This is a genomic window from Actinoplanes sandaracinus (assembly GCF_030009775.1).
In the GTDB taxonomy this organism is placed as follows: domain Bacteria; phylum Actinomycetota; class Actinomycetes; order Mycobacteriales; family Micromonosporaceae; genus Actinoplanes; species Actinoplanes sandaracinus.
The window spans coordinates 1-57,671 of sequence record NZ_JASCTH010000041.1 but is presented as its reverse complement, the minus strand read 5'-3'; the positions used below and the strand labels follow the sequence as shown (position 1 = coordinate 57,671).

Here is a 57,671-nt window from a genome sequence, read left to right as displayed (position 1 = left end):
ATGCTGCCGGCGACGGCGGGGGAGTTCCTCGCCGCGGCCGGTCCGGACCGCGCACTGGTCGTCGACGTGATGGGATCCACCGAGGCCGGCGGTGTCGCGCTGCGGCGATGGCGGGACGGTGCGGAACCGCCACCGTGGACGTTGTTCCCGGACGTCAGCTTCGCAGGCGGCGAGGTGGCCGTCGATGAGGACGGTGAGGTCCCTCTCGTCGTTCGCAGCCCTCGGCTTGCCTTCCGGCCAGGAGGTATCCCACCGGCCGTGTGGGCGACGGATGACCATGTCGCGCCGGTGGACGACCGCAGCTTCTCCTTCGCCGGCCGGCGCAACCGCCTGGTCAAGGTGAACGGCCGGCGCTTCAACCTGGACGCGCTCGAACACCAGTTGCGCGGCGTGCTGGACTGCCCGGACCTCGCGCTGGTCCCGGTCGCCGACCGGATGATCGGTGAGCACGTCGACCTGCTGCTCGAGTTGGCGCCGGGCGGCCGCCTCGCCGATGTCGACCTCGCGGCGGCCTACGCCCGCATCGGGTTACGCCCGCGACGCGTGCATGTGGTCCCCCGGATCGACCGATCCGAGACGGGCAAATTGCGACACGTCCAAACATCCATGCCGACCGAGGTAGAGGTAGCATCGTGACAACGACCGCCGACGCGTCCGAAACCCAGCTGACTAGCCGGGCATACCTGGCCGACCTTGTCCGGAACGCCGCGTGGGGCACCAAGGTCGAGTCGTGCACCGACGCCGACATCGCCCGGATGGGAGCGAGTTCGGCCGTCGTCGCCAAGCAGTTGGCGGCCGGGGAGCCGATCTACGGCCTCACCCAGGGTTTCGGCCCGCTGGTGGTGTATGCCGCAGATTCGGAGATGGAACAGGGTACGTCCCTGATATCGCACCTGGGCACAGCGCAGGGCCGACCGCTGGACCCGGAGGTGTCCCGCCTGGTGCTGCTGCTGCGGCTGAACAGCATGAGGCGCGGGTACTCGGCGGTCTCCCCCGACTTCTGGCAGCGCCTGGCCGACCTGTGGAACCTGGGGTTCACCCCGGTGATTCCCCGTGACGGCACCGTCAGCGCCAGCGGTGACCTTCAGCCGCTCGCGCACGCCGCGCTGGCGTTTACCGGCTTCGGCGAGGCGTGGGTCCGCGCCGGGCACGGCCGCTGGGTGACACAGCCCGCCGCGGAGGTGCTCGCCGACCTCGGTACGGCCCCGCTGCAATGGCCGGTACGCGAAGCGCTCGCGTTCGTCAACGGCACCGGAGTCGGCCTGGCGCAGACCATCCTCAACCACCAGTCCGCCCTTCGCCTGGTCCGCGCCGCCGCCGTGCTCAGCGGCCGACTCGCCACCCTGCTCCGTAGCAACCCGGAGCACTTCGACGCCGGCATCAGCACCGCTCGCGGCCAGTCCGGACAGCTTGTCGTAGCCGACTGGATCCGCCAGGAGATGCCCGCCGACCAGGTGCGCGACCCGCGGCGGCCGCTGCAGGAGCCGTACAGTCTGCGCTGTGCCCCGCAGGTGCTCGGCGCCGTCCTGGACCAGCTCAACGCCGCCGGTGACCTACTCGCCCGGGAGGCGAACGGGGTGACCGACAACCCGATCACCTTCGACGGCCGGGTGCTGCACGGCGGCAACTTCCACGCCATGCCGGTTGGCTTCGCGTCCGAACAAATCGGACTGGCTCTGCATATGGCCGCGTACCTCGCCGAACGGCAGCTCGGCCTGGTGGTCAACCCAGCCACCAACGGTGACCTGCCGATAATGCTCACGCCGCGTGCCGGCCGGGGCTGCGGACTGGCCGGCGTGCAGATCAGCGCGACGTCGTTCATCTCGAAGATCCGGCAGCTGGTGTACCCGGCTTCGTTGACCACCCTGCCGACCAACGGCTGGAACCAGGACCATGTGCCGATGACCCTGAACGGGGCCAACTCGGTGGCGGAGGCGCTGGAGCTCGGCTGGCTCGCCATCGGCTCGCTCGCCCTGGGCGTCTCGCAACTGACCGCGATGCTGGGCCACAAGGTCGAGCGCGCCGGGCTGTGGGCCGACCTGGCCGAAATCTCTCCGCCGCTGGACGCCGACCGGCCGATGGCCGCCGAGGTGCGCGCGGCCGGGGACCTGTTCGCCAAGCATGCCGGCGCATCGCTGGCCGGTACAGACGTCGACTGAGAAAGGGAACATCGAGACCATGGGCCTGAAAAAGCTGCTACAGCGGACGCGGTACCACTCCTGGAACTTCAAGGCCTCGACGCCGGCGGAGGTCGCCGAGTTCTATGACCAGTACAACCGGGTGATTGCCCAGTTCTACGGTGGCAACATGCACTACGGGTACTGGGACGGCCCAGACGACGACAGCAGCATCGAGGTCGCGGCCGCCCGGTTGACCGAGATCATGATCGACAAGCTCCGGATCAAGCCGGGCGACAGAGTCCTCGACCTCGGCTGCGGACCGGGTAAGCCGGCCGTGCAGATGGCCAAGACGACCGGTGCTCAGGTGGTCGGTGTGTCGATCAGCTCGAAGGACGTCGAGCTGGCTGGCTTCCGCGCCGAGGCGCTGAACCTGCAGGACCAGCTGTCCTTCCAGGTGGCCGATGCCAACGACCTGCCGTTCGAGCCGGATTCGTTCGACGCCGTCCTGGCGCTGGAGTCCATCGTTCACATGGAGGACCGGGCCCACGTGCTGCGGCAGATCGCCCGCGTGCTCAAGCCCGGTGGACGGGTGGCCCTCACCGACTTCATCCAGCGTGGGCCGATCAGTGACGACGAGGACGAACAGCGTGCTCTGGTGGAGATGCTGAAGGCGTGGCGGGCCGCCCCGCTGGTCGAGATCGAGGACTACGTGGAGTTCGCCCAGCACGCCGGGCTGATCCTCGACGAGACGATCGACATCACGCAGCAGACCAAGTACACCTTCCCGTACACGTACGCGGCGATGCGTGACCAGTTGGAAAGGGGCGCCAAGCTGCCGCCGGAGCTGGCCGCGATCCTCGCCGATACCACCGCCGAGGACTGGAAAATCGACGAGAGCGTCGACCCCGCCGAGGGCGTCGTGATCGTCGTGGCACACAAGCCCGACCAGCGCCGCTGACACGGCGAAAGGAGGGGGGCCGGCGCGGCGCCCCCCTCCTTTCGTGGTCCAGCCGGTCCACCGGCCTGACGCGGCTCGGCCTACCGCAGCTTGGCCACGTACTGCTCGATCTGCGGCACCAGCTCGTTGGGGCTGGGCAACGACCGGTACTCGGCCCGCAGCCGGGCGGCCCGCACCTCGAACTCCGGCTCGTGCAGCAGCCGCAACAGGGCTTCCCGGATCGCCTGGCCGGAGACCGCGTCCGCGTCGACGACGAGGCCGGCGCCCTGCTCGGCAAGCTTGCGGGCCAGCAGCGGGCCCTCGAAGTGATAGGGCAGCACCAGATGCGGCACGCCGTGCAACGCGACCGTGCTCAGCGTGCCGAAGCCGCCGTGATGGATGACCGCCGAGCAGGTCGGTGCCAGAGCGTGCAGTGCTACATACGGCTCGATACGGCAGTTGTCCGGCACCGTGCCCAGTCGCTTCTGCTCGCTTGCCGCGACCGTCGCCACAACCTCGATGTCCAGATCGGCCAGGCTGGCCAGGATGTCGCTCGGGCGGAACGTGTAACCGTCGAAGTACTCGGTGGCGCTGAGACCCATGGTGAGCGCCACTCGAGGCCGCTCCGGTTTCGCCCACAGCCACTTCGGCAGGACGGCCGGCCCGCCGTACGGCACATATTGCATGTGCAGGTAGTCGCCGGTGCCGATGGTACGCAGCGACGGCGGCAACTGGTTGATGGTGAACTGCCCGGCGACCAGGTCGTCGGAGTAGTCCAGGCCGTACCGACGGCTCGCCTCGGTGAGCAGGTCGATCAAGGGGTCTTCGACGCCCAGGCCGCGGACCCATTCGTGGGTCACGCCGAGTACGTCGGTGGTGAACAGGAACCGGGCGTGCACGGCGCCGCAGGCCTTCGCCGCGATCGGGCCGGCGTACGTGAACGGCTCCCAGAGGACCAGGTCCGGCTGCCACGCACGGGCCAGCTCCACCAGGTCGTCGATCATCGGCTCGTTGTCCTCGCCGAAGGCGTACTGGACCATGATCCCGTACCCCTCGACGGCCTCGTCATCCCAGGCCACCGCGTCCGGGCCGAGTTCCGCCACGTCGTAGGGCCGGGGCAGCCCGCGGCGGATCGACTCGCGCGCGGCGGAGTCGTCCTCGGCGACCTCAGGGTCCCGGCCAACCGGGCTGGCGGTCAGGCCGGCCTGGGTTATCCGGCCGCTGAAGCCCGGCGCGCTGGCGACCCGCACCTCGTGGCCGGCGGTGCGCAGGGCCCAGGCGAGCGGCGCCAGGGTGAGGAAGTGGGTGTTCTGCGGCAGGGTGCAGAGCAGCACGCGCATCGGCGTCGTCCTTTCTTCTTCGGTCAGCTGCCGCGGTACGCGGCGGCGAGTTCGACGAGTTCGCCGGCGACCTCGGCCGGTGCGGGCAGGGCATGCAGGTCGTCACGCAGATCGGCCGCGCGGCGCCGGAATTCCGGTTCGGCCAGCAGCCGCTGGACTGCGTCCCGGATGGAGTCGCCGGTGGCCTGGTCGGCTGGGATCGCCAGCGAGCCGCCCTGGACGGCGGCACGGCGGGCCAGTTCCGGCTCGTCGAAGTCCCACGGCACGCTGACCTGCGGAACGGCATGCAGCGCGGTGGTCAGGAACGTGCCCGGACCGGCGTGGCTGATGACGACCGAGCAGGTCGGCGCGAGCGCGTGCAAGGGCACGTACGGCAGCACCCGGGCGTTGCCCGGCACCGGGTTGAGTTTCTCCCGTTCCGCGTCGGCGACGGTGGCCACCACCTCGACGTCGAGGTCGGCGAGCGAGTCCAGCACGTCACCGAGGTTCAGCACGTTCCCGGCGAAGAACTCGCTGGCGGTGGTGCCCATGGTGAGTGCGATCCGGGGCCGCTCCGGCTTCGCCCACAGCCACTTCGGCACGACCGCCGGCCCCCCGTACGGCACGTACCGCATCGGCAACCGATGCAGGTCGGTGTCGAGCCGGAGCGTGTCGGGCAGCTGGTCGATGCTGAAGTGCCCGGTCGCCATGTCCTCGGTGTACTCGTAGCCGTACCGGGAACCGTAGGAGCCGAGCCAGTCGGCGAGCGGGTCGGCGCGGTCGTGGGCCGGCCGTTCGTCACGGAGCCGGAGGTACTCCGCCCGGGTGGCGCCGAAGACGTCGATGCTCCACAGCAGCCGGGCGTGGGCGGCGCCGCAGGCCTTGGCCGCGATGGCGCCCGCGGGGCTGAGCGGCTCCCAGATCACCAGGTCGGGCTGCCAGGCCCGGGCGAACTCGGCCAGCCCGGCGATCATTGGGAAGTTGTCCGGTTTGAGCCCTTCCCGGATCGCCTCGTCGTACCCGTACGTCAGGTACTGCCAGTTGGCGTTGGCCGGGTCGACCGCGACGTCCCAGGGAATGGAGAGCCCGTGGCGGGCCTCCTCCATCAGGTCGGGCGTCAGGCGGGAGATCCGCCACATATCGATGCTCCGCCCGACTGGCACCGCGGTCAGCCCGGCCTGGGTGATCGTGTCGGCGAAACTCGGCTGGCTGGCCACGACCACCTCGTGACCGGCGGTGCGCAGCGCCCACGCCAGCGGCACCATGGTCAGGAAGATCGTCTTCTCGGGGATCACGGTGAACAGCACACGCATGGACTGCCTCCTCAGGGCCGGTACTTGGCGGTCAGCTCTTCGAGCTGCGGCACCAGCTGGTTGGGGGTGGGCATCGCCCGGAGCTCCTCGGCCAGCCGGGCGGCGCCGGCGGCGAACTGCGGCTCGTGCAGCAGCCGCAGCACGTTCTCCCGGATGGCCCGGCCGGACGCCTCGCCCGGCGCGAGTTCGAGCGCTCCGCCCTGCTCGGCGAGTTTGCGGGCGAAGATCGGCTCGTCGAAGTGGTAGCCGAGGGCGAGCTGGGGGATCGGATACCGCGCGGCGGTGAGGAACGTGCCGGGCCCGGCGTGGTGCACCACCACGGAGCAACTCGGGACAAGGGCATTCAACGGTACGAACGGGACGAGCCGCGCATTGTCCGGAATCCGCGCCAGCTTGCGCTGCTCCTCCTCGGTGACCGTGGCGACCACCTCGATGTCCAGGTCGGCCAGCTCGTCGAGCAGGTCCTGGAGATTGAACGTGTAGCCGGTGAAGAACTCGGTCGCCGTCAGGCCCATGGTGATGCCCACCCGCGGCTTCGCCGGTTTCTCCCACAACCATTTCGGCACCACCGAGACCCCGTTGTAGGGGATGTGCTGCATCGGCACGTAGTGCAGACCCGCCGGGATCTGCAGGCTGGCCGGGAACTGGTCGATGGTGAAGTGGCCGACCGCCATGTCCTCGGTGTACTCGTAGCCGTACAGGGGGCCGTACGAGCCGAGCCATTCGCCGAGTGGGTCGGCGCGCCGTTCCGGCGGCTGCTCCGCCATCAGTTTCAGGTACAGATCGCGGGTCAGGCCGAAGACGTCGATGCTCCACAGCAGGCGGGCGTGCACCGCGCCGCAGGCCTTGGCGGCGATCGCACCGGCGTACGAGAACGGTTCCCAGATGACCAGGTCGGGCCGCCAGGCCTTGGCGAACTCGACGAGCCCGCCGATCATCGGGAAGTTCTCCGGCATGTGCCCCTGTTTGACCATCTCGTAGTGCGCGGCGAACTGGTAGTCGAAGTCGGCCTTCGACGGGTCCTCCACGACGTCCCACGGCGCGGCCAGGCCGGGACGCGACTCCTCGAGTGACTCGGTGTCCACGTTGTACACCTTGAGCAGCCGGGAGATCTTGAGATTCCGGCCGACCGGTACGGCGGTGAGCCCGGCCTGGGTGATCGAGTCGGTGAACGACGGTGAACTGGCGAACCGGACCTCGTGGCCGGCGGTCCGCAGGGACCAGGCCAGCGGCACCATCGTGAGGAAGATGCTGTTGCCCGGATTGGCGACGAACAGGACGCGCACGGGTGCTCCTTCAGGACCGGTATTTGGTGGTCAGCTCTTCGAGCTGCGGCACGAGCCGGTTAGGGCTGGGCGCAGCGTGGATCTCCGCAGTGAGGTCCGCGGCGCGCCGGCGGAACGACGGTTCGGTGAGTAGCCGCAGGACCGCGGCGCGGACGGCCGCCCCGGTGGCGACCGACGTGTGCAGCTCCAGCCCGGCACCGTGTTCGGCGAGCTTGCGGCCGAGGATCGGCTGGTCGAAGTGGTAGTGCAGGGCGAGCTGCGGCACCGCGTGCCGGGACGTGGTGCCGATCGTGGCGGCGCCGGCGTGGTGGATGACCGCCGCGCACGTCGGGGCCAGGGCATGCCACGGCACGTACGACACCAGCCGTACGTTGTCCGGCAGCGGGGGCAGTTTCGCCTGTTCGGCCTCGGCGACGGTCGCCACGATCTCGATGTCGAGGTCGGCAAGCGACTCCAGCACCTCGGCCATCGAGATGGTGTACCCGTCATACACCTCGGTGGCGGTGAGTCCCATCGTGAGTCCGACCCGCGGCTTCTCCGGTTTCGCCCACAGCCACCGCGGCACGACCGCCGGGCCCCCGTACGGGATGTACTGGGTGCGGACGTACTGCAGGCCGGCGGCCTCGTCCTGGAGACTGGCCGGGAACTGGTCGATGGTGAAATGGCCGACGGTCAGATCCTCGGTGACATCGAAGCCGTACCGGCGGCCGTACGGGGCGAGCCAGTCGGCGAGCGGATCCCCTCGGTGCTCGGCCGGCTGTGCGTCGGACAACCGGTGGAACAGCGCCCGGGTCTGGCCGAAGACGTCGACACCGAACAGCAGCCGGGCGTGTGCCGCGCCGCACGCCTTGGCGGCGATCGCCCCGGCGTACGTCATCGGCTCCCAGACGACCAGGTCCGGCCCCCAGGCCCGGGCGAACTCGACCAGATCCGCGATGATCGGGAAGTTCTGCGACTGGGCTGTCTCGGCGGCGGCGACCTGGGAGTGGAACATCTGCTCCCAGGTGGCGTTGGCCGGGTCCGACACGCAGCTCCACGGCAGCGGCAGGTCGGCCCGGGACTCCTCGACCGCGCCCGGCATCATCCGGGCCATCCGCCACGCGTCCCGGTCCCGGCCGACCGGAACCGCGGTGAGACCGGCCTGGGTGATCACCGGTGCGAAGCCCGGCTGGCTGGCGAACCGGACGTCGTGCCCGGCCGAGCGCAGCGCCCAGGCGAGCGGCGCCATGTAGAGGAAGATGCTCTTCTCCGGGTTGGCGACGAACAGGATGCGCATGGTCGACCTCCGTCAGGCCCGGTAGGTGGTGGTGAGTTCTTCGAGGCGCCCCACGAGTTCATTCGGCGTCGGCAGCGCCTGTATCTCGCGCTGCAGTTCCCCGGCCCGGTCCCGGAACGGGGCCTCGCCGAGCAGCCGGAGCACGCTGTCCCGGATGCTCTGGCCGCTGGCCTCGTCGGCCCGGGTCACCAGCGCGGAGCCCTGCTGTCCGACGCGGGCGGCCAGCGCCGGCGCGTCGAAGTCCCACGGCACCACCAGCTGCGGCACGCCGTGCCGGGCGGTGGTCATCACGGTGCCGAACCCACCGTGGTTGATGAGCGCCGTGCAGGTCGGGACGAGGGCGTGCAGTGGCACGTACGGCACCATCCGCACGTTGTCCGGCACGTGTGTGACGGCCGGCTGGGCGGACTCGGCGATCGTCGCCACCAGCTCGATGTCCAGGTCGGCGAGAGCGTCGAAGACGTCCTGCACACTGATCTTGTAGCCGGCCTTGTGGTCGGTGAGGCTGAGGCCCATGGTGAGCGCGACCCGGGGCTTCGACGGCTTCTCCCACAGCCACTTAGGCACCACCGCCGGCCCGCCGTACGGCGTGAACTGCACCGATTCGTAGTGCAGGTCCGCCTCGACACGCAGCGACGACGGCAACTGGTCGATGGTGAAGTGGCCGGTGAGCATGTCCTCGGCGAAGTCGCCGCCGAATCGGCGGGCGTAGCCGGCCAGCCACCCACCCAGCGGATCCTCGGTCCGGTCGCCGCGCAGCCGGAGATAGTGCTGCCGGGTCAGGCCGAAGACATCGACGCCCCAGAGCAGCCGGGCGTGCGCGGCGCCGCAGGCCCGGGCCGCGATCGGCCCGGCCAGCGAGAGCGGTTCCCAGAGGATCAGGTCGGGTTTCCAGGCCTGGGCGAATTCCACCAGGCCGGAGATCATCGGAAAGCTCGCAGGCTTGTGCCACGAGGTGAGCTGCTCCTGGTAGCCCTCGACCATGTGTTCCCAGGTCGCGCGGCTCGGGTCGTCCACCACGTCGTAGGGGGTGGGCAGCCCGTACTCCGGTTCCCAGACCCAGTTGGGAAAGCGCGGATCACGCGGGATGAGATCCCAGAGGTCCACGTCGCGACCGACGGCGACCGCGGTCAGCCCGGCCTGGGTGATGGTCGAGGTGAAGGCGGGCTGGCTGGCGAACCGGACCTCGTGCCCGGCGGTCCGCAGCGCCCACGCCATCGACACCATGGCCAGCAGGTGCGCCTTCTCCGGGTTGGCGGTGAACAGTACGCGCATGGTGGAAGTCCCTCTACTGTGTAGCGGCCCGGTGCGAGGCCGTCCGGTCCTCGAGCTGGCGGACAAGTTCGTTCGGAGTGGGCATGGCCAGGATCTCGTCGCGCAGCCGGTCCGCGCCGGCCTGGAACGACGGCTCGGAGAGCAACCGGAGTAGGCATTCCCGGATCTCCTTGGCGCTGGTGGACGTGGCGTCCAACGCGAGCCCGGCGCCATGCGCCTCGACCCGCCGGGCCAGTGCCGGGCCGTCGCTGTCGCGGGCCACCGCGAGCTGGGGTACGGCGTACGACGCCACGGTCGCGAGCGTGCCGAACCCGGCGTGGTGGATGACGGCCGCGCAGGTCGGTGCGAGCGCGGGCAGCGGGACGAACGGGACGAGCCGGGCATTGTCCGGGATCCGGGCCAGTTTGGCCTGCTCCTGCTCGGACACCGTGGCGACCAGTTCGATGTCCAGATCGGCGAGGACGTCCAGAATGTCCTGGACGCTTATCGCATAGCCCACGTCGGTGTCGGTGGCACTGAGTCCCATGGTGAGCGCGACCCGCGGGCGCCCGGGGTCCTCCCACAGCCACTTCGGCACGACCGCCGGGCCGCCGTACGGCAGGTAGCGCATCGGCAGGTAGTTCAGTTCCGCCTCCAGCCGTAGGGCCGGTGGCAGCAGCCCGATGGTGAACTGGCCGGTGATCAGCTCCTCGGAGAACTCGAACCCGTACTTGCGCGCGTAGGGCTCCAGCCATTCGGCGAACGGATCGTGCCGCTCGTCGGGCGGCAGCGCGTTCACCACACGGTGAAAGTGCGCTCGGGTCACGCCGAACGTGTCCAAGCTGAAGAGCAGTCGAGCGTGCGCGGCCCCGCACGCCTTCGCGGCCAGCGCACCCGCGTACGTGACGGGCTCCCAGATCACCAGGTCCGGCTGCCATTGGCGGGCGAATTCCACCACGTCGGTGATGATCGGCACGTTGCTGACCTTGTGCCAGCGCTTGATCTGGACGTCGTAGCCATACCAGAGGTGATCCCAGGTGACGTCCTCCGGCGCCCACTCGGCCGTGTCGTACGGGATCGGCAACCCGTTCTCGCCGGCGTACAGCCAGGTCAGGTTGCGGTTCATGATCTGCCACAGATCCCGGTCGCCACCCACCGGCACCGCCGTCAGGCCGGCCTGGGTGACCACGTCGGCGAACTTCGGCTGCACCGCGAAGCAGACCTCGTGCCCCGCGGTCCGCAACGCCCACGCCAGTGGGGCCATCGCCAGGAAGTGGGTTTTCTGGGAGTAGGTGGTGAAGAGGACACGCATGGTCAGCGGCCGTTGGTCCGGTACTTGGCGGTCAGCTGTTCCAGCTGCGGAACGAGCTGGTTCGGGGTGGGCAGCGCCCGGATCTCGTCGGTCAGCGCCTGGGCCCGCACCTGGAAGTGCGGTTCGGTGAGCAGCCGCTGAACGCTCGCCCGGACCGCGTCACCGGTGGCGACCGTGGTGTGCATCTCCAGGCCGGCGCCGTGCTCGGCCAGCTTGCGACCGAGGGTGGGCTGGTCGTAATGGTAGTGCAGGGCCAGCTGGGGAACCGGGTAGAGCGAGTTGGTGGCCATGGTGGCGGCGCCGCCGTGGTGGATGACCGCCGAGCAGGTGGGCACCAGGGCGTGCCACGGCACGTAGGACTCCAGACGGACGTTGGACGGCAGCGTGGGCAGCTTCTTCCGCTCCTTCTCCGCGACCGTTGCGACCACCTCGATGTCGAGGTCGGCCAGCGAGTCCAGTACCTCCGCCATCGCGATCGTGTATCCGTTGTAGACCTCGGTGGCGGTCAGGCCCATGGTCAGCGCCACTCGGGGCCGCTCCGGTTGGGCCCACAGCCATTTCGGTACCACCGCCGGCCCGCCGTACGGCACGTACTGCATCCGTACGTAGTCCAGGCTCTCGGCCTCCACCTGGAGACTCAGCGGCATCTGGTCGATGGTGAAGTGCCCGGTGGTCATGTCGTCGGAGTACTCGAAGTCGTACTTGCGCCCGTAGGTGGCGAGCCACTCGGCGAGCGGGTCCGAACGGTCCGCGGCCGGCTGTGCCGCGTTGAGCTTCGTGTACATCTCGCGCACCACGCCGAAGACGTCGACGCCGAACAGCATCCGGGCGTGCGCCGCCCCGACCGCCTTCGCCGCGATCGGCCCGGCGTAGCAGAGCGGCTCCCAGATGATCAGATCCGGCTTCCACTCCAGCGCGAACTCGGTCAGGCCGCCGATCAGCGGGAAGCTCGGCGGCCGGTGCATCGTGCTGACCGCTTCCACCATGCCCGGCTTCAGGTACTCCCACGTGGCCTTGTCCGGGTCGTCGAACGCGTCGTACGGCTCGGGGATACCGGGCCGTTCGATCTCCAGGTCGGCCGCGGCCATCCGGAGCAGCCGGGGGATGTCGCGGAACAGGCCGGCCGGCACGGCGGTCAGCCCGGCCTGGGTGATCACGTCGGTCAGGGCAGGCTGACCCGCGAAGCACACCTCGTGCCCGGCGGTCCGCAGCGCCCAGGCCAGCGGCGCCAGGTAAAGGAAGACACTCTTCTCCGGGTTCGAGGCGAACAGGATGCGCATGGGATTCCTCTCGTCGCCGACGTCAGCGGCTGGCGGTGCGGTACTTGACGGTGAGCTCTTCGAGCCGGCCGACGATCTCGCCGGGGCTGGGCAGGGCACGCAGCTCGTCGCGAAGCACCCCCGCGCGCTCGGCGAACCGGGGTTCCCGCAACAGCCGTAGCAGGCTCTCCCGGACCACCTGCCCGGTGGCCCGGTTCGCGTCGATGACCAGCGTGCCGCCCTGCTCGGCGGCGCGGCGGGCCAGTTCCGGCTCGTCGAAATCCCATGGCAGGGTCAGCTGCGGCACGCCGTACAGGGCGGTGGTCAGGAAGGTCCCCGGCCCGGCATGGCTGATCACCGCGGCGCAGGTGGGGGCGAGCGCCTGCAGGGGTACGAAGGAGAGCACCCGGGTGTTGTCCGGAATCCGGGTCAGCCGGTGTTGCTCCGACGCCGCGATGGTGGCGACGACCTCGATGTCCAGGTCGGCGACGGCGTCGAGGATCTCCCGGACGTCGGCGGCGTACCCGGCGAACCGCTCGGTGGCGGTGATGCCCAGGGTCACCGCGACCCGCGGGCGCTCGGGGGCCGTCCAGAGCCACTTCGGTACCACCGCCGGCCCGCCGTACGGCACGTACTGCATCGGCACGCGCTCTAGGCCGGCATCCATGCGCATCGAGTCGGGCAGCGGGTCGATGGTGAACTGGCCGGTCACCATGTCCTCGTCATAGGGGTAGCCGTACTTGCGGGCGTACCCCCCGAGCCAGTCCGCGAGCGGGTCCTCGGTCCGGTCGCCACGCAATCGTTGGTAGCGGTCGCGGGTGACGCCGAACACATCGATGCTCCACAGCAGCCGGGCGTGTGCCGCCCCACAGGCCTTCGCGGCGATCGCGCCGGAGTACGTCGTCGGCTCCCAGATGACCAGGTCGGGCCGCCAGGCCTTGGCGAACGTCACCAGCTCCGCGGTGCTTGGAAAGTTGTCGTGCTTGTGCCAGAAGCGCAGCACGTGCTGGTACCCGTCGCGCATCGCGGCCCAGTCGAGCTGCTCGGGCGTCAGGGTGGCGGCCTCGTACGGCTGCGGCAGCCGGGCGCGCTGCGCGTCGTACTCCTCGGGATGTTGATCCTTGATCCTGCCGAAGACATCGGTGTCGCGCCCGACGCCGACCGCGGTCAGGCCGGCCTGGGTGATGATGCCGGCGAAGCCGGGCTGGCTGGCGACGCGGACCTCGTGCCCCGCAGCGCGCAGTGCCCACGCGAGCGGCACCATCGACAGGAAGACGCTCTTGTCAGGATTGACGGTGAACAGAACGCGCATCATCAGGCCCTGAACTTGCTGGTGAGCTCTTCCAGAACCGGCACGAGCTGATTGGGGCTCGGTGAGCTTCGGACCTCGTCGGTGAGGGCCTCAGCGCGTTCCTGGAAGATCGGTTCGGTGAGCAGCCGTTGGACGCTGTCACGTACCTTCTGCCCGGTGGCCAGAGTCGTGTGGATCTCCAAGCCGGCGCCCTGCTCCGCCAGGTTGTGGGCCAGCGTCGGCTGGTCGAAGTGGTAGTGCAGGGCGAGCTGCGGCACCGGGTGCAGCGCGGTGGTGCCGAGGGTGGCGGCGCCGGCATGGTGGATCACCACCGAGCAGGTGGGCACCAGGGCGTGCCAGGGCACGTAGGGCACCAGCCGGACATTGTCCGGCTGACGCGGTAGCTTGGCCTGCTCCTTCTCCGTCACCGTCGCGACGACCTCGATGTCCAGGCTTGCCAGCGACTCCAGCACCTCGGCCATCGAGATGGTGTAACCGTTGTAGACCTCGGTCGCGCTCAGCCCCATGGTCAGGGCGACCCGCGGCCGTTCGGGCTTCGCCCACAGCCACTTCGGTACGACCGCCGGCCCGCCGTACGGGACGAACTGGGTACGGACGTAGTGCAGGCCGGGGGCCTCGACCTGCAGACTGGCGGGGAACTGGTCGATGGTGAAGTGACCGGTGACCATGTCCTCGGAGAAGTCGAACCCGTACCGCTCGCCGTACGAGCCGAGCCAGTCGGCCATCGGGTCGGCCTGGTCCGAGACCGGCTGAGCGGCGTTGAGCCGTCGATACGTCTGCCGGACGCCCCCGAAGACGTCGATGCCGAACAGGAGCCGGGCGTGCGCCGCGCCGCACGCCTTCGCCGCGATCGCGCCCGCATAGGTCAACGGCTCCCAGATCACCAGGTCCGGCTGCCAGGCCTGGGCGAACTCGACCAGCCCGGCGGTCAGCGCGAAGTTGTCGTACCGGTGCCACCCGTGTACCGCCTGCAGCATCCCCGGCTTGAGGAACTCCCAGGTGGCCCGGTCGGGGTCGTCGAAGGCGTCGTAGGGCTCCGGGTATCCGGCCCGGGTCGCCTCCAGTTCCTCCGGTCGCGCGCCGCGGCGTTGCACCCGGTCGCGCCCGACCGGCACGGCGGTCAGCCCGGCTTGTGTGATCGTCGAAGCGAATGCTGGCTGGCTGGCGAAACGCACCTCGTGCCCGGCGGTCCGCAGCGCCCATGCCACGGCCACCTGGTACTGGAAGATGCTCTTCTCCGGGTTAGCGGCGAACAGGACACGCATCGTGTCTCTCTTTCCTCGTGGCCGACGTCAGCGGGCGGCGGTGCGATATTTGACGGTGAGTTCCTCCAGCCGGGGAACCAGCTGGTGAGGCGTGGGCATGGCATACATCTCGTCGCGCAGCTGAGCGGCACGGGCCCGGAAGACAGGCTCGTGCAGCAGTCGCTGCACGTTGTCGCGGATCTGGCCGGCGGTCGCCTGCGCGGCGGGCACGGCCAACGTGGCGCCCTGTGCGGTGGCACGCCTGATGAAGGCAGGGCCGTCGAAGTCCCACGGCAATGCGAGCTGCGGCACGCCGTGCAGCGCGGTGGTCAGCATCGTGCCGAAGCCGCCGTGGCTGATCACCGCGGAGCAGGTCGGTGCGAGGGCTTGCAACGGCACATACGACAGCACCCGGGCGTTGCCAGGCAACCGGCCCAGCTTCCCCTGCTCGGCCTCGGCGATCGTCGCGACAACCTCGACATCCAGGTCCGCGAGTGCGTCGAGAACCTCCTGGGCACTGACGGCGTACCCCATGCCGTGGTCGGTGGCGCTCAGGCCCATGGTCAACGCGACGCGGGACTCGGCCGGCTTCGTCCACAACCACTTCGGCACTTCAGCGGCTCCGCCGTACGGGACGAATCGCATCGGCTCGTAGTGCAGGTCGGCGGCCATTCGCAGGCTGCCGGGGATCTGGTCGATGGTGAACTGGCCGACCGTCATGTCCTCGCTGAACTCGAAGCCGTACTTGGCGCCGTACGAGCCGAGCCACTCGGCGAACGGGTCCTCGCGCCGGTCACCGCGCACCCGCAGGAAGTGATCGCGAGTAACGCCGAACACGTCCATACTCCACAGCAGACGGGCGTGCACCGCACCGCACGCCTTCGCCGCGATCGGGCCGGCGTACGCCGTCGGCTCCCAGATCACCAGGTCGGGCTCCCACTCCCGGGCGAATTCCACCAGGCCGGCGATCATCGGGAAGCTCACCGGCTTGTGCCAGGACTTGAGGACGTCGGCGTACCCGTCGCTCAGGTGCTGCCAGGTGGCCCGCTCCGGGTACGCCGCGGTGTCGTACGGGACCGGCAGGTCCGGCGTCATCGCCCACGGCCAGCTGGGATATCGGGCGGAAAGCTGCCATACGTCGGTGTCCCGCCCGACGCCGACTGCGGTGAGCCCGGCCCGGGTGATGGCGTCGGCGAACCCGGGCTGGCTGGCGAACCGGACCTCATGGCCGGCGGTCCGCATCGCCCAGGCCAGCGGCACCATGGCCAGCAGATGTGCCGTCTCCGGCTTGGCGGTGAACAGAACGCGCATGTGACCTCCCTCAGGCCCGGTTCTTGACGGTGAGCTGCTCCAGCCGGCCGACGAGCCGGCTGGGGCTGGGCGCGCCGAGAATCTCGGCGGTGAGGTCCCGGGCCCGGTCGCGGAACGCGGGCTCGGTGAGCAGCCGGTGCACGGCCGAGCGGACGCCGGCGCCGGTCGCCTGTGTGGTGCCGATCTCCAGTCCGGCGCCGTGCTCGGCGAGCTTGCGGCCGAGGATCGGCTGGTCGAAGTGGTAGTGCAGGGCGAGCTGCGGCACCGCGTGCCGGGACGTCGTCGCCAGCGTGGCGGCGCCGCCGTGATGCACCACGGCGGCGCAGGTCGGCGCGAGCGCATGCCATGGCACGTACGAGGTGATCCGGACGTTGTCCGGCAGCCGGGGGAGCCGCGCCTGTTCCGCCTCGGTCACCGTCGCCACCACCTCGATGTCGAGCGTGGCCAGGTCCGCCAGGATGTCGGCGAGCGGCACGTTGTAGCCGTCGAAGACCTCCGTCGCGGTGAGGCCCAGGGTGACCGCGACACGCGGCCGCTCGGGCGAGGCCCACAGCCATTCCGGGACGACCGCCGCCCCGCCGTAGGGGATGTACTGCATCCGGACGTGGTCCAGGCTGTCCGTCTCGAGCTGCAGGCTCTTCGGGAACTGGTCGATCGTGAAGTGTCCGGTCGCCAGATCCTCGGTGTAGTCGAACCCGTACTTGCGGCCGTACGAACCGAGCCAGTCGGCGAGTGGGTCGGCGCGCTCTGCTTCCGGTTGGGCGGCGTTGAGGCGGCGGTAGATCTCCCGAGCGGCGCCGTAGACGTCGATACCGAACAACAACCGGGCGTGGGCGGCGCCACACGCCTTCGCGGCGATCGGCCCGGCGTACGTCATCGGCTCCCAGATGACCAGATCGGGTTCCCACGCCCGGGCGAACTCGACGAGTTCCGCGACCATCGGGACGTTCCCGGCCTTGTGCCAGCCGTTGACCGCGGCCGCGACCCCCGTGCGCAGCGCCGCGAAGTCCGCCGCCGTCGGGTCCTCCACGACGTCGTACGGCGCCGGGATGCCGCGACGCAGGCCGGCACGGCCGTCCGGGGTCAGGGCGGTGAGACGCCACGGATCGTGATTGCGCCCGACCGGCACGGCGGTCAGCCCGGCCTGGGTGATGACCGGGGCGAAAGCCGGTTGGCTGGCGACCCGGACCTCGTGCCCGGCACTGCGCAGCGCCCATGCGAGCGGCACTAGGTACAGGAAGATGCTCTTCTCCCGGCCGGCCGCGAACAGGATCCGCATCAGCTGCCGCGCTCGGCCGTCGCGATGAGATCCGCCGCTGTCTCGCCGGCGTTCGTGGCGGTCTCGCGGGCGATCGCCGCAGCCAGCCCGTCCAGCCCGTGCATCAGCGGAACCCGGGCCGACCACCCCGTCGCCGCCTCGAATACGGCGGGATCCAGCACATAGTCGATCAGATCGGTCTCCGCGGAGTGCTTCGGCGGCGACACCGAGAGCACGGGCACGGCCGGCCGGCCGGTGTGGGTCGAGACGACCTTGGCGATCATGCCGAACAGTTCGGCGACACTCGTCGCGACGCCGGTTCCGACCAACCAGTGCCGTCCGGTCACGGCCTGCTCCTGGTCCAGCGCGGCCACGAAAGCGCGGGCCGCGTCGTCGATGCAGAGCAGGTCCCGGGTGACCGTGCCGGTGTGCCACATGGTGAGCGGCTGATCGGCGAACGCCCGTCGGGTCATCGCTGCGACCACGCCGCGATCCAGCATGGCCGAGTCGATGCCCTGCGAGTACAGCGTCGCCAACCGCAGGGTGGCACCGCGGATGACGCCCTCTTCCGTGGCGGCCTGGAGAATCTGTTCGGCGGCCAGCTTCTGCTGGTCGTAGGCGGTCAGCGGCGCGTCCACCTCGGTGCCGTCGATGCGGGCCGCCGACGGGCGCCCCAACTGCGACATCGAGCCGGCGAACAGCACCACCGGCGGCCGCGCCGGCCGGCTGGCCGCGATCGCCCGCACGAGATCCTCGACGAGGCCCAGATTGACTCGTTCGGCGACCGGGTCGGTGGCCGCCACCCGCCACGTGCTCGGTCCCGTGATGTACGCGACCAGATGGATGACGGCGTCCGCATCGGCCACTGCGGCGGCGACCGCCCCCGGCTCCGTGAGGTCGACGGTCCGCACCTCCACCTCCGCCTGCCTGCGAGCCGGAACGGCGGTCGGCCGGCGACCGACCAGCCGGAGGCGGATCGGCTGGCTCGCGAGCTCCCGGGCGATAGCCGTACCCAGCAGTCCGGACGCACCGAGCACCGTCACCAGTGGTCGCTTCTCGTGGCCTGCCACGGATTCTCCTTAGCTGTTCGATCTGACTGCACATGTCGACCCGACTCGACGGAGAACCCGGAGTCGGCGCGCACGTGATGCGCCCGGAGTCAGCAGGAAAAGATGATCAGCGAATGCCGAAGTGCTGGTGCGGCGCCGCCCGCCACTCTAGCGGAGAAGGCAGGACGCGATCCGCTTTCCGGTCCACATAGTCGTCCCATTCCTGACGGTCGACATGGAATCCGTACTGATCCCACAGTTGGCCCCGGAAATAAAGGTGATCCGCTTGCACACGAGATGCCTGATTGTCTTCCGTGGTCACCCCGAAAGACGCGAAACTCGCCTCTGTCGTCTGGGTGATGACCTTATCCACATCGAGCGTCGCGAAAGCGTAGTTGATCGTCAGTTGCACGGTCTCCGAACCCACGCCCAACTTCGCTCGCTGCGGGTCGAGGTAGACGCCGCACTGGATGTGTCCGGCCGGGTCGAGGGTGTGCAGCGTACTGAAGCCGATTGTCTCGTCAGTGCTGCGCAGCACCACGAGGAATGCCGCGTGCGGCTTCGCCACCCTCGTGGTGGGCCGCGCCACCTGCCGGGAGCTGCCCATGCCGGCGCGGACGACGGTCTGGAAGAAGTCGGCGCGGTCCGTGGTGGTCGCGGGTCGCAGCCGAATGCGGCGCGAGGCCGTGTGAGGAAAGAGCACGTGGGATCCCATCGCGTCGTGGTCAGCCCGTCCCGCCAGCGGGACAGGTCACAGTCAGATCGGTCGGCCGGTCACTCGGCCGGCCGGGCGCCGACGACGCGGGTGCTGTCCCAGCTCATCTCGCCCGTGGCGGCCGGCAGGTTATCGATGTCGCGCAGGTCTTGCGCCTCCAGCCGCAGCTGCACGGCGGCGGCGTTCTCCTCCAGCCAGCGCCGGCGTCGCGTACCGGGGATTGGCACCACGTTGTCGCCCTGGGTCAGCGTCCAGGCGATCGACACCTGGGCCGGAGTGGCTCCGTGCCGGGCGGCCACGGTGCGTAGCCCGTCCAGGATCGCTTGGTTGGCGCGCAATGCCTCGGCGCTGAACCGTGGGTCCCGGCTGCGAGAGTCCTCGATGCCCGGTGTGCTGCCCACGGTCCCGGTCAAGAAGCCCCGCCCGATCGGGGCGAAGGCCAGGAACCCGACCCCGTTCTTCCGGCACCACGGAAGGATGTCGTCCCGGTTGTGCGTGGACCACACCGACAGTTCGTACTGCACTGCGGCGATCGGGAAGATGCTGTGGACGAACTCCAGCTCCTCGCACGTGGCATGGGAGATGCCCAGGTTGCGGACCTTGCCCTCGGTGACCAGCTCACCGAGGGCGCCCCAGGTGTCCTCCAGCGGAACGGCCGGGTCGACGCGGTGCAACTGGTACAGCCCGAGCGTGTCGACCTGCAGCCGGCGTAGCGAGCCCTCGCACGCGGCACGCAGGTACTCCGGGCGGCCGTTGCGCTGGAATTTGCCGCCGGGCCCGGCGACCAGACCGCATTTCGTCGCCACGTGCACCTCGTCCCGGTGCTCGCGCAGGGCCCGGCCGAGTAGTTCCTCGTTGCTGAACGGTCCGTACACATCCGCGGTGTCGAACAAATTGATACCGAGTTCGACCGCCCGGTGAATGACGCGGATCGACTCTTTGTCGTCGCGCTCGGCCGGGTTGTATCCGTGCGACATCGGGCTGCATCCGAGACCGATGGCGCTTACCGAAAGAGTATCCGTGAGTCTGGTATCCCGCATGTGGCTACCTGCAAATCTGAGGGGAATCAGGATTCGTCTGGCGCACCTTCCCGCGCGATGTCGCGCCGGGTACTTGATGGGCTCAGGAAGGCGGTTGGATCATTGCCAACCGAACCGTCCTCCCGCAATACATCCGGACCGATTTCTTCCGAGGCCACATTGGCACTTGACAAGTCCTCGAGGGGCTCCAGGAAATCGTCGATCAGACCCGGAGCCGTTTGGTGGATGAGCGCGACGGCCTGCGCGGGGCTGAGGTCCAAAGCCTTGTAGTGCCGGGCCCCGGCCGCGGTGGCCACGCCCACGTTCACCAAGCCGAGGGCCCGCTGCAGCAATGACTCCTGCATGGACCAGCCGATCACGGCAGGACGCTGGAGGGCCAAGGTGGACAGACGCGAAACCCCCGAACGCAGCACCAGGTACGGCCCTACGATGGCGTGCCCCAGCGCCCGGTAGCCGATCACGGAGAACACCAGGCCGAACGGGATCAGCGCCAGCAGCGACAGCCATGTCCAGCTCGGCACCGCGCCGGTCACGTCCATCCAGTACAGCAATCCGGCCCAGCCGGCGAGCCCCACCACGGTGGAGACGAACCGGCGGTACAGGGCGGACTGGGGATGGGCGAGCAGCGGTGCCTCCAGCGGGCGTACGCCGTCCGGTAGCACCAGCGCCGCGACCCGCAGGACCTCGCCGATCGGGGCGCGCGGCAGGATGCTGCTGGCCGGCTCGCCGTTCGACGCGCGATGCCCCAGCCCGGTCGAGACGACCTCGGTCTCGGTGAGCCCGATCCAGCGCCAGAACAGGGGCTGACTGAGGTGGATCCCACGCAGCCGCCGGTCGTCGCGGAACACCTCGCGGGTGTCGAAAAGACCCTGCCGGGTGAGTAGCGCGGTGCCCTTCTCCGTGGTGGTCCGGACCAACTGGAAGTTCCAGTTCTCGTTGACGAACCCGAACGCCAGGCCTGCGACCCCGATCAGGAACGTCCCCCCGATGGCGACCACGATCGACCAGGTCTGCCCGAGGGCCTCCCAGTCGATCACCTTGGCGATCAGGTCCCGCAAGTCGATATTGAAGATCTGCAGCAGCCAGAACAGGCCCCAGAGCAACAGCGCCGCGACGATGAACGCCCAGATGTTGATCAGGTTGTACCAGATCCATCGCCAGTTGAGCTCGGCGATCGGGGTCTCGTCCCGGCCTGGCGCCGGCGTCTCCTCCGATGCCGCGTCCTCCTCCGATGCCGCGATCCCGGCGGTTCCGCCGATCAGTAGCTCGCGGCGGAGCTCCTCGGCGGTCTGCTTGGTCACCGCGTCGAGCTTGAACGACAGCTGCGCCTCGCCGGAGCTGATGTGCACGACCCGCAGCCCGGCCACTCGGTGCCGCGGCTTGGCGGTGGTGTCCACGCTGCGGATGCGGTCGCGGGGCACCGACCGGTATTTGCGGGTCAGCCATCCGCTGCGTAGCTCGATCCGCTCGTCGGTCACCCTGTACCACGTCTTCATCCAGCGCACCAAGTCGCCGACGGCGCCGGTGACACCGAGCGTGGTGGTTACCAGCGCCGGCCAGATGCCGAACGAGCCGTCGTCGAAGTCGATGTCGAACACCCACCAGACGAGGACGGTGGGAATGAACGACAGCACCACCATGACCGCATCGACCCAGACCACTCGGATGTCCAGCCGGGTCCAAGGCGGTTCCGCCGGTAGCGCCGCGACGCCTTCCGGCGGTGCTTCGCCGGCGTTCGCTCGCCCGCCGGCGCTCACGTGGCGTCTCCAGGCGTGATCTGGGTGATGTGGGTGAGCCGCTGGGTCAGCTCGGCGGCGACCTCGGCGTCGAGTCCGTCCAGGGTGATGCCGCCCTCTCGGGACGCCGTGGTCACCTTCACTGTTGCCAGCTTGAGGATCTGTTGCAGCGGACCTTTGACGGTGTCGATGCTCTGGATGCGCGAGAGCGGGGTGATCCGCCATTCGCGAGTCAGCCAGCCTTTAAGCGAATAGACCGCCTCATCAGTGGTTTCCCAGCGGTGCACGTAGTACCGCCAGGTCGGCATCACGGTGATATTCACTACATAGATTACGCCGAGAATCCACAGGATTGGGGTGAGCCACGGCCGGGACGCCGACCACAGCACGTAGGTCAGAAAAAGCCCGCCCTCAACGACGATCATCCCGATCACCGCGTGTAGGGTCCACAGCGTGATCGCCCGCCTTTCAACCCTGAATCTGGGCGGGCGGAGCTGAAGTGGCGCCGTCTCGGCCGGTTGGGCGGACAGCGGAGATGGTGAATCGGTCATTCTGTGATTCTGCACTAGTTGAGCCGCCTGGGTCATCGTGGCACTCTTCTGGAAACCGGACCATGAAAAGGCGCCAGCCGGCCCTTCGTTCAGGGGCCGGCTGGCGTTCTCATGCGGTCATTTGCCGGGGCGCCTCGTCCGTTTCGAGTATGGTCGCCGCGGCGTGATCAAGGATAGACCTGATCCAGTCGAGAAGGTCCTTGTCGACATGCTTGGCAGCCTCCTGCCAACGATCCTTCTGGCTTGGGACGAGGTCCATCTGCAAGTGGATGACCTCGGCTGAGACGTTCACTCCGCGTCGACGCTGCTGAATCCGGCGCCGGAGCTCGTTCCTCGACCAGTTGTGCAGGTCAGCCTGCGTCAGCAATGCGTCCTGCTCATCCTCCGGCAGGCTCGCGACCTCCGCGTGGTGTTGGAAGCTCAACTTCTCGCGGCGCCGGTGGGCGGCGAAGCGCCGTGCTATCCAGGCGTAGTTGCGCAGCGTCTGATAGTCCAGCGCCGTCTCGGCGATCGCGTGCTTGTACCGGTTCGGGTAAGCCGCTTGCCCGTAGATCAGCCAGTCACCGAGCCACCATGCCGAGGCGTCGGAGATGACGAAGATCTGACGTCCCAGATTCCGCCATGCTCCGATCGGCATTCCTTGTGGAATGCTGAGAGCGGTTCGTTTGGTTACCGCGCGGTTATCAATTCCTAGCCGGTTGACGGCTGCGGGCCCGGCCGAAGTTCTGGTGGCCGATGTCGTGAGGGCCGTTCCGGGCTGGAGTGGGCCGTGCCTGCCCGGTGATTTTAGTAAGTCATTGCTGGTCAACGCCAAAGTCCTTCCCCCGAAGTGCGCTTGCCGAGACAGATGATGCCAGCTCTGCAGTGGATCGTCGCTACACATCGCCTAGATGCCCGCTATCAGATGGTTTGAAAGGCCCGGAGGTTCGGGTATTGACCGCCGCCTTGTTTCGAGTTTACTCAGGGGTCATTGTTTGTCGGATATCTGCTGGTTACGGCGGTGATCAGGTCGGCGGTCGGCGGTCGGCGCGACGGAGGGCGCGGGCGATGTTGGTGGCGCCGATCGTGGCGTTACGCAGAGTCCCGATAACGGCGGGACCGGTGCCCGCAGGGAGGGATCGTTCAATAAATAAGTTGACGCCCGTTGACTTCACGGTAAGTGATTCCGGTGGGCGGCTGCGGCCGGCGCCGGGTGTCCTGATTGGGCGCGGCGGCCTGGATCCGATAGATCTTCTTTGTGTGAAAGTTGATCGAGGACTGGCCGTAGGCGTTGCCGCTGCCGGTCGCGGTGGCGGCGGTGTTGTTCAGGCGACCGGCTTGAACGGGCCGGCTGCGACGGTGTGCTGGTTGACGGGTCCCCGACGTGTTACGCACCGTCACCGGTAAGAACCTTGTTCTATCCGCTGGTCGGGCCGGCCCGGTCCGCGCACTGCCGCAGCAGGACCGCACCGGCATAGCCGGCCAGCCCTTTCCCGCCCGAGGCGATGACCAGCCGCTACTCGTACTCCACCAGAAAGGCGCACCTGATCCTACTGTGGATACGACCCGGACACTCACATCATTGCGGGTCAGGCGCGTCTTTCATCTATCGTCCTCGATCAGCTGTTTCCCTCTGAATAGGGGACGCCGGCGGGGCAACCTCGAGTCGAGGCGGTTTCGATCGGCGTTCGACCGACGACACGCCGAAGCGGCATGGGATCAACTCGACCGTTCAACCTCTGTAGCTGCCGGGCGTAGGCGAAAATCAGCTTGTCCATCTGGAACCTGTTCTGACCGAGTTCCCGTACCAGGCTCGCGTTTACCAGCGCGGACAGCAGCTTCCGAGCGTGGCAGTTGGAGTACCCGCTCGATGCCGCCGCATCGGCCAGGGTGAAGATGCTGTTGTCGAGCAGGGCGAGGGACCGGAACATCTGCGCGCCATCGTTGTCCAGGGCGCGGTAGGACCACTCGAACACCGAACTGAGCGATGCCTCCGTGTCGCCTGCGACATGCAGGCTGTCCAGCAGGTCATTTTCGGTGAATTGGGTGATCACATCTGTTGCCGATGGTGCCTCGGTGATCAGCGCTGCCGCGATCCGCAGCGCCAGCGGTAGGCCACCGCACGCGTCCATCAGCTGCCACACGGCCGGCTGCGTCCACGGTCCCACCGATTGCCCCACCGCGCGGGTGAACAAGCGCTTCGCGTCGTGGTAGGGCAGCGGTTCCACCGCGATGCGTCTGACGCCGTCCCGCGCGGTAAGCCCGGCCAGCCGGTTGCGACTCGTCACGATCACCAGGCAGGACGAGTCGCCGGGCAGTAGCGGGCGGACCTGTTGCGCCGACACAGCGTTGTCCAACAGGATCAGCATCCGCCGGCCGGCGATCAGGCTGCGGTATACGGCGCTCTGGCGTTCGACATCCCGCGTCGACGTGCTCGGCCCGCCGAGCGCCGCGACGAGATGTTCGAGTGCCTCGGCCGTTGACATCGGATCGGTCGCGGCGAATCCGCGCAGGTCCAGCTGTAGCTGGCCGTCCGGGTATCGGTCGGCGATGGCGTGGGCGAACCGGACGGCAAGTGCCGTCTTGCCGCCGCCAGGGGGTCCGGTAAGCATGACCGCTGCCGACTCGCCGGCCGTCTCGGCATCTCTGACCTGCGCGTGCAGGTCGTGCAGCTCGCCAATGCGCCCGGTGAAGCCGGGGACCTCGCGGGCAAGTTGGGCCAGAGGTACGGGCTGCGCGCGGTCCGTGCCGCCGGCCCGGTCGTCCCGGCCCCGCGCAGGGATGCCGCGCAGGATCTCCCCATAGAGGCGTTGCAGCCGTTCGCTGGGATCGACGCCGAGTTCATCGGCGAGCAACCGGCGCAGCTCGTTGTACTCCTTGACCGCCTCGGCGTGCCGGCCCAGCTGAACATGACAACGCATTAGGAGGTACCACAGCCGCTCGCGGAGCGGATGCCGGCGGACCAGGCCGACCAGGTCGCCCGACACCATGTCCGGGTGGTCCAATTCGAGCAGCAGCTCGGCGCGGTCCTCCAGGGCGACCAGCCGGAGCTCGGCGAGCCGGGTTCGCTCCGCCTCGGCGAACGGGCCGACCGCCCCGCCGTACGCGGTACCACGCCAGAGCGCGAGGCCACGGTCGAGTTTGGCCACTGCGGCCTCTAGCTCGGCGCCGCGCTGCAGCGTCCGAGCGTCGGCGAGATGTTCAACGAACAGATGACTGTCAATCTGTTTGGCTGGGATCTGCAGCATGTAGCCCGAGCCGTCGGAAGCCAGTAGCTCGGATGGGGCCCGGTGCGACCGGAGCGGTTCCAGTCGATTCCGCAACCGTGCGACGTACGTGTAGATGCTGTTCATCACCGTGGTGGGTGCGTCGTTGCCCCACACTGCGTTGACCAGCTGTTCGCGGTCGACGACCTGGGCGGGATGGGCCGCGAGAGTGGCGAAGACGGCCAGCTGTCGAGGGGCGCCCAGATCAATCTGTTCGTCGTCGATGAAGGCTGTGACCGGCCCGAGAAGTCGTGCCTGCGCGCCAGCCACCAGTGCGCCCTCCCTCTGCTCTGCTCTGCGCCAAGCCTGGCCGAGCCTAGCAACACTTTGCTCAGCGAGGGGGGCTTCAGGAGGGTGCCTGATTCATGTATTTCAGGCTTTGCATGCTATTTGGCTGTGTTGTGAGGCTTGAGAGCGACCCGCCGGTGCTCCTGGACGGCCGAGGCCGCGGCGGGGTGCTCCCGCCGCGGCCTCGGTGCGGATCTCAAGCCTGCCGGATGGACTCCAAGATATTCATCCGGGTCGCTCGCCAGGCCGGCCAAATCGCCGCGACAACCCCGATCGCAACCGCGCTGAGCAGGTAAATCCCGAGCCGGTCCAGCGGGATGTCGAGCACTTCGATGCCGTTCTCCGACATCGCCCGTTGCAGCGCGGCGCCGATGCCGACGCCGAGGCCCAGCCCCAGCGTCGCGCCGAACAGCGCGATGCACACAGCCTCGAAACGGATCATCGAGCGGACCTGGCCGCGGCCCATCCCGACCGCCCGGAGCAGGCCGATCTCACGCGTCCGTTCGAGCACGGACAGGCCGAGCGTATTCACGATCCCCATCGCGGCGATGACAATGGACAGCGCGAGGAGGGCCATGATGATGTTCAACACTCGGTCGACGTCCTCGCGGGCGTCCTTCTTGGCATCCTGCCGATCCTTGAGTTGGACGCTCGGGAACCCGGCGAGTGCGGACTTCACCGCGGCGGTCGCCGTTGTCAGGTTCTCGTCCTCCAGGTCGATGAACGCCCGCTGGATCAGATTGCCCGAGGCATGTGCGCGGTAGCTTGCCGGGCTCATGATGTACGACTGGGTGACGACAGCGTTGTCCTTGAAGATGCCGACCACCTTCACCGTGGCGTCCTTACCGTCGGGGTACTGCACAGCGACAGTGCTACCCAGCTGCCAACCCCGCTCGGTGGCTCGCGTACGTCCGACGAGCAGTTCGTCGGTACCCAGCGTCGCGTTGCCCTCCTCCAGCTTCAGCCGGGCCGGTACAGCCAGCCCGGCCGGATCGGCGACCACGACGGGTTCCTCCTTGCCGGTGATCCGGATCGTGCCCACCTGCACCGGTGTCACGCTGCGCACTCCCGACACGGCTTCGACCTTGGCGACGGCGTCCGTGCTGAAGCCGGCCAGCGAGCGCGGCTCCATTGAGAACTCCGCGCCGAACTCCCGGTCGAGCCGCCGGTCCGCTGATGCGTTCATCGAGCTCGCCACGACCGTTGCCATCGAAACCAGCGACAGGCCGATCATCAAGGCGGACGCCGTCGCCGCAGTCCGGCGGGGGTCGCGCCGCGCGTTCTCCTGGCTCAACCGGCCGGTTATCCCGGTGATCCAAGTGATCGGTGCGCCGAGTACCCGGATGACCGGCCGGCTCAGCGCAGGACTGAGCATGAAGGCCGTGATGAACGCCAGCACACCGCCGACCGCGACGAGCGCGCCGGCCTCCTCGCCTTCCGCGGACAGGCTGCCGGCCAGTGCCAAGCCGGTACCGGCCGCCATGACGAGGCCGATGATCAGCCGAACCCGTAGCGACTTGCGCGGCAGCGACACGTCGTCGCGCAGCGCCGCCACCGGCGGGATCTTGGTGGCCCGGCGGGCCGGGAAGTATGCCGCGAGAACGGTGACGACGATGCCGACCGCGTATGCGGTGATGATCGTCCGGGGGCTGATCACCGGCGCGCTCGCCGGCAGCTGGGCGCCGAAGCGGGCGACAAGGGCGCGCAGCCCGTACGACACCCCGATGCCACCGAGTAGGCCCAGGGTCGAACCCAGGACGCCGATCGCGGCGGCCTCGCCCAGCACCACCCGAGTCAGCTGGCCGCGACTCGCGCCGACCGCCCGGAGCAGCGCCAGCTCGCGAGTTCGCTGTGCGAGCAGCATGGTGAAGGTGTTGAAGATGATGAACGTGCCGACCAGGATCGAGATCACGGCGAAGACGAGCAGGATTCGGTTGAGCAGGTCAAACAGCTCGTCGATCTCCTTCTTGGTCTCTGCGGCCAGATCGTCGCCGGCCTTGACGTCGTACTCGGGCGGCAGTACTGCCCGCACCTGGGCGGCGAGCTGCGCCTGAGTCACCTCGGGCTTGGACCGGACGTAGATCGCCGAGTATTCCTTGGGCCCGCCCGGGTCGGTGCCGGTCAGCAGCTTCTGCGCGACGTCGGGGGCGAACGCGACAAACGTGAAGACCCCGCTGAAGCCCTTCTGCTCAAGGTCGAACAGGCCGCTGACCTTCATCTTCCGGGTCTCAAAGAGAGTCTGAACCTCGACCGTGTCGCCGACCGACAGTGCACCGTCAGCGGCCGTCCGGCCCTCGACGGCGACCTCCTCCGGGCCGGTCGGGGCCTTTCCGGTGGTGATCTTCAGCTGCGAACCAGGCCGCTCGGCGAACGTGATGCCCACGTGTCCTGTCGATTCGCCGCCCACTACCTGGCCGGATGACGTGAGAACCGCCGCGTACCCGTCCACCGCCCCGCGGATGCCCGAGGCGTCCGGCACCTTCTGCTGCAGATCGGTGAGCACCGCGTGGGGGATCAGCCGCGGCGGGGCGTTCTCCGTGGTGAATTGCCGTTTCGGCTCGACCGTTACGTCAGCCAGGCTAGTCATCTGCTTGAGCAGTGTGTCGAAACCTTGGGTCGCCGTGGCTCTGAAGATCATCGTGCCGGCCACGAACGCCACCCCGAGGGTCACGGCCATGGCCGTGAACACCAGGCGAAGCTTGTGCGCCGCGAGACTTCGCAGCGCGAGCTTGGTCATCATCGGCCCGCCCCCTGCTGTGGGGTGCCGGCCTGCGCGGCGGGGGCCGGCGGCTCGAAGTTCTTCATCCGCTCCAGCACCTTCGCCGGAGTCGGGTCCTTCATCCTGTCGACAAGCTGGCCGTCGGTCAGGAAGATCACGTTGTCGGTGTACCCGGCAGCGGTGGGGTCGTGCGTCACCATGACGATGGTCTGGCCGGTGATGCGCACGGACTCCTTCAGGAAGCTGAGCACCTCGGTACCCGAGCTTGAGTCCAGGTTGCCGGTCGGCTCGTCAGCGAAGATCACATCCGGCCTGCTGGCCAGGGCGCGGGCGCAAGCCACCCGTTGCTGCTGGCCGCCTGAGAGCTCGCTCGGGCGGTGGTGCAGCCGGTCCCGCAGCCGGACGGTGTCGATGACGGTGTCGAGCCATTCCTTGTCGGGTTTGCGGCCGGCGATGTCCATCGGCAGCGTGATGTTCTCGAGCGCGGTCAGCGTCGGAATCAGGTTGAACGACTGGAAGATGAAGCCGATCCGGTCACGGCGAAGCCGGGTGAGATCCTTCTCGCGCAGGCCGGTCAACTCGACGTCGCCGACGTATATCTTGCCCTGGTCCACCTGATCCAGTCCGGCGAGACAGTGCATCAACGTCGACTTTCCCGAACCGGACGGGCCCATGATGCCGGTGAACCCGCCGCGCGGGATGCTGAGGGTGACGTTGTCGAGGGCCTTCACCATGCCGCCGCCGGTGCCATAAATCTTGGAGACGCCCTCCGCACGGGCGGCGGCGTCCCCGGGGATGCCGTCCTCGACGTCGTCGACCAGCCCTAGGGCTCTGCTCATAGCTGACTCCTTGGCGTTACGTGGTGGTCGGGAGGCGCTGTTCCCCGCTGCGCTCGGATGCGCCCGTCCCCGCGCAATGGGAATGGGCTAAAGGGACTTGAGCTTGTTGTGGGTGGACCGCGTGCACGTCCACAGAGTGTCTACCAACGGAACTGAGCTAGCGAGCGCGAATGGGCCGGTGAGGCGATTCTTAGACCAAGGTTCGAGTGCTTCTAGCCGAAGGTCGACGAACCCGGAACCCGAAACCGCGTACCGTCGACTTTGGGTCGTCCGCTCTTCTACTACAGCGGCTTCTCGGTGCGTCACACGACGTCTATCCTCGGTACTCGATGCGGCCAAGCGGCAGCCCTTGACGCAACCGGAGTGAAGTGCTGGTGAGCGAAGAACCGGTAGAGACTCACGGCAGCAGGCCGACCGTTGTCGGGCTCCCCGTGCTCGACCGGCTGATCCTTGCCCTCGTGACGCTCCCCAGCGTCCTCCTTTTCGGTTGCCTGATTCCGTCGCTGGCCCGGTGGGCGGTGGCGCGCTCCGGCCCACTGCCGATGCGGCCGATCTTCATCACCGTCGCCGCCGTGGACCAGCCATGGGAAGTCGCCGTCAACCTGATCCTCTGGCTCGGGTTGGGGCTGGCCGTCGTTTTCTGGGTGCTCCGCGAGTCGACGAAGGTGACCATCACCGACGCCGGTGTGCGGGTTCAGCAGGGGGACTGGCACCAGGACGTCGCGCGCGCCGACGTGCACGCCGCCTTCGTCGACGGCCGCAACATCGTCCTACTGGACCGGGACTCACGGCAGCTGATCTGTGAACGGCACCGGACGTCCGGTGCGACCCTGGCCCTGGCGTTCCAGGCGCACGGGTACCCCTGGCACGACGGCGACCCGTACGCGGAGTTGTACCGCCGCTGGTCTGGAGCCGCCAACCTGCCACCGGCGCTCAACGCCGTGCTGCAGGCCCGGGAGGCGGCATTGCGCCGGAAGGCCACCAAGGAGATCCGGGAGCTGCGGACGGCGGCGCAGAACCTGGGCTTCAGTGTCCGTGACGCGGGTGCCCGCCAGTACTGGCGCCCGCTCGTCCGCTCATGACAAGGACGGTACGACTCGACGCGGTCCGTGCCCGCGTCCTGGACCTCTGCTGGGTCCTTGTCTCGGCCACGGTTGCCGTCTCGGCAGCTGACGAGGCGGAAAGCCGCGGCGTAATCACCGGGCGGCTGCTCTTCTGGGTGCTGACGCTGACCGGGGTTGGCTGCATCGCCCTGTGGTGGCGCCGGCGCTATCCCGTACCCATTGCAGTCGGGCTGGCACCGCTGCTGGCGGTGGCGGATTTCGCGGGCGTCGCGGTGTTGGTAGCCGTCTTCACCGTGGCCGTCTACCGGCGTTGGCCGGTGGCGCTCGCGGTAGCCGGCCTGCACGTCGTGGCGTACGTGCCGTACTCGATCACCAAGCGAAGCCCTGACCTGACAGTGGTCGGGGCCAACGCCCTGAACATCGCATTACTGGCGATCATCGTGGCACTCGGGGTGACGGTTCGGTACCGGCGCGGGCGGATCGCGGCATTGCACGATCTAGCGATCTTGGCGGAGACGGAAGCCGAGGCCCAGGCCGAACAACTGCGGGCGCTGGAGCGGGAACGGATCGCCCGTGAGATGCACGATGTCCTTGCCCACCGCATTTCCCTACTCAGCCTCCACGCCGGCGCGTTGGAGATTCGGCCGGACCTGTCCACCGACGTCACCGAGGCGGTCGGCACCATCCGGGCAAGTGCACACCAGGCCCTGGACGATCTTCGGGAGGTCCTCGGTGTCCTGCGCGGTGGTGACTCCGCCGGGCTGCGGCCGCAACCTGGCCTGGGAGACCTAGATGAACTCGTCGCTGAGTCACGCTCCACCGGCACCCCGGTGACGTTCGAGCGGCTGCTGCCTGAGACGGCGGCGCCGGCCTCGGTCGGCCGGACCGCATACCGGATCGTGCAGGAAGGGCTGACGAACGCCCGCAAGCACGCGCCCGGCGCGATGGTCCGGATCCGCGTCGAGCGGACCGACGCCGGCGAGTTGCATGTCTGGGTGTGTAACCGGTTGGTGAGGGGCCCGGGTACGTCGATTCCGGGCAGCCACGCCGGGCTGGTCGGCATCGCGGAACGGGTCAACCTCGCCGGCGGGCACCTTGACCACGGTGCCCGCCGCGGCCCCGGCGGAGAGATCGAATTTCACCTCAACGCCTGGCTGCCCTGGCCGATCTGACCTGGCCCGTTGGGGTGCGTCACCTCGCTGCGGGCCTCAGTCAGCACCCCGTGGGACACCCCTGGTGGCAACCGGGAGCGTTACACCTGTCGTGCCGGGACTCGTCCCGCCGGCGTGACATGCGCGGGTGCGTCAGCGCCCGGCACGCTCGCGCAACGGTTCCCACCAGGTGCGGTTGTCGCGGTACCACTCGATCGTCTGCGCGACGCCGGCATCGAAGCTGATCAGAGGCGCGTAACCGAGCTCCCGGCTGATCTTCGAGTGGTCCAGCGAGTATCGGCGATCGTGGCCCTTGCGATCCTCGACGTACTCGACTCGATCCCAGCCGGCCCCGCAGGCCTCCAGCAACCGCGCCGTCAGCTCCTTGTTGTCCAGTTCCAAGCCGCCGCCGATGTGGTAAACCTCGCCCGCCCGGCCCCCGGCCAGCACCAGCGCGATTCCCCGGCAGTGATCGTCGACGTGCAGCCAGTCCCGGATGTTGCCGCCGTCCCCGTACAGCGGCACCGTGCGGCCGTCGAGCAGGTTCGTCACGAACAGCGGGATCACCTTCTCCGGAAACTGGTACGGCCCATAGTTGTTCGAGCAGCGGGTCACCAGTACCGGCAGGCCATGAGTGCGGTGGTACGCCAGCGCCAGATGATCCGAGCCGGCCTTCGCCGCCGAATACGGCGAACTGGGGTTGAGCGGGAATGACTCATCCCAGGAGCCGACGTCGATGGAGCCGTAAACCTCGTCGGTCGAGACGTGTACGAATCGCTCCACGCCATGCCGGACCGCGGCGTCCAGCAGCACCTGCGTGCCCAGCATGTTCGTCCGGACGAACTCGTCGCCGCCGTGGATCGACCGATCCACGTGGGTCTCCGCGGCGAAGTGCACCACAGCATCGTGTCGCCGGACCAGGTCATCCACCAGAACCGGATCGCAGATGTCGCCGGTCACGAACCGCAACCGGGCGTCGTGCGCGACGGGATCGAGATTGGCTTTGTTGCCGCAGTATGTCAATTTGTCCAGAACAGTGATCTCGATGTCCTGGAGTGCGGCGTAGGAATTGTTGAGTGCTGCGCGAACAAAGTGCGAACCGATGAATCCGGCGCCGCCAGTGACCAAGATTCTCATGGGTTGCGGACTGTAGCAGCATCACCAGCCGCGTGGAGCCCTCCGAATCGGAGTGTGCCGGCGTCTGGAAGTCTGGACGCATGGCTGACATCATTCGTGTCCTGCTCGTCGATGATGATCCCTTGGTTCGAGTCGGACTGTCGTTGCTCCTCAGCGTCGCCGACGACGTCGAGGTCGTAAGCGAGGCGTCCGACGGCGCGCAAGCCGTCGACATCGTGCAGCGGTTGCGGCCCGATGTCGTCCTGATGGACATCCGAATGCCCGGCATGGACGGGCTCACCGCCACCGAGGCGCTCCGGGCCCGTGGCGACGACTGCGCCATTATCGTACTGACGACCTTCGATACGGACGAGTACGTATTGCGTGCGCTTCGTTTGGGCGCCAACGGCTTTCTGCTCAAGGACACCCCGCCCCGGCAGATCCTGGACTCTGTCCGCCGCGTCGCGGCCGGCGAGTCGATGCTCTCCGCCAGCGTCATCAACCGCCTCATCGAGCACGTCGTGCGCACCGGGGGCCAGGATGAGAAGGCCAAGCGCTCAGACCGGTCCCGGGCCGCCCTCGACGCCCTCAACGACCGGGAACGCGAGGTCGCCATCGCTATCAGCAAGGGCCGTTCCAATGCGGAGATCGGCAGCGAGCTGCACATGAGCTTGGCCACGGTCAAGGCATGCGTGTCTCAACTGTTGACCAAGCTGGACTGCGTCAACCGCGTCCAGATCGCCATCCTGGTCCACGAGGCGAGGAACTGACCGCTGCCCGGTGTGAGTGTTACCGGCGGCGATGTTCGCGGCGAGGACCCAAACCTTGGTTGACGGTCCAGGATCTGCTGGGCTCTTCACCAAGGATCCCCAGGTCAAAGGCTTCAGTCTGCCACCGTGGTGTGCGAACGACGCGGCGGGTCCATCCATGTGGATGTCACGAGCCCGCAACGCCCCAGGTCCGGCTGATATGCCGCGCGGGTGTCGAGTCAGGTCACTCCGGCGACTCCCGCGGTGCTGCTGCTGTCGTTGCCGGCGATGAATACCCTCCCGCCAGTGGGATGAGGGCGATTTGGTCACCGAACTGCAGCCAATCCGTGCCCGTCGCACGGGCTGGAAGCCCTTCCTCTATCACCTCGACGGCGGTCAACCCGAGCGCCGCCGGACGATCAAGCTGAAGGCGCCCCGCACTCACCCGACGATCCTGACCGCCGTCCAGGTCCAGGCGATCCTGGACGCATGTACCCGGCTGCGCGACCGATTCCTGTTCGCGGTGTTGTGGGATACCGGGATCCGGATCGGTGAAGCACTCGGACTGCGTCACGAGGACCTGGCGGCAGTGAAAGGCGAGCTGGCGGTCATACCCCGCGTCAACGACAACCGGGCCCGGGCCAAGTCCGCCTCGCCCCGCGCGGTCCCGGTCGGCCCCGAGATCGTCCGGCTCTACGCGGACTACCTGCACGCCGAGTACGGGGACCTGGACAGCGACTACATGTTCGTCAACCTGTGGGGCGGTTCCTACGGGCGCCCGCTGACCTACGCGGCCCGGACATCGAGGCGTTCATCGCCGATCCAGGCCCCGGCCCGGTCGGGCGGACCGAACTGACGGCCTGTGGTATCCCGGGCTGCCGCTACGGTGCTGCCCGCCAAGGGCTGTGCGCGAGCCATCACGGCTTCTGGGAACGAGCGGGCGAGCCCGAGAAGAAGAACTGGATCACCGGTCTTCCGGCCGTTGCCGACAGCGGCTGCCGAACTTGCCGCCTGTCGTTCTGCACCTTGTGGGCGCAGGGGAAATCGCCGTTCTGCCACAACCACAAGTCCCGCTGGTATGCCGTCGGCAGCCCCGACATCGAGGAGTTCGCACGGCGCCGCGAGGCCGCCGGCGACGACCGCTTCGACTTCCGTCCGCTGCAGGCCAAACGGCAGCTGAAGCTTGAGCCGCAGTACGCGCTGCAGTGCCGCCACGACGAGCGGCAGGTCAATACCCACAGCTCAGCCGTCTCGCCGGTGATCCGTCTCGCCGCCTCCGGGCCGGTCGGCTCCTTAGAAGCCTGCCAGGACGTGCTCATGCAGGTGGCGCGGAACATCGCTGGCTTTCAGGGGCGGTCCAGGTTCAGCACCTGGTTGCACGTGGTCATCGCCAACGGGGCGCGGCAGACCTACCGGGGCCTCAAGCGGCGGGCCGCTGAACAGGGTTACGCCGACATGCCGGTGGACACGCCGGACGCCCGCACCACCAGCGTGATCGCCGGATCACGGCTGGACCTGCTGGACGCCCTAAAACGGCTGGAAGCCAGCCGGCCCGAGCTGGTGGCGCCGATGGTGCTGCGAGACATCTGCCAGCTCGACTACAAGGAGATCGCCAGGCACCTGGCGATTCCGGAAGGCACCGTGAAGTCGCGGATCCATCAGGCTCGGGGGCAGGTTCGGGCGTACCTTCTCGCCGGCTCCTGACCTCGAATCCGACCGGGGAGACAGTGCGGCCGCGGAGCCCTCGAAAGGACTCCGCGGCCGTCAGTGGCGGTCAGTGGCGGTCGCTGGTCAGCGGACCACCTTGACCTTGATCACTGAGCTGGTCGATCCGGTCACGGTGCTCGAACCGCGGTACTGCGCCGTGATCTTGTAGGTGCCGGTCCGGCCGAGGGAGCGCAGATCGACGACGGCGGTGCCGTTGGCGGTCAGGCGCACCGTACGCACGATCTTGGTGTTACCGCGGGCCACGACGATCTGCACCGTGCCGGACGGCTTGACACCGGAGGCGGCGGCGACCTTCACGGTGAGGCGCACCGTCTTGCCGGCCCGGACCGTGCTCGGCTTCGCCGTCACCGTGGTCTTCGACGAGGCGGTGACCACCTTCAGCGTCAGATCCGCCGCGGAGCCGGTGTACCGGTCGTCGCCGGCGTAGACGACCCGCAGCTTCCTGGTCCCGACACCGATGTTCTTGGCCAGCTTGATGGTGGCCTTGCCGCCGGAGAGGACGCCGGAGCCGACGGCGGTGGAACCGAGCAGCACCCGCACGGTGCCGGACGGCTTCGCCTGGAGGCCACCGCTGACCGTCACCCGCACCGCCGCAGCCGTGCCGTACGACACCTTCGCCGAGACCAGTGACGCCTTGGTCGAGCTCGGAGCGAGCACCACACCGACCGCCGGCAGGACCGCCCGGTTGGCCGTCTCGACGTTTCCGGCGACGTCGACCGCTCGGTAGAGCACCGTCGTCTCCGCCTGGCCGGCGGTCAGCGGCACGGTGTACGTCTGCCAGGTCGCACCGCCGTCCCGCGAGTACTGGACCAGGTTGACGCCCGAGTCGTTGTCGGCCGACCGCAGGACCACGGTGCGGCCCTTGGCGTCCACCGTCGCCTGCGACACCGGAGCCGTGCCGTCGACCCGGACCGTCAGCGAGCCGATGCCGGAACTGTTGCCCGCGGCGTCGGTGGCGACGTACTCGATCAGGTGGATGCCGTCCCGGTCGATCGTGAGCGGCTGGGGCTGGTCGGTCCACGCGCCGGCCGGCTCGCCGGAGCGGGTGACCCGGACCTGGGGGACCAGCGGACCATCCACCGCGTCGCCGGCGGTCACCGTGACCGTCGCCGGGCCCGTGAACCATCCGCTGGCCGGCTCGGCGGGCGTGACGGTGGCGCTCACCGTCGGCGCGCCCGCGTCGGGGACGGTCACCACCGCGGTGGCCTTGACGTTCTGGCTCTCGGTGATGACACCGGAGACCGTGAACCTTCCGGGCTTGGCGTACGCGGACGCCGGAACGGCGTCCCACTTCACCGCGACACTCGACGACGAGCCGTCCGCGTACTTGGCGGTGGCCTGTCCGGGGAGGGTCGGCGCGGTGCCCACCGGGGTGGTCAGCGAGAGCTGGTCCACGCCGGTGACCAGCAGGTTCGGCTGGTAGGTGGTGAGCAGGCGGTCGTACTCCTCCTGGGTCACCGGCAGGACGGTGCCGTGCCGGGGCCGCTTCGGCAGCGAGTACGAGGGGGCCTTGGTCCACTGGCCGGCTTCCAGGTCGGTCGAGGTGAACGGCACGTAGCCCTGGCCGCCGTACTCGTCGACGAACAGGTACCAGCGGTCCTCGGTGTTCGACTTGAACACCAGCGGTCCCTCGCCGGCGCTGACGCCGCCGGCGCCGATGCAGTCCTTGACGAAGCTGTAGTCGGTGCTGAGGATCGAGGTCGACTTCTCCTCGATGATGAACTTGCTGCACGGGGAGGTCGAGGAGTTGTTCCGCTCGTCCTTGGTGAACCGGTAGTAGGTCCCGTTGTGGTCGATCATCGTGGAGTCGATCACCGAGTACCCGGGGTCCACCCAGACCTTCGCCTCGCTGAAGGTGTGGAAGTCGCGGGTGGTGGCGTACATCATCTTGTTGTAGGTGCCGCCGGTGTGGCCGGTGTCCGCCGCGTCGTAGAGCTTCGAGGCCCAGAAGACCACGTAGGCACCGAGGGTGGGGTCGTAGTACGCCTCGGGCGCCCAGGTGTTGCCGGCGGTGTCCGGGGAGACCTTGACCAGACGCTGGTCGGTCCAGTTGACCAGGTCGGTCGACTCCCACACCATGATCGACTTGCTGCCGGTGCGCTGCGAGGCGTCCCAGTTGCCGTTGCCGTGGATCTTCAGGTCGGTGGCGATCTGATAGAACTTGTCGCCCTCCGGCGAGCGGATGATGAACGGGTCGCGCAGGCCCTTCGTGCCCAGCGTCGAGGTCAGCACCGGCTTGGCGTTGTTGACCTCGCGGTAGGACAGCGGGTCGTTCGCCTTGCTCACCCCGAAGTAGAGCTGCTCGCCGTCCGCGGTCCCCTCGCCGGTGAAGTAGCTGAACAGGTAACCGGTCTTGGCCCGCGCCGGGGGAAGCTCGGGCACCGTGGCCGTCAACGTCCGGGTGGCCGAGGCCTGGCCCACCTTCACCGTCGCGGTCAGCGCGACGGACGCGGCGCCCTTGCCCGCGGCGGGGCGGTGCACGACACCGGTGCCGTCGATGATCTCCGGCCGGTCCGAGGACCAGGTGACGGTCGTGTTGTGGGCGCCGCTCGACGGCAGTGTCAGGTTGCCCCGGACGTCGTCGATGTTGTGCACGGAGAGCCCGGCGGCCGCCACCTTCACCGCGTCCTCGGCGCCGAGCTGGGGCCGCACGGTGACGGTGAAGGACTTCGTGGCGCTCAGCGAGCCCCGGGTGAGAGTGGCGGTGAGCGTCGCGGTGGCGTCCGGCTTGCCGGACTCCGGGCGGGTCACCACGCCGGCCGTGGTGATCACGGACGCGTCGCTGGTCGCCCAGGTGAGCTTGGATCCGAACGGGGCGGTGGCCGGCAGGTTCAGATCGGCGGCCAGGGCGGAGGTGTCACCCAGGCTCAGCGCGGCGCGGTCGGCGGCGAGTTCGGCGGATACGACCGGGTCGGCCAGGGTCCGCAGCTCGGTCCCGTCGAGTGCCCGGTCGTACACCCGGAAGTCTTTGATCTTGCCCTTGAGGAGCCGGTCGCCGTTGTAGTTGGACTTGCCGATGTAGTTCGCCGTCGTCGTCCCGGCGCCGATGGCACCCGGCTTGATGGTGACCGAGGCGTTCGTGGCGATCGGTGTGCCGTCCTCGTACAACGTCCCGGTGGTGCCGGTCTGGGTGTACGCGATGTGCTTCCACGAGCCGCGATCGAGGACCTTCGCCGCGGTGGGGCCGGTGGTCTGCTCGGTGGACCAGTTCCCGGTGGCGATCGCGGTACGGAAGCTGTTCCCCGTGGTGAACAGGTATCCGTCGCCGTAGCCGGTGGAGCCGCTCGTGTTGCCGAATCCATACAGGAAGTACGGCGTCGGCTGGTCCGGGTCGACGAACACGTCGAACGACACCGAGATGGAGTCCAGCCCGGACATGATGTTGTTCGGGACCTTGACGTACGTGCTGGACCCGTCGAAGGCCAGGCCCTCCCCGCCGGTCCAGGTCGCGGTGCCGGCCACCGTTCCGTTGCGGTCGTGGCCGGAGGAGTCGACGGCCGTCGCGCCGGACTTCTCGTCCAGCTTGTACCGCAGCACCAGGCCATCGGTGATCTCCGCGGCGTTCTTGGCGTTCGCGGCATTCTCCGCCAGAGCGGGCGAGGGAACTGTTAAGGAGAACAACAGAAACGCGGTGGTGCTCGGCACGAACCAGCTAGCCAGGCGCCTAGGCGCGGAATTCCGGACAGGTATTCGCATAACTGATTCCTTCGAGCGGCCAGAAGGGGAGGGGAACGGCGGACACGAGGGACGAACCCGTGCGCCACCGGGATGAAAGTGGTGGTCAGAGTGCATCTAGCGAGACCGGACCGGGACTCGCCCGTCGGCCGGCTGACCCCGTGGCGACTGCCAAACGAGGGACGCATCGGCGACGTGAGAGAGAGTGTGAGCGCTAACACATCGGGAGTCAAGTTGGCGTAGTCAATATGTTGCATTTCGATTCGACATCGCCCGCCGGCGCCGTGCTGGCTACGACGCGAGCCGCGCCACGCTCGTCTTCGCCGTCGCTTCCCTCCGGCCGGGACCGGACCGCGCTGCGGACCGTCGCCTCTCCAGAAGCGCGTGCGTGGCGCCCAGGACCGCTCCGATCGCCAGACCGATCGCGGCTCCCAGCAACGGCTCGTCGGCGAACGCGGAGCCGCCCAGCCAGCCGAGCCCGATCATGTAGGCCGTCCAGGCCACGCTTGCCAGCGCGCTGAACAGCTGGAACCGGCCCAGCGGCAGCGACACCGACCCGGACGTCCAAGTGGTCGCCGCACGCCCGCACGGAAGGAACCGTCCGGCCAGGATCGCGGCCGCGCCGTACCGCGTCAGCGCCCGTTCCGCCTTCGCCCTGGCCACGGCCAGCTTGCCCGCCGTGACCCGGCTGGCCGCCTTCCGGCCGAGCAGGTAGGAGACCCGGTCGCCGGCCATTCCACCGGCTGCCACGGCGGCGGCCAGCGCGACGAGGTTCGGCGAGCCGGTGGCCGACAGCGCGCTCAGGCTGATCACCACGGCCTCGGACGGCACGACCGGAAAGACTCCGTCGACCGTGACCATGGCGAAGACGATCAGGTAGAGCCACGGCGAGGAGATCATTGGCAGCAGGGTCTCAAGCACCGTCACACCATTCATCGATCCGCTGACATGAACAAGACCGATCACGACAACGCGGCACGATGGGGGGAGCCGACGGATTGAGAGGGTCGGTGGCTATTCGTGTGCGATCGCGTGCAGCACGTCGACCCGCGCCGCCCGGATCGCCGGCAGGGTCGCGGCGAACGCGCCGACGATCACGGCGAGTACCAGGTAAGTCCCCATCCGCTCCCAAGGCAGCGCCACGTCGGTGAAGCCCTCCTTTCGCAGTGCTCGGACGACCGTCGCGCCCAGCCCGCTGCCGACCGCGAGGCCGAGCAGCGCGCCGAACACCGAGATCACCACCGCCTCGACGGCGATCATGAGCATGGCCTGCGACCGGCGCAGTCCGATCGCCCGGAGCAGGCCGAGCTCGCGGGTGCGTTCCAGGACCGACAGCGCCAGGGTGTTGACGATGCCCAGGACGGCGATGAGGATCGCCAGCGCCAGCAGGAGCTGGATCATGGCCAGGATGGTGTCGAACTGGCTGCTCTGCTGGGCGATGAAGGCGCCGCGGTCGCCGACGGTGACCTCGGGACTGTCGGCCAGCAGCGCGTCGATCTGCTTGCGGACCTCGCTGACGTCGGCGCCGTCGGCGAGGCGCAGGTAACCGAACGAGGGCTGGGCCACCCGGAAGTCGTGTGCCGCTTCGGCGGGCAGGATCCATCCGCCGACCCGGTACACGTCGTCGTCGGTGTAGACGCCGGCCACGGTCATGGTGCGGACACCTCCACGGGCGAGCCGGACCCGCACGGTGCTGCCGGCGTGCAGGCCCAGTTCCGTGGCGCGCTTGGCGTCGACGGCCAGGTGGCCGGCCGGCAACGTCGCGAGCGTCCCCTCGGTCGCCCGCAACGGCAGCATGCGGGTCATGGCGGCCAGATCGGTGACCGCGGTGACCCGGTTCGGCCGGCCGTTGATCATCGCGATGTCGCCGTACTCGCCGACGACCTCGCGTACCCCGCCGATCTGGCGTGCGCGGCCGAGCACCGCGGGGTCGAAGGTCGGCGCCGAGTCGCCCCCGGGCGCACCGGAGATGATCAGGTCGGCCTTGACCCGCGTGTCGACCATGGTGGTGAAGCTGGCGGTCGCCGATTCGAGGACGACGTGCACTCCGGTGATCAGCGCTAGGCCGACCATGAGGGCGGCGGCGGTGATCGCGGTGCGCCGCGGGTTGCGGGCGGAGTTGAGCCGGCCCAGCCGGCCCGGCACCGACCGGGAGAACAACAGGCCCAGCACCGACACGACCGGCCGGGCGATCATCGGCGTCAGCAGCGCGATGCCGGTGAAACTGACCAGCACGCCGCCGAGGAGCAGCGGCATCGTGGCCGCACCACCCTGGCCGGCGAGGCCGAGTCCGAGCGCGGCGCCGCCGATCGCGGTGATCAGCACACCGGCGACGGTGAGGCGGGTCAGCGGACGGTCCGGCGCCGCGACCTCCCGCAGCGCCGCCACCGGCGGGACACGCGCCGCGCGCACCGCCGGCAGCAGCGCCGCCACCAGCGTCACCAGGGTGCCCACCGCGAACGCGCTCACCACGGCCGAGGCCGGGATCTCGATCGATTCCATCGGGAGGTCGGTGTTGCCGACGTGCCTGAACACGTACGCCAGCAGCGCACCCACCCCGATGCCCGCACCCAGCCCGAGCGCCGAGGCGACGATGCCGATGACCAGCGCCTCGACCAGCACCGACCCGATCATCTGCCACCGGCTGGCACCGATCGCCCGCATCAGCGCCAGCTCCTTGACGCGCTGCGCGACGAGGATCGAGAACGTGTTGAGGATCAGGAACGTCCCGACGAACAGCGCCACTCCGGCGAAGCCGAGCAGCACGTTGTTGAAGAAGCTCAGCGCCTCGCGAAAGACTTCGGCGGCGGCGTCCTGCAGTTGCCTGCCGGTCTTGACGTCGTAGGTGTCGCCCAGCGCGGCCGAGAGCCGGTCGCGCAGCACCTCCGGCGCGACGCCCGGCGCGGCCTCGACGACGACGGCGGAGTACACGCCCGTCCTGCCGAGCATCAGCTCCTGCGCGACCGGCTCGATGAACGACACCTCCTGGGCGCCGCCGACGGTGTCGCGATCGCCGCTGTAACCGAAGACGCCGACGAGCGTGAACGTCTTCTTCGGCTGCAGGGTCAGCACGCCCACCCGGTCACCGACCTCGATCCCGGCGGCCGCGGCCAGACTCGCGTTGACCGCGATCTCGTCGGCGGCTCGGGGCTCGCGCCCGGTGCGCAGCCGGCGATGGTCCGCCGTGCCGGTCCAGCTGGTGCCCAGGCGGGCCGGCCCGGACGTGGTGACGACTTTGCCGTCGGCGCCGATGACGCGCGCGCCACTGACACTGACGACGCCCGTGGCCTTCTCGACGCCGGAGACCGCGCGGACGTCTCCGATCAGCTCCGCCGGGACGGTGGCGGAGTTCTCGTCGGGCTCGCCGCCCGACACCGGGGCCTTGCCGCTGACCGCGACGTCGGTGCCCGCGTACACACTGGCGGAGAGACTGTCGAACGACGCGCCCAACGTGCTGGTGAGGACAAACGCGCCGGAGACGAACATGACGCCGAGGACGACGGCTATGCCCGACAGGACCAGCCTCAGTTTTCGGGAGCGCAGGCTCTTGAGGGTCGCGCGGAGCATGGTCAGGCCCCCACCGTCCGGCCGGCGCCGACCGGGCCGGTGTCGAGGCGCCCCATGGTGTCGAGGACGGCGTCGGCGGTCGGCGCGTGCAGCTCGGCGCGGACCTCCCCGTCGGCGAGGAAGACCACCCGGTCGGCGTACGAGGCGGCGTTGGGGTCGTGGGTCACCATCACGATCGTCTGGCCGTAGTCGCGCACGGAGCGGCGCAGGAAGCCCAGCACCTCGGCGCCCGACCGCGAGTCGAGGTTGCCGGTGGGCTCGTCCGCGAAGATCACATTCGGGCGGGCGACAAGGGCGCGGGCGCAGGCGACGCGCTGCTGCTGGCCGCCGGAGAGCTGGCTCGGCCGGTGCGAGAGCCGGTCGCCGAGACCTACGATCTCGATGACCTGGGCGAACCAGTCGCGGTCGGGCTTGCGGCCGGCGATCGACAACGGCAGCAGGATGTTCTCCTGTGCCGTCAGGCTCGGCAGCAGGTTGAACTGCTGGAAGATGAACCCGACCTGATCGCGGCGCAGCCGGGTCAGCTTGGCGTCGCCGAGCCCGGTGACGAGCACGTCGCCGATGTGGACCTCGCCGCGGGTGACGGTGTCGAGCCCGGCCAGGCAGTGCATCAGCGTCGACTTGCCCGACCCGGACGGGCCCATGATCGCCGTGAACCGGCCGCGTCCGAGATCGACGCTGACGCCTCGCAACGCCGCCACCTGGGCCTCGCCGCTGCCGTAGACCTTCCACACATCGACGGCGCGCGCCGCGACCGTGGCGTCCTGGCGAGCCTCCGCGCCGGGTGGCCCGGTTGTCGTGGTCTGCACGGTTCCTCCTTGTGTGGCACTGAACGGTCTGTCGACCCGCCTCATCCAAGCGCCGCCCGCGGCCGGGCACATTGGCCCGTACCCGAGTCTTGGGGGTAGGGCTAGCACTAAGACGTACAGTGCTGGCCGTGACGACGACCGTGACGGCTGCGACCGGCGCAAAGGCCCGCGCCGGCAGCGCGTGGGAGGCGATGCGGACCCGGCCGCTACGCATCGCGTTCTCACCATGGCCGCTGCGGGCGTTCGCCTATCTCGCGTCCGGGGTGGTGGTCGGCGTCTTCACCCTGGCCTGGTTGCCCCTCGCGTTCCTGGCCGGCGTGGCGGTCCTGACGCCGCTGGCGATACAGCCACTGGCGGCCCTCGAACGGCGGCGGATCACGCTGCTCGGCGGGCCGGCACTGCCCGATCCGCACCGGCCACCGGATCGGCCCGGCCTCGTCGCGTGGCTACGCCTTCGCCACAGCGAGGCCGCGACATGGCGGGAACTGGCGTACGCGGTGCTGCACGGAACCGTTCTGCTGGCCTTCGACCTGGTGGCCACGCTGCTCGCCCTGAGCCCGGTACTCGTCCTCATCCTGGTGCTGAAGACGGACGACCCGCCGCCGAGCGGGACTCCGGCCGAGCTGTCGGACGTCGCCGCCCCCGCGCTGCTCCTGGGGTTCGCCATGATCGTCGCCGTGTTCGCCATCTGCTACGCGGTGGTTCTCGCCGCGATCGCCCACGCCGCGCTGGCGCACCTCCTGCTGGCCCCCGGCGAGGAGTCGCGGATCCGGACGTTGACCCGGTCGCGGGCGCGGCTGATCGACGCGTTCGAGGTCGAGCGCCGGCGCATCGAACGGGACCTGCACGACGGCGCCCAGCAACGCCTCCTCAGCCTGGCCATGACCCTCGGAATGGCCCGGCTGGAGGTCCGCGACAACCCCGAAGCCGCCCAGGCCCTCGTCGACCAGGCAGCCGAGCAGGCCAAGGCCGCCCTGGCCGAGCTTCGCGAGCTGGTACGCGGCATCCACCCGCAGATCCTCACCGAGCGTGGCCTGCCGGCGGCGCTCACCGAGCTGGCCGACAGCGCCGCCATACCGTTGACGCTCGCGATCGACGTACCCCGCCGGCTGCCGTCCACGGTGGAGTCGGCGGCGTATTTCGTGGTCGCGGAAGCGCTGACCAACGCCGTCAAACACGCGCAGGCGCGCCAGATCCGGGTGACCGGCCGCCTCGACGGGACCACCCTCGTCGTCGAGGTCCGCGACGACGGCGTCGGCGGCGCGGACCCCGGCAGCGGAACCGGCCTGACCGGCCTCGCCGACCGCGTCGACGCGCTGTCCGGCACGCTCACCCTGTCCAGCCCGCCCGGTGGCCCGACCGTTCTCAGATTGGAGCTGCCATGCTCCGGATAGCGCTCGCCGACGACGCGGTGCTGCTGCGCGAAGGACTCGTCGGCATCCTCGCCCGCTTCGGTCACAAGGTCATCGCCGCGGTCGGCGACGCCCCGGCGCTGGCCGATGCCGTCGTCGCCGACCGTCCCGACGTGGTGGTGACCGACGTACGGATGCCGCCCACCTACACCGACGAGGGCCTGCACGCGGCCCTCGCCCTGCGCCGCGACCACCCCGGCCTGCCGGTCCTGGTCCTCAGCCAGTACATCGCCACGACCTACGCCGGCGAACTGCTGGAATCCTCGGGCAGCGGTGGCGTCGGATACCTCCTCAAGGACCGGGTCGCCGACGTGACCGAGTTCGTCGACGCCGTCGAACGGGTCGCCGGCGGCGGCTGCGTGATCGACCCGCAGGTGGTCAGCAAGCTCCTCGCGCTGCGCCGCGACCCGCTCACCCGGCTGACCCCGCGCGAACGGGAGGTCCTGGCGCTGATGGCCGAGGGACGATCGAACGCGGCGATCTCACGGTTGCTGACGGTGACCGACGCCGCGGTCGGCAAACACATCGCCGCCATCTTCGCCAAACTCAACCTGCCCGCGACCAGCGAAGACGACCATCGGCGGGTACGCGCGGTGCTCGCCTACCTTCAGGGCTGACCAGCTCCGACGTCTTTCGTCGCCGGAACGAGCCGCCGTCGTCAGGCCGCCTCGCGAGCCGCGACCGGGGAGCCGACGTGCCGAATGCGACCCGAGCAAGCCACCAGCGGGGGACTGACATCAGGGGATGTCGAGGTTGTGGTGCGTCACCGCATAGGGGAAATACAGTCGCACGGCGGTTCGCCCGTGACCGGTGTGCGTGAGCAGGACGTCGGCGAGTTGCCGGGCCACCCACAGGCCCCCGGCATCGACCGGGGTGGCCGGTGGCCGGTATCCCGCGTCGGCGGGGATGGGCTGTGCGCCGTGGTCCTCGATGTGCACGATCAGGGTGTCGTGATAGGCCCACGCGCGCATGTGTACCGGTGGCCGGCCGTGCTGCAGGCCGTTGGAGACGACTTCGCTGATCGCCATGGCGACCTGCCGGGCGGCAGCGGGGGCGAAGCGATGCCGGCCGGCCCAGTCCACGACGTCGGCGCGGCAGGTGGCCAACTGGCCGACCTCCCACACGAGCCCGTCGATCTCGGTGACCGGCGGGGTGGGAGTCATGGTGGCCTGCGCGTGGGCGTTCAGGTAGGTGGCCGGCGCCATGTAGCGAGGGTTGTCCTGCTCGCCCTCGACGGTCACCTGCCGGCCATGGACTTCGCGGACGCCGTCGATGACAGTCGCCGGGTGATGGTGGGAATGCCAGATACAGGTGATCGGGCAGCCGTAGCGGGCGAACACGTCGTTGACCATCGCCTCGTAGCCCAGAAACGCGGCGGCGCGATTCACCGGCGCGGACGCAGCGCTGATCAGGTCCGGCTCGGCGACGAGGTGGACGGGCTGCCGCCGGGAGCAGCGTTCGTCCAGCAGACGCCCGAAGCTGCGATAGGCGAACCCGAGGCGCTGGTAGAAACCGTCCGGGGGCGCCCACTGCAGGGCGTCGGCGTCGCCGCCCAGCCGGTCACGCACGGTCTGCTCGGTGGCGGCGCCGACAACCATCAGCACCGCCTGCCGGGCGTTGATCTTCCGCCGCAGTAACGGCACGAGCTGCCGTTCGATGGTGTCCGGCGCGTCCACGGCCAGCAGACTGTGGCAGAACCCTCCCTGGGCACGGTGGTCGATCGCCCCGGTCACCGCGAGTCCTCCGGCCGGCCGAGGCCGTCCTGACCCGCTGTCGGGCCAGGGTCCATGACGATGCCGGGAAGGGCATCGACGTTACACAGTGCGAATGTCTCCGCGACCGAGGGCGAGCGCCGTAACCGCACGGTCGTGTTCACGGCGGCCGCGGCCGCACCCACCCGGGCGAGCATGCGCATTCCGGCGACATCCAGGAAGGTGACCGCGGCGCAGTCCACCGTCACCACCGGCGGGCCCAGCAGGGCACGGATACGCTCGCCGATCACCTCCGCGTTGCCCACGTCGATCTCCCCGGACACGGCGATCTGACCGGCCGACCACACCACCTCACAGCCGTCCACCACCTCGAACCCGCGGTCCACAGACAGCACACCCGTCGACATGTCGACCCCGCCGTCTCTTGTCTACTTAGAGTCCGACGCGGCCCTGGTTCCGCGCAAACCTCCGATCCGGAAGGCGGGCCGCCGAGCCTGGCGGTGGTATGAGGGCAGCCGATAACCGAGCAGCAGCCGCGTGCCGGTCGAATCGGTGATGATGTCCAGACTGGTGCAGGCCTGTTGGATGAGCCACAGGCCGTGCCCCGGTGCCAGGCAGTCGGGTGTGCCGGAGCCGGGCCGGTGGATGGGCAGGGAGGTACCGCTGAGGCCGGGGCCATGGTCGCTGACCTCGCACCACAGGTGACCTTCGCCCTGCCAGAGCAGTAGCTGACCGTGCCCGCCGCCGTGAAGTACTGCGTTGGTCATGGCCTCGTGTGCTGCGAGCACGAACCGGTACCGGTCGGCGTCGGCTAGCGCGTGGTGGGTGGCGACGGTCTGCAGGTGTGTGCGGACGGCGGGCAGATCGGCCTGCTGGAACCAGCGAATCAGCGGCAGGTCGACGTCAGGGTGGTCGGTGGCGAGACCGGGCCGGGGATCGAGCGGTGCGCCGGCGGCCAGCAACAGGATGCTGCGGTCGCGGCGGGCGTCGGTGAACGCGCCGGTGGGGTCCAGGCCCCGGTGTTGCAGGGTGAGGAGTTCGGTGGCCGCGGCGGTGAACGTCTCGATCGTCTTCCGGTGGGCGTCGCCCCATGTACCCGGGGTGCCCCGGTACACGGTGACAGCGCCGGCGTGGCGGCTCCCGCCGGCGTGCAGCGGCAGCGCGTACACCGACCGCACACCGGCGTCGAGAGCGGCCGCCGTGAACCGGGGCCATCGCAGTCGCCATGACGGGTCGGTCAGATCGGTGGCCCGCACCGCCTGCCGCAGACGGTTGGCGTCGCGCCCGGGACCTTCGTCCAGGGCGTCCTGCAACGCTTCCAGCCGGGCGATGCCCGGGTCGCCGGCGAAGCGGACCTTCGGCACTGCGCTGGACGTGCCGGCCGCCAGGCCGAGCCCGGTGCCGGGCATCAGCGCCGGGTACGCATGACACAACTGGCCCACGTCGGGGCCGTAGCCGGACACCAGCTCGAAGATCCGGTCCTGGCGCCGGTCGCTGGGCCCATGGTTGCACTGCCCGTTGCCAGGCACAGCAGACGACATCCTCCTATCACGCACCGCGAAAACGCCACGTCCAACACCGACAGGCGGCGGTATACGTTTTGTGAGTAGAACGTGCGTATCCACGCACAACCGTTGGCGTGGGACAGCAGCGGCCGGAGATGATCCCCTTGACGAGCCCAACTCCTGGTGCACCGGTGCAGCGTGCCTTGGTGGAGACCCGCGACTTCGCGGCCGCGCACGAGATGCTGAGCTGTGCGTACTCCGAACATCGGCTTCGGCTCACGCGGCCGGCCCCCGGCTTCGTTTTCCGGTCCCAGGCGATGCTCGCCGCTGACCTGTCGGTCGACCGCATGACCTACGGAGGGTGGGTGCAACTCCTGATCGACCCGATCGACTACGTCATCGTGTCGACGATGCTGGACGGCCGGCTCAGCCTCGGCCCCGATCAACGTGACCAGTTCACCGCAGGCGACGCCGCACTGATACCGCTCCGCCGGCCGATCCACGCCGTGTGGGATCACTTCACCGTGCAGGCGCTGCGGATACCGCTGCCCGCGGTGACCAGCATCGCGCGGCGGCTCGGCGTCGAACCGGCGGATGTGCGCTTCGACGGCTCGGCGGCGGTGTCGCCGGCGATGAACCGGCACTGGCTGGCCACCGTGGCCTACGTGAGCCGGATGTGCGCCGGGCCCGACCCCGCGATCGATCACCCCCTGCTTCGCGCGGGCGCGGTGAACACGGTGGCGGCGGCGGTGCTGGCCGTATTCCCGAACACCACGATGAGCGTCGACTACACCGCCGGACCCGGTCGTGTCCCCCCTGCCGCGGTGCGGCGGGCGATGGCCTACATCGACGCGCACGCCGAGCAGCCCGTCACCGTCGAGGACATCGCCGCGGCCGCCGGTGTCAGCGTGCGCGGGTTGCAGGCCGCGTTCTCCCGGCACGGCGACACCACCCCGACCGGCTACCTTCGCCGAGCCCGCCTGCGTGGCGCGCACCGCGACCTGCAAGCGGGCGACCCGACGCGCGGGGACACCGTCGCCATGATCGCGCGCCGATGGGGGTTCGCCAATCCCGGCCGATTCTCCGTCGAATACCGCATCGCCTACGGCCAGCCACCCAACCGCACCCTCCGCACGTGAACACCGCAACCCAGAAGGGGAAGCGATGGTGACCGACGCGCACACCACGGCCTTCCAATCCACCGACGCTGACACCATCGGCACCTACCTCAGCGACGCCTACGGCGCCGGCATGCAGGTCCGCAGCAGCGAGCAGCGCCCCCTGCTGCGCCACCGGCGCACCCACACCACCGGATTCGACGTCGACGCCATCGCGCAGTCCGCCACCCTGGACTTCCAGGGAGAACCGCTGCCCACCGTCGTGATCGTCGCGACGTCCACCGCCAGGCTGCACCGCACCAGCGGCGACAGCGACCGCCGCTACGGGCCCGGCGAGATCTGCCTCGGCGCCTACCCCGGCCTGCCCTTCACCTGCACCTGGTCGCCCGGTGAACTCACCACCTGCGTCCTCGACCCGGCCGCGCTCGCCCACGTCGCCGCCCCCGCCCCCGGCCGGCACACCCCTCTGATCCGGTTCACCAGCCTGGACCCACTCTCTCCGGCCGCCGCCGCACACTGGCGGCACACCCACTCGTACGTCACCGAACTGCTCACCAACAGCGAAGCCGCCGCCTCGCCCCTTCTGGTCGCCACCGCTGCCCACCTCATCGCCACCGTCACGTTGACGACCTTCGCGAACACCGCCCTGACCGACCCCACCATCGAGGATCGCCACGACGCGACCCCCACCACCCTGCGCCGCGCCATCGCCTACATCGACGAGAACGCCGCCCGCGACGTCACCGTCGCCGACATCGCCGCAGCCGCCAACATCAGCCTCCGCGCCTTGCAACTGGTATTCCGCCGTCATCGCGACACCACTCCGATGGCATACCTGCGCCGGGTCCGCCTGGACCATGCCCATCACACCCTGGCTACCGCCGATCCCGGCGCCACCACCGTGGCCGCCGTCGCCGCGCGCTGGGGCTTCACCACCCCGCGTCGGTTCGCCGCCCTGTACCGCGGCGCCTACGGCGTGCCGCCCGCCCGAACCCTGCGCGACACCCCCTGACCGACACCGCGCCGGACTGTGCTCGCACAGACGGCGAGGAGGGCTTTCCCGGTCCACGGACGAGACCGCGACCTCCCGCTGGAGCGTCAGAGGACCTCAGGACTTTCCCACTGTGCCCTTCTCACCCCGTCCGAGTCAGGTACGACGGCGAACCAAGCACCCATCGACTTGTCCGCCAGCATCAGTGAGAAGCCCTCGTCCATGACTTCGGCAAGACTGTCGGCGCCACCGGGATACGCCCGGTAGACCAGTTCACCAGGCAGGATGGGACCCCTGAAGGCAGTGAAGTCGTCCTCCAGAATCTCGGGCCCGGTTGCAGGCCCGGCTCAGTGATCACACCGAGGAGAGAGCGCGGCCGCACCAATCCGGCTATGTCCGTGGCATTTCCGCGGGTCACCTGGAACCACCGACAACCGTAGGCTCCATGCGCCCAACGCTCGCACAACAGGGTGGTCCGCTCAGAAGCCTCTCGCACCGCGTTCCAGAAGCTCGCGTCAGCGATCGCCTCGACCGGCTTCGACACATCCGAGGGCTCCGGACCTGCACCGCGCCACTGGACAGCCATCTCCGCACTTCGGAGCCCCGCCAGATCGGTGGCTACTGCCGGTGTCACGTAGAGGTGTACAGCCCCATCCCACCCCGACTCGATGTAAAGCCGGCCGGGCATGACAAGCCGGCAGGCACCGTCCGCTGGGGATCAACCGCTTGGGCGCCTTCAAGACGGACGCACGCGGCAAGGCTCCCCGCGACGATCGCGCCTACGCCGAACTGGCGTTGGAGTATTCCTTCCTGGTCGAAGACGGCAACAGGTCGCCCGTCAAGGCCCTCGCAGCACGCGAGGGGGATCCGCTGGCACGTGGGCGAACCGGATCGCTGAGGCGCGCAGACGGGGATTCCTCACGCCCGTCAAGCCCGGCGAAGCCGGAGGCGGGATCACGGAGGCTGCTCTCCGTCTCCTCGGATGGGATCCCGAAGAAGACGAACGCATCGACGCGCAGATCGCCGAGGAAGAGGCGGCGCAGGAAAGGACGGACAACAGTGAGTAGACGACCCCTTGGACTCGGCGAGCACGGCGAGATCGAGGTAACGCCACAGGTTAAGGACGAGTCCGGCAAGTGGAAGCGCGCTCCCTACGCCCGTAGCGCGCAACGGTGGCGGGCACGGTGCAGCTTCCGGGGACACGACGGCTTGATCGGTGAACTCTCCCGCTTCGCCAAGACGAAGAGGCTCGCCACCGAAGCGCTGGAGAAGGCGCTGGCCGAACGGCACAACACCGGGGTCGAGATGACCTCCAGCACCCGCCTTACCGAAGCCGGCCAACTTTGGCTGACTCAGATCAAGCGCACTGACTCGCGGCTGAGCGCCAAGACGATCGAGGCGTACGAGGGAGGGTTCTTCCGCTACGTCGATGTCGAGGGATCCACGATCCGAGGGTTGACGTTGACCCAGCTCAACGACCCTCAACGACTCAAGAAGTTCTTGCAGGCCGTCGCCGACCAGCACGGGACTGCCTCCGCGAAGATGGCCAAGAGCATCGTCTCCGGCATCCTGCGGCTCGCGATAGAGAACGGTGTCCTGGCGCGCAACGCGCTACGGGAGATCCGCCCGGTCTCCGCTCAGGTGGTCAACCCGACGACCCGAGAGCGCGACACCACCCGCGCGCTCACCCGAGAGGAGCGTGACTCGCTCATCGCGCACGCGGACAAACTGGCGCTGAGCGAGACCATCTCGCCGTCCACTCGGCGCAAGCGGCAGACCGTCGCCGACCTTCTCGCCTTCATGGCCGGAACCGGCGTCCGCATCAACGAGGCTCGCTCGCTGCGCTGGGAGGACGTGGACCTGGAGACCGGTGCAGTGAACGTCAACGGGCTCGGGGTGTGCGGACTGCAACTTGTGCACCTCCAGGATCATGGGAAGGTGACCACCTTTGCTGCCCCTTCGTTCGGTTCCTCGGAGGGGCCGAATGCGAGTTCCCTGGATGTGCCGCCACTGTTCGCCGCGCTGAACGGAGCGCGCAGCGTGCTCTTGGCAGGTGCCGGCGGAGGATTCGACGTGTACGCCGCATTGCCGTTGGCCATCACGCTGTGGGACCACGGTGTTGCGGTGCACCTGGCGAACCTGTCGTTCACCCAGCTGGAACTGCTCGACCTGGACGCATGGTCGGCACCCAATGTGGCCCTCGTCGGCCCGGCCACCAACGGACCGGAAGACTATTTCCCGGAACGGACCCTTGCCCGCTGGCTAGCCGGCCACAACCTCCCCTCGACGGTGTATGCCTTTGCCAAGACCGGCGTACAACCACTGAGGGCCGCCTACCAGCATCTCGTCGGCGAACTCGGAGTCGACGCGATCGTGCTGATCGACGGTGGAACCGACATCCTGCTGCGAGGTGACGAAGCCGGCCTCGGCACGCCCACAGAAGACATCACCAGCCTGGCCGCGGTTGCCGGCATGGACGTATCGGTGAAGCTGGTGAGCTGCCTCGGCTTCGGCATCGACGCCTACCACGGGGTCGTCCATAGCCAGGTTCTGGAGAACCTCGCCGCGCTCGACCGTGACGGCGGGTACCTGGGCGCTCTGTCCATCCCCGGAGCCAGCAGAGCGGCGGTGCTGTATCGCGACGCCGTCGCTGACGCCCAACAGGCCACTCCAATGCGGCCCAGCATCGTGCACGGCCAGATCGCCGCGGCCACCACAGGGGCATTCGGTGACGTCCAGTTCACCCGACGAACCGCTGGTAGCACGCTGTTCGTCAACCCGCTGATGGCTGCCTACTTCACCGTCGATCTCGCCAAACTCGCCGACCGATGCCTCTACCTCGACCGCATCGAACAAACCTTCGGCATGCGCCAGGTGGCGACACGAATCGAGACCTTCCGCGAAGGGATCAACACTCGTACACCTCGCGTCTTTCCGCACTAACAGCATCGCCCGGAGAAGCCACGGTGAGCGTGATGCCTGTCGTGATCCCGTGCCGGCTGGCACTCGGTCGGGCCGGGTAGCGACGGCGCATTGCTGCGCGCCGTGGCCTACCAGCCATGTCGGCGGGGGGATATGCCCTGATCGAGGTGCCGTCGGCTGGGGCCAGGCGGTAGTCGCACCTACTGCTACGGCTGCTGGCCCGTTACCTGTGAGGTGACCAACCGGCGGCCGTATCCGTGGTGGCGGCGGAGGTGGTCAGGAACGGGCAGCTGAACCCACGGTGTCGGGCGTTGGCGCGTCGGCGGGGCTGGGCAGGTGGCGTCGCACCGTCCGCGCGATTGACCGATCTTCTCAGCGATTTCGGGGACGGTTCCACCCTGCACCAACTCCGCACCCGAATCCCCACCCCCGGACGCCCTCTGCGCCGACGCGACAGCCGCCAACACCGCCACGACAGCGGGCGAACGCTGATGTACATCACCCTGCTCGCCGACGGCACCGGCAGCGGCTGGGCCTTCGGCCCACGACCGCACAGCAAAGTTGCGCTGCCGGGCATTACCGATGGGTGCGCCAGGGTCAGCGGCTGCCCGGTCGTCGCGGCCGAGGCTTTCTCTTCCCGGCTCAGTCGGCACCTACAACCGCTGCTCCTTGGTGCCGCCCCGGTCGCGTCATACCGGGCCAGGCGACCGAGTGCCCCCGACTAGGAATGACCAGAAAGTAGCCGGTGCGGCAGTCCCTTTCTGCCGTTGGTGCCTCTCATCATCCGCGCGAGTCCGCAGAGGGGTCGGCGTCGCCGCTGCGCGCGGGTCTTGGCGCCGGCTGGCGCGCCGGTGATGGCGCCTCACTCAATCCGGCGGCGGTGGCTGCGTAGCGCCTCAGCTCAATGCCCACGGTGTCGGATTGCTTGTAGACGACTTCAGCCTGCGGAGCCGCTGCTGGCCATGTTTGGATCAGGTAGCTCTCGGTCGGCTCGAAAGCGACCCCGTCCGGATGGAGATCACGGCCGGCGGCATGGACCCGGAATCGATACGTTCCCGGCCCATTGGTGGTCAGCGCGGGCAGCGGCGGCGGGTCGTCCATGAGGGCTCGTACGACAACGTCGCCGGTGCTGGCGTGGAAGTCGATTTCGATGACCTCGTCCCAGTCGCCGGTTTCGACGCGCGCCGGGGGCGACTGTCTGACCTCGACGGTCACGGTCACGCGTCCGCTGCTGGCTCCGGTGGTGATGGCCGCGGAGTCAGGGGTGACGGCGATGAGCCCGTTGTCCGGCGTGGGTAGAGCCTCAAGTCCAGGCCACAGTCGCTCGGCGAGAAGGAACTGCGTTTCGTCGACTCTCGTCGCCGCTTGGACGCGGACTGGCTCACTCACGCCGGCCAACCTTTCATCCCGGGGAGGCTATTCGACCCAGGTGTAGAAAGCGTCGTTCTCGATGACCCGGTTGTTGATGTAGAAGCTGTTCAGCAGGCCACCTGCGCTGGAGTTTTCTCCGGCGAGGATCATACAAGAGCTGTATCCATTGGGGCCGGTGATGCCGGTCGGTAGCGCGGTGATCTGGCACCAGTCGAATGTTCGGCCGGATCCGCCGCCGGTGAAGGCGCCCTGGTGGGTGGAGCGGAACGGGTACTCGTCACAGCTGTGGCCGGGCGGCCGCGGCCAGTTGACGCGGTCCGGGCAGGCAGTGTTGCCGTTTTGGTCTCGCAGGCCCGCATCCGTCAGCCGGGTCAGCGGCGTCCCGCCGGGGTAGAAACCGCGCAGTCCTGATGCCTCGGCGCTTTGCATGTGGCGAATGAATGTCGGGCGGTTGGTGGCGTTGACATCCCACGGCGGCTCGTAGTCGGGGATGACGCATTCCACGACGTTGGATCCGGGAACCGCGTTGTCGCAGCGGACGTCTACCGGCGGGGTCAGGGCTAGTACTGCAACCCGATGTTGCGACTTGAGCTGTGGTGACTCGTTGACTGGTCATGCTGGGTGGCGAGGTGCTCGCGGAGTGGCAGTCGGGTCTGGATGATCTGTTCGCGGTGATTGCGGGCCGGTTCTCCCGGGTGGAACCCCGCCGGCTGGCGTTCGCGTACGTGCGTGGGCTGCTGGCGCCGTTGGAACGGCGTAACGGGTGGACGATCGCGGAGCATGCCGGTCGGCGGTCGCCGAACGCGGTGCAGGAGATGCTGTACAGCCCGTGCTGGGATCCGCATGCGGTCCGGGACGATCTTCGCGGCTACCTGGTCGAACACCTCGGTGACGCCGAGGGTGTTCTGGTCGCTGCCGACACCGGGTTCATCAAGAAGGGAACCCGGTCGGCCGGGGTGCAGCGGCAGTACTCGGGCACGGCGGGCAAGGTCGAGAATTGCCAGATCGGCACGTTCCTGGCCTACGCCAGCCCGAAGGGACGGGCGTTGATCGACCGGGAGTTGTACCTGCCGAAGTCCTGGACGACCGACCGCGAGCGGTGCACGGCCGCGGCGGTTCCCGCCGAGGTCGAGTTCGCTACCAAGCCGCAGCAGGCCCGCATGATGATCGCGCGGGCCGTCGCGGCGGGGGTGCCGTTCGCCTGGTTCACCGCGGACGAGGCGTTCGGGCAGAACCCCGGTCTGCGGGACTGGCTCGAACAGCGGGACATCGCCTACGTGATGGCCACCCGTAACGATGACGAGGTCCCCGCCGGGCTGCACACCGTCAGCCCGGTCAAGGCCATGATCAATACGATCCGGGCCGGGGCGTGGCGGCGGGTGTCCTGTGGCGACGGCGCCCACGGCCCGCGGGTCTACGACTGGGCCTGGACCCCGGTCCGCACCACGTTCGCTCACGGCCGCCGCGGCTGGGTGCCGGCCCGCCGGTCGATCAGCACCGGTGAGATCGCCTACTACCGGTGCTTCGGCCGGCGCGGGACCCGGCTCCGCGACCTGGTCCGGGTGGCAGGTGCCCGCTGGGCGATCGAGGAATCGTTCCAGACCGCGAAGAACGAGGTCGGCCTGGACCAGTACCAGGTCCGCCGTTACGACGCCTGGTACGCCCACATCACCCTGGCCATGACCGCCGCCGCGTTCCTGGTCGTGGCCCGTGCTACCGAAGCCACAAAGGGGGTGCCGGAGCCGGCGACGGCAAGCTGATCCCGCTGACCAGCAACGAGATCCGCCGCCTGTTCACCCGACTCGTCCTGACCACGGTGCACACTGCCGCGCACGTCTGGCACTGGTCCTGCTACCGCCGCCGACGCCAGGAACAAGCCCGAGCCTGTCACTACCGCAAACGACTCGAACCACCATAAGCAACGACATCGGGTTGCAGTACTAGTGGCGGAGCGGGGGTGGCACCCGGGCTGGTGAGGATGAACGACGTGGTGGGGCGTTCCCGGTCGGTGCTGCCGACGCTGGAGATGTTGGTCTGGAAGATGGCGTTGGACTCGACGTCTCGGCCCACCGACAAGACGGTGGGCGGCAGGGTCCACGTGGAGGTGAAGCAGTTCCCCTGGCAGCGGGCGCTGTCGGGGGTTATCACAGTGCCGACTGCCGCGTTCAGGATCGAGTACGGGACCACCTCCAGTTGCTGGCTCCAGGCTGACGACACGTTGACTGTCGTGGTGACGTCGAAGACTAGGAACTGCATGGTTCCGATGATTTGCCCGGTCCGGACGTCGAATACCTGGTAGAACCAGTCCGTGATTCCGCAGATGTACTGGCGGTTCATGTAGTAGTCGTTCAGTGGCAGGGTCTGACACCATTCGGGGCCAATGGCGTCGAGTTTTGCGCGTCGAATGGCTTCCTTGGTTTTGGTGCTGGGTTTAGTGTTCCTTTCGATGCACGCTGCGGATTTCTTTCCTGCTGCGGCCAGGGATCCCAGCGTCGCCTGGACGGCGTCGCATGTCTGAGCCACGGTGAAAGCCGCTGCTCCGGCAGGTGTGGGCGGTTGTGCCCGTCCGGGGCTACTGACTGACGGCGGCAGGCTCGGCGTTGCGGGTCCTGCGGACGCGGCGGTTGCCGCCGATGTCATCGATAGCCCGACGACTATTGCGAAGGTTAACACCTTGACCTTCACTGTCATCTCTCCCCTCCGTATTAGAAACGACCGGCATAGGCTGACCGATTCATAGATAGATGTCAGTAGATGTTCTAGATTCACCTGATGCCCAGGGGGTCCTGAGCGGTCCGATCTCAGAATGTAAGATTGATCAAACGCGGCCATCGCCAGGAAATACCCTGCCCGGCAGGTGCGGGAACCGCCCATCTGGCCACAGGCTCCCGGCTCCGCCCGCCGTTGCGGCCGATATTGATGCGTGGCTATCGGTGATCAATGGCGGTGATTTCATTCGGTAGACGCGTACGCGGTCGAACCAGATGCCTCGCCCGGGTGACGGCACGCTGTCGTTACGGCCATGAGGGCGCTGTTGCATTGAGCAATCGGGTGCCGCGGTGTCGGCTCAGCCGAGTGGTCAGGCACTGTTGATCGGTGAGGTCTTCAGCCCGGTCGCGTTCGTGGTCTGCTCCGTTGTCGGCGTTCGCGGGGTTCCGGTTTCCGCCGGAGGTGATCGTGGTGGCGGTGCGCTGGTACCTGCGCTACAACCTGTCGTACCGCGACGTCGAGGAACTGCTCGCCGAACGCGGTATCGAAGCCGATCACGTCACCGTCTACCGGTGGGTGCAGCGGTTCACCCCGCTGCTGGCCGACGCGGCCCGGTTCACCCGCCGCGCTCCGGGTGACCGCTGGTACGTCGACGAAACGTACGTCAAGGTCAACGGTGTCTGGCGGTA

General features: G+C 68.7%; 47 protein-coding genes (1 of these 47 running past the window's edge). 15 read left to right on the top strand and 32 right to left on the bottom strand.

The window, feature by feature from the left end; translation table 11 throughout:
- The 3 genes in view from QLQ12_RS41970 to QLQ12_RS41960 are tightly spaced (at most 19 nt apart) and all read left to right on the top strand, a layout consistent with a single transcriptional unit that may run on beyond the window.
- Positions 1–636: the 3' portion of an AMP-binding protein gene (locus QLQ12_RS41970; protein ID WP_282766641.1), read on the top strand. Its footprint begins 477 nt before the window's first position; 636 of the gene's 1,113 nt are visible here — the last part of the coding sequence; its start codon lies off the left edge, out of view; the stop codon is at positions 634–636.
- On the top strand, positions 633–2,159 hold the full coding sequence (locus QLQ12_RS41965) for an aromatic amino acid ammonia-lyase (protein WP_282766640.1): 1,527 nt from the start codon (positions 633–635) through the stop codon (positions 2,157–2,159). Before QLQ12_RS41970 ends, QLQ12_RS41965 begins: the two co-directional genes overlap by 4 nt.
- Positions 2,160–2,178: 19 nt before the next feature.
- Positions 2,179–3,078 carry an SAM-dependent methyltransferase gene (locus QLQ12_RS41960; protein WP_282766639.1) on the top strand — a complete coding sequence of 300 codons (900 nt, stop codon included), beginning with the start codon at positions 2,179–2,181 and terminating at the stop codon, positions 3,076–3,078.
- Positions 3,079–3,158: 80 nt separating this feature from the next.
- On the opposite strand, the gene QLQ12_RS41955 is transcribed toward QLQ12_RS41960, so the two are convergent.
- The 21 genes from QLQ12_RS41955 to QLQ12_RS41855 form a co-directional block, all read right to left on the bottom strand.
- Entirely contained in the window at positions 3,159–4,397 is a 1,239-nt protein-coding gene (locus QLQ12_RS41955; RefSeq protein ID WP_282766638.1) for an activator-dependent family glycosyltransferase, read from the bottom strand.
- A gap of 23 nt (positions 4,398–4,420) precedes the next feature.
- Positions 4,421–5,689 carry an activator-dependent family glycosyltransferase gene (locus QLQ12_RS41950; protein ID WP_282766637.1) on the bottom strand — a complete coding sequence of 423 codons (1,269 nt, stop codon included), beginning with the start codon at positions 5,687–5,689 and terminating at the stop codon, positions 4,421–4,423.
- Positions 5,690–5,700: 11 nt separating this feature from the next.
- On the bottom strand, positions 5,701–6,975 hold the full coding sequence (locus tag QLQ12_RS41945) for an activator-dependent family glycosyltransferase (protein WP_282766636.1): 1,275 nt from the start codon (positions 6,973–6,975) through the stop codon (positions 5,701–5,703).
- A 10-nt stretch (positions 6,976–6,985) separates the two neighbouring features.
- Positions 6,986–8,251 (bottom strand): activator-dependent family glycosyltransferase, encoded by a 1,266-nt coding sequence (locus tag QLQ12_RS41940; RefSeq protein ID WP_282766635.1) that lies wholly within the window; start codon positions 8,249–8,251, stop codon positions 6,986–6,988.
- Positions 8,252–8,263: 12 nt separating this feature from the next.
- Entirely contained in the window at positions 8,264–9,526 is a 1,263-nt protein-coding gene (locus QLQ12_RS41935; RefSeq protein WP_282766634.1) for an activator-dependent family glycosyltransferase, read from the bottom strand.
- Positions 9,527–9,539: 13 nt separating this feature from the next.
- On the bottom strand, positions 9,540–10,817 hold the full coding sequence (locus QLQ12_RS41930) for an activator-dependent family glycosyltransferase (protein WP_282766633.1): 1,278 nt from the start codon (positions 10,815–10,817) through the stop codon (positions 9,540–9,542).
- Between the two features lie 2 nt (positions 10,818–10,819).
- Complete coding sequence (locus QLQ12_RS41925; protein WP_282766632.1) at positions 10,820–12,097, bottom strand: activator-dependent family glycosyltransferase; 1,278 nt, start codon at positions 12,095–12,097, stop codon at positions 10,820–10,822.
- Positions 12,098–12,119: 22 nt separating this feature from the next.
- Complete coding sequence (locus QLQ12_RS41920) at positions 12,120–13,391, bottom strand: activator-dependent family glycosyltransferase (protein WP_282766631.1); 1,272 nt, start codon at positions 13,389–13,391, stop codon at positions 12,120–12,122.
- The gene (locus tag QLQ12_RS41915; protein ID WP_282766630.1) at positions 13,391–14,653 is read right to left on the bottom strand and encodes an activator-dependent family glycosyltransferase; all 1,263 of its coding nucleotides are present in this window, start codon (positions 14,651–14,653) and stop codon (positions 13,391–13,393) included. The genes QLQ12_RS41920 and QLQ12_RS41915 overlap by 1 nt, the downstream gene beginning before the upstream one ends.
- Before the next feature lie 27 nt (positions 14,654–14,680).
- Positions 14,681–15,943, bottom strand: coding sequence for an activator-dependent family glycosyltransferase (locus QLQ12_RS41910; RefSeq protein ID WP_282766629.1), 1,263 nt, complete (start codon positions 15,941–15,943; stop codon positions 14,681–14,683).
- 10 nt (positions 15,944–15,953) lie between these two features.
- The gene (locus QLQ12_RS41905; RefSeq protein ID WP_282766628.1) at positions 15,954–17,222 is read right to left on the bottom strand and encodes an activator-dependent family glycosyltransferase; all 1,269 of its coding nucleotides are present in this window, start codon (positions 17,220–17,222) and stop codon (positions 15,954–15,956) included.
- The gene (locus tag QLQ12_RS41900) at positions 17,222–18,271 is read right to left on the bottom strand and encodes an NAD-dependent epimerase/dehydratase (RefSeq protein ID WP_282766627.1); all 1,050 of its coding nucleotides are present in this window, start codon (positions 18,269–18,271) and stop codon (positions 17,222–17,224) included. Before QLQ12_RS41900 ends, QLQ12_RS41905 begins: the two co-directional genes overlap by 1 nt.
- Before the next feature lie 106 nt (positions 18,272–18,377).
- Positions 18,378–18,953, bottom strand: coding sequence for a GNAT family N-acetyltransferase (locus QLQ12_RS41895; RefSeq protein WP_282766626.1), 576 nt, complete (start codon positions 18,951–18,953; stop codon positions 18,378–18,380).
- A 71-nt stretch (positions 18,954–19,024) separates the two neighbouring features.
- Complete coding sequence (locus tag QLQ12_RS41890; RefSeq protein WP_282766625.1) at positions 19,025–20,005, bottom strand: aldo/keto reductase; 981 nt, start codon at positions 20,003–20,005, stop codon at positions 19,025–19,027.
- 26 nt (positions 20,006–20,031) lie between these two features.
- Positions 20,032–21,666: a PH domain-containing protein gene (locus tag QLQ12_RS41885; protein WP_282766624.1), complete on the bottom strand. Its 1,635-nt coding sequence runs from the start codon at positions 21,664–21,666 to the stop codon at positions 20,032–20,034.
- A gap of 92 nt (positions 21,667–21,758) precedes the next feature.
- The gene (locus QLQ12_RS41880; protein ID WP_282766623.1) at positions 21,759–22,292 is read right to left on the bottom strand and encodes a PH domain-containing protein; all 534 of its coding nucleotides are present in this window, start codon (positions 22,290–22,292) and stop codon (positions 21,759–21,761) included.
- 109 nt (positions 22,293–22,401) lie between these two features.
- Positions 22,402–22,980, bottom strand: coding sequence for an LmbU family transcriptional regulator (locus tag QLQ12_RS41875; protein ID WP_282766662.1), 579 nt, complete (start codon positions 22,978–22,980; stop codon positions 22,402–22,404).
- Between the two features lie 434 nt (positions 22,981–23,414).
- The gene (locus tag QLQ12_RS41870) at positions 23,415–23,672 is read right to left on the bottom strand and encodes a hypothetical protein (RefSeq protein ID WP_282766622.1); all 258 of its coding nucleotides are present in this window, start codon (positions 23,670–23,672) and stop codon (positions 23,415–23,417) included.
- A 218-nt stretch (positions 23,673–23,890) separates the two neighbouring features.
- A complete protein-coding gene (locus tag QLQ12_RS41865) occupies positions 23,891–25,807 on the bottom strand; it encodes an AfsR/SARP family transcriptional regulator (RefSeq protein ID WP_282766621.1) in 1,917 nt (638 codons plus the stop codon).
- 214 nt (positions 25,808–26,021) lie between these two features.
- Positions 26,022–28,562 carry an ABC transporter permease gene (locus QLQ12_RS41860; protein ID WP_282766620.1) on the bottom strand — a complete coding sequence of 847 codons (2,541 nt, stop codon included), beginning with the start codon at positions 28,560–28,562 and terminating at the stop codon, positions 26,022–26,024.
- Positions 28,562–29,383, bottom strand: a complete 822-nt coding sequence (locus tag QLQ12_RS41855; protein ID WP_282766619.1) for an ABC transporter ATP-binding protein — start codon at positions 29,381–29,383, stop codon at positions 28,562–28,564. Before QLQ12_RS41855 ends, QLQ12_RS41860 begins: the two co-directional genes overlap by 1 nt.
- Before the next feature lie 368 nt (positions 29,384–29,751).
- Between QLQ12_RS41855 and QLQ12_RS41850 the strand changes: the two genes are divergently transcribed.
- Both QLQ12_RS41850 and QLQ12_RS41845 read left to right on the top strand, forming a co-directional pair.
- Positions 29,752–30,465, top strand: coding sequence for a YqeB family protein (locus tag QLQ12_RS41850; protein WP_456049095.1), 714 nt, complete (start codon positions 29,752–29,754; stop codon positions 30,463–30,465).
- A complete protein-coding gene (locus tag QLQ12_RS41845) occupies positions 30,462–31,619 on the top strand; it encodes a histidine kinase (RefSeq protein ID WP_282766617.1) in 1,158 nt (385 codons plus the stop codon). Before QLQ12_RS41850 ends, QLQ12_RS41845 begins: the two co-directional genes overlap by 4 nt.
- Before the next feature lie 132 nt (positions 31,620–31,751).
- On the opposite strand, the gene rfbB is transcribed toward QLQ12_RS41845, so the two are convergent.
- Complete coding sequence (gene rfbB, locus QLQ12_RS41840) at positions 31,752–32,735, bottom strand: dTDP-glucose 4,6-dehydratase (RefSeq protein ID WP_282766616.1); 984 nt, start codon at positions 32,733–32,735, stop codon at positions 31,752–31,754.
- Between the two features lie 80 nt (positions 32,736–32,815).
- Between rfbB and QLQ12_RS41835 the strand changes: the two genes are divergently transcribed.
- The 3 genes from QLQ12_RS41835 to QLQ12_RS41825 all read left to right on the top strand — a co-directional run bounded on the left by QLQ12_RS41835 (position 32,816) and on the right by QLQ12_RS41825 (position 35,167).
- On the top strand, positions 32,816–33,484 hold the full coding sequence (locus QLQ12_RS41835) for a response regulator transcription factor (RefSeq protein ID WP_282766615.1): 669 nt from the start codon (positions 32,816–32,818) through the stop codon (positions 33,482–33,484).
- 301 nt (positions 33,485–33,785) lie between these two features.
- Positions 33,786–34,319, top strand: coding sequence for a tyrosine-type recombinase/integrase (locus QLQ12_RS41830; protein ID WP_282766614.1), 534 nt, complete (start codon positions 33,786–33,788; stop codon positions 34,317–34,319).
- A 170-nt stretch (positions 34,320–34,489) separates the two neighbouring features.
- Positions 34,490–35,167 (top strand): RNA polymerase sigma factor, encoded by a 678-nt coding sequence (locus QLQ12_RS41825; protein ID WP_282766613.1) that lies wholly within the window; start codon positions 34,490–34,492, stop codon positions 35,165–35,167.
- 87 nt (positions 35,168–35,254) lie between these two features.
- Here QLQ12_RS41825 and QLQ12_RS41820 read toward each other — a convergent pair whose 3' ends face one another.
- The 4 genes from QLQ12_RS41820 to QLQ12_RS41805 all read right to left on the bottom strand — a co-directional run bounded on the left by QLQ12_RS41820 (position 35,255) and on the right by QLQ12_RS41805 (position 43,287).
- A complete protein-coding gene (locus QLQ12_RS41820) occupies positions 35,255–38,836 on the bottom strand; it encodes an immunoglobulin-like domain-containing protein (protein WP_282766612.1) in 3,582 nt (1,193 codons plus the stop codon).
- 321 nt (positions 38,837–39,157) lie between these two features.
- Positions 39,158–39,787, bottom strand: a complete 630-nt coding sequence (locus QLQ12_RS41815; RefSeq protein ID WP_282766611.1) for a DedA family protein — start codon at positions 39,785–39,787, stop codon at positions 39,158–39,160.
- A 93-nt stretch (positions 39,788–39,880) separates the two neighbouring features.
- On the bottom strand, positions 39,881–42,433 hold the full coding sequence (locus tag QLQ12_RS41810) for an ABC transporter permease (RefSeq protein ID WP_282766610.1): 2,553 nt from the start codon (positions 42,431–42,433) through the stop codon (positions 39,881–39,883).
- A 2-nt stretch (positions 42,434–42,435) separates the two neighbouring features.
- Positions 42,436–43,287 (bottom strand): ABC transporter ATP-binding protein, encoded by an 852-nt coding sequence (locus QLQ12_RS41805; RefSeq protein ID WP_407651699.1) that lies wholly within the window; start codon positions 43,285–43,287, stop codon positions 42,436–42,438.
- An 83-nt stretch (positions 43,288–43,370) separates the two neighbouring features.
- Here QLQ12_RS41805 and QLQ12_RS41800 point away from each other — a divergent pair, with 83 nt between their 5' ends.
- Positions 43,371–44,636: a sensor histidine kinase gene (locus QLQ12_RS41800; protein WP_282766608.1), complete on the top strand. Its 1,266-nt coding sequence runs from the start codon at positions 43,371–43,373 to the stop codon at positions 44,634–44,636.
- Complete coding sequence (locus tag QLQ12_RS41795) at positions 44,624–45,271, top strand: response regulator transcription factor (protein WP_282766607.1); 648 nt, start codon at positions 44,624–44,626, stop codon at positions 45,269–45,271. The genes QLQ12_RS41800 and QLQ12_RS41795 overlap by 13 nt, the downstream gene beginning before the upstream one ends.
- A 120-nt stretch (positions 45,272–45,391) precedes the next feature.
- Here QLQ12_RS41795 and QLQ12_RS41790 read toward each other — a convergent pair whose 3' ends face one another.
- Genes QLQ12_RS41790 through QLQ12_RS41780 form a run of 3 tightly spaced genes read right to left on the bottom strand, consistent with a single transcriptional unit; the run spans position 45,392 to position 47,907 of the window.
- Positions 45,392–46,387, bottom strand: coding sequence for an MEDS domain-containing protein (locus tag QLQ12_RS41790; RefSeq protein WP_282766606.1), 996 nt, complete (start codon positions 46,385–46,387; stop codon positions 45,392–45,394).
- Positions 46,384–46,773 (bottom strand): STAS domain-containing protein, encoded by a 390-nt coding sequence (locus QLQ12_RS41785; protein WP_282766605.1) that lies wholly within the window; start codon positions 46,771–46,773, stop codon positions 46,384–46,386. The genes QLQ12_RS41790 and QLQ12_RS41785 overlap by 4 nt, the downstream gene beginning before the upstream one ends.
- Before the next feature lie 21 nt (positions 46,774–46,794).
- Positions 46,795–47,907, bottom strand: coding sequence for an ATP-binding protein (locus tag QLQ12_RS41780; protein ID WP_282766604.1), 1,113 nt, complete (start codon positions 47,905–47,907; stop codon positions 46,795–46,797).
- Between the two features lie 155 nt (positions 47,908–48,062).
- Between QLQ12_RS41780 and QLQ12_RS41775 the strand changes: the two genes are divergently transcribed.
- The 3 genes from QLQ12_RS41775 to QLQ12_RS41765 all read left to right on the top strand — a co-directional run bounded on the left by QLQ12_RS41775 (position 48,063) and on the right by QLQ12_RS41765 (position 52,923).
- Positions 48,063–49,010: an AraC family transcriptional regulator gene (locus QLQ12_RS41775; protein WP_282766603.1), complete on the top strand. Its 948-nt coding sequence runs from the start codon at positions 48,063–48,065 to the stop codon at positions 49,008–49,010.
- Between the two features lie 25 nt (positions 49,011–49,035).
- Positions 49,036–50,001: a helix-turn-helix domain-containing protein gene (locus QLQ12_RS41770; protein WP_282766602.1), complete on the top strand. Its 966-nt coding sequence runs from the start codon at positions 49,036–49,038 to the stop codon at positions 49,999–50,001.
- Positions 50,002–51,189: 1,188 nt separating this feature from the next.
- A complete protein-coding gene (locus QLQ12_RS41765) occupies positions 51,190–52,923 on the top strand; it encodes a DUF1152 domain-containing protein (RefSeq protein ID WP_282766601.1) in 1,734 nt (577 codons plus the stop codon).
- Between the two features lie 759 nt (positions 52,924–53,682).
- On the opposite strand, the gene QLQ12_RS41760 is transcribed toward QLQ12_RS41765, so the two are convergent.
- Together QLQ12_RS41760 and QLQ12_RS41755 are read right to left on the bottom strand one after the other, a co-directional pair.
- On the bottom strand, positions 53,683–54,291 hold the full coding sequence (locus QLQ12_RS41760; protein WP_282766600.1) for a hypothetical protein: 609 nt from the start codon (positions 54,289–54,291) through the stop codon (positions 53,683–53,685).
- 27 nt (positions 54,292–54,318) lie between these two features.
- The gene (locus tag QLQ12_RS41755; protein WP_282766599.1) at positions 54,319–54,777 is read right to left on the bottom strand and encodes a NucA/NucB deoxyribonuclease domain-containing protein; all 459 of its coding nucleotides are present in this window, start codon (positions 54,775–54,777) and stop codon (positions 54,319–54,321) included.
- A 110-nt stretch (positions 54,778–54,887) separates the two neighbouring features.
- Here QLQ12_RS41755 and QLQ12_RS41750 point away from each other — a divergent pair, with 110 nt between their 5' ends.
- Positions 54,888–56,033, top strand: a complete 1,146-nt coding sequence (locus tag QLQ12_RS41750; RefSeq protein ID WP_282766598.1) for an IS701 family transposase — start codon at positions 54,888–54,890, stop codon at positions 56,031–56,033.
- Positions 56,034–56,163: 130 nt separating this feature from the next.
- Here QLQ12_RS41750 and QLQ12_RS41745 read toward each other — a convergent pair whose 3' ends face one another.
- Entirely contained in the window at positions 56,164–56,964 is an 801-nt protein-coding gene (locus QLQ12_RS41745) for a hypothetical protein (RefSeq protein ID WP_282766597.1), read from the bottom strand.
- 444 nt (positions 56,965–57,408) lie between these two features.
- Between QLQ12_RS41745 and QLQ12_RS41740 the strand changes: the two genes are divergently transcribed.
- Positions 57,409–57,671 (top strand): transposase (locus QLQ12_RS41740; RefSeq protein ID WP_407651698.1); only part of this gene is annotated, 263 nt, incomplete at its 3' end.

Bases quoted from the DNA above. Each gene is read 5' to 3' on its own strand.
- QLQ12_RS41805 (WP_407651699.1), bottom strand. From the start codon at position 43,287: ATGAGGCGGGTCGACAGACCGTTCAGTGCCACACAAGGAGGAACCGTG.
- QLQ12_RS41955 (WP_282766638.1), bottom strand. From the start codon at position 4,397: ATGCGCGTGCTGCTCTGCACCCTGCCGCAGAACACCCACTTCCTCACC.
- QLQ12_RS41910 (WP_282766629.1), bottom strand. From the start codon at position 15,943: ATGCGCGTTCTGTTCACCGCCAAGCCGGAGACGGCACATCTGCTGGCC.
- QLQ12_RS41940 (WP_282766635.1), bottom strand. From the start codon at position 8,251: ATGCGCATCCTGTTCGTCGCCAACCCGGAGAAGAGCATCTTCCTCTAC.
- QLQ12_RS41890 (WP_282766625.1), bottom strand. From the start codon at position 20,005: ATGCGGGATACCAGACTCACGGATACTCTTTCGGTAAGCGCCATCGGT.
- QLQ12_RS41845 (WP_282766617.1), top strand. From the start codon at position 30,462: ATGACAAGGACGGTACGACTCGACGCGGTCCGTGCCCGCGTCCTGGAC.
- QLQ12_RS41785 (WP_282766605.1), bottom strand. From the start codon at position 46,773: ATGTCGACGGGTGTGCTGTCTGTGGACCGCGGGTTCGAGGTGGTGGAC.
- QLQ12_RS41930 (WP_282766633.1), bottom strand. From the start codon at position 10,817: ATGCGTGTCCTCTTCACCACCTACTCCCAGAAAACCCACTTCCTGGCG.
- QLQ12_RS41795 (WP_282766607.1), top strand. From the start codon at position 44,624: ATGCTCCGGATAGCGCTCGCCGACGACGCGGTGCTGCTGCGCGAAGGA.
- QLQ12_RS41880 (WP_282766623.1), bottom strand. From the start codon at position 22,292: ATGACCGATTCACCATCTCCGCTGTCCGCCCAACCGGCCGAGACGGCG.
- rfbB (WP_282766616.1), bottom strand. From the start codon at position 32,735: ATGAGAATCTTGGTCACTGGCGGCGCCGGATTCATCGGTTCGCACTTT.
- QLQ12_RS41950 (WP_282766637.1), bottom strand. From the start codon at position 5,689: ATGCGTGTGCTGTTCACCGTGATCCCCGAGAAGACGATCTTCCTGACC.
- QLQ12_RS41750 (WP_282766598.1), top strand. From the start codon at position 54,888: ATGCTGGGTGGCGAGGTGCTCGCGGAGTGGCAGTCGGGTCTGGATGAT.
- QLQ12_RS41935 (WP_282766634.1), bottom strand. From the start codon at position 9,526: ATGCGCGTACTGTTCACCGCCAACCCGGAGAAGGCGCACCTGCTGGCC.
- QLQ12_RS41860 (WP_282766620.1), bottom strand. From the start codon at position 28,562: ATGACCAAGCTCGCGCTGCGAAGTCTCGCGGCGCACAAGCTTCGCCTG.
- QLQ12_RS41960 (WP_282766639.1), top strand. From the start codon at position 2,179: ATGGGCCTGAAAAAGCTGCTACAGCGGACGCGGTACCACTCCTGGAAC.
- QLQ12_RS41835 (WP_282766615.1), top strand. From the start codon at position 32,816: ATGGCTGACATCATTCGTGTCCTGCTCGTCGATGATGATCCCTTGGTT.
- QLQ12_RS41915 (WP_282766630.1), bottom strand. From the start codon at position 14,653: ATGCGTGTCCTGTTCGCCGCTAACCCGGAGAAGAGCATCTTCCAGTAC.
- QLQ12_RS41810 (WP_282766610.1), bottom strand. From the start codon at position 42,433: ATGCTCCGCGCGACCCTCAAGAGCCTGCGCTCCCGAAAACTGAGGCTG.
- QLQ12_RS41855 (WP_282766619.1), bottom strand. From the start codon at position 29,383: ATGAGCAGAGCCCTAGGGCTGGTCGACGACGTCGAGGACGGCATCCCC.
- QLQ12_RS41780 (WP_282766604.1), bottom strand. From the start codon at position 47,907: ATGTCGTCTGCTGTGCCTGGCAACGGGCAGTGCAACCATGGGCCCAGC.
- QLQ12_RS41745 (WP_282766597.1), bottom strand. From the start codon at position 56,964: ATGACAGTGAAGGTCAAGGTGTTAACCTTCGCAATAGTCGTCGGGCTA.
- QLQ12_RS41905 (WP_282766628.1), bottom strand. From the start codon at position 17,222: ATGCGGATCCTGTTCGCGGCCGGCCGGGAGAAGAGCATCTTCCTGTAC.
- QLQ12_RS41920 (WP_282766631.1), bottom strand. From the start codon at position 13,391: ATGATGCGCGTTCTGTTCACCGTCAATCCTGACAAGAGCGTCTTCCTG.
- QLQ12_RS41925 (WP_282766632.1), bottom strand. From the start codon at position 12,097: ATGCGCATCCTGTTCGCCTCGAACCCGGAGAAGAGTGTCTTCCTTTAC.
- QLQ12_RS41770 (WP_282766602.1), top strand. From the start codon at position 49,036: ATGGTGACCGACGCGCACACCACGGCCTTCCAATCCACCGACGCTGAC.